The organism is Streptomyces marianii (assembly GCF_005795905.1).
Taxonomy (GTDB): Bacteria; Actinomycetota; Actinomycetes; order Streptomycetales; family Streptomycetaceae; genus Streptomyces; species Streptomyces marianii.
The window spans coordinates 282,734-337,419 of record NZ_VAWE01000002.1 but is presented as its reverse complement, the minus strand read 5'-3'; the positions used below and the strand labels follow the sequence as shown (position 1 = coordinate 337,419).

The following is a 54,686-nucleotide window of genomic DNA, read 5'->3' as shown; positions in this document are numbered from 1 at the left end:
GTCGCCTTCGCCATACCGGCATCGTGCGCCGTGCCGGCGATCGCCGCGCCGCGGACGGGCCGCCCGGGGCGGGCCAGGCGGTCACAGGGCCCGCGGACCACAGGGCCGGCAGGGGGACACCACCGGACCCGCGGCACGGCCGGGCGGCAGGACGGCGTCCGCTCACCCGGGCGAGGGCGGCGCGGGATCAGCCGCGGGGCCGGCGGTGCCGTCGGCTGGCCGCTGCGCGAGGGCCGGCGCGACGTACTGGGCCACCACCTCCCCAAGGACGGTGAAGACCTGGTCCGCGCGCTCGCTGCGCGCGCTGCCGAACGACTCGCGGGGAGCGGTCAGCAGGGCGTGCCAGTGCCGGCCGGTCATCCGCTTGTTGCCGGCCGCCCGCAGCGCGTACCGCACGCCGCGGTTGCCCTTCTCCCGCAGCACCGGCTGTTCCGGTGTCACCAGCCGGTACGCGGCCGTGGCGAGGGTGTGGCGCAGCGGCAGCGGGACCTGCTTCCAGAACGGGTCGCCGCTTCCCGGGAGCAGCAGTCCCTGGGCGGGGCCGTTTGCGGCGCGGACCGGGCCGGTGTCCTGGGCCGTGCCCGGCCGGCGCGGGCGGCGCTCCCCGGGCGGCGGCCCGGCCGGCGGCGCGTCCTGGTCGGGCGTCGGCGTACCGTCCTGGTCGGACCGGGGCTCCGGCGGGACGCCGGTGCAGCCGCCGGAGCGCTGGTGGGCGGCCAGCCCGGCCGGCGCTCCCGCGTACGCGCAGCCGGCGCACCGCACCCAGCCCGCCTGTTCGACCGCTTCCTGGACCACCGAGCGGTCCGGCCCGTAGCCGGCGCGCACCAGCCGCTGCGGCAGGCTCTCGCCCTGGACCGCGCGCAGGGCCGCGGCGGCGGTGATGTCGTGCCCCGCGACGAACCAGCGGCCGATCTCCGCCTCGCCGCCGCATCCGCAGAAGCAGTTCCCCGTCGGCACCAGCCGCGGTCTCCTCGATTCCGTCATGCCCGGGGACGCTACGGGCCGCGGCCGTCGCAGGTCGACGCTTTCACGATCTTGACCGCACCTGTCCGAAGGTGACCAGCCGGTGAGCGTGGATGACCGGCGTGCCCGTGTGGCGTGCTGAGCGGACGCGGCATGTGAGCGTGGTCTGTCAGCGCGCTGATGCAGCGCGCATGTGCTGCTTGACCAGTGTGTTCGCCGGTGCGTCGCGCTGCAGGTGCGGGCAGCGGCGGCCGGCGCTTCGGCCGTGTTCGGGGCCCGGCGGGCCGGACCGGTTTCGTGCCGTGGAGCCGGCGGCGCGGGAGGGGCGGCGCGGCGCGCACCTCCTCCCGCGCGGCCCGCCGGGGGCGGGGCGGTCAGCCGGCCGGGGTGTGGGCGGCGTCCACCTCGCCGGCGTTGATCAGCGCTTCGCGCAGCTGCGCGACGGTGTCCGGGCAGGGGTGGGCGGTCATGGCCTGCGCGGTCTGCAGCAGGGCGCGGGCGTACGGGAGAACGGCCTGGGTCCCCCACACGTCCGCGGGACGGTCGAGGAGTCGGGCGGTCAGCAGGAGTGCGTCCCGGTCGCCGGGGTGCGCGGCCGCGCGTTCGGCGGCGGTGGCGGGCGTGTGCGGCGGGGTGTGCTCGGCGCTGGCGCGGGCCAGGGGCAGCCACACCGCGTCGTCGAGGGGAAGGTGGGCGAAGTAGCCGGCGCCGGCGAGCGCGCCGGGCGGCAGGTGGGCGGTGAGCGCGGCCCGCCACACGGCGGTGAGCGCGGCGAGTTCCTCCCCGGTGGCCGGCCGCGGGACGGTACGGGTGAAGTGCAGGCGGCCGGCCGCGATGTCGCCCCACGCCGGATCGAGGCGCCAGGCCATGACCTGCAGCAGCCAGGAGACGGCGGCCGGGCCGCCGGGTCCGGCCGCGATCTCGGTGAGGGCGCCGGCCGGGTCGCCAAGGGCGTACGGGTCGGCGGTGAGGGCGTGCGCCAGGTGCTCGGCCGGGCCGCCGGCACCGTGGCGGAGGGACGCGAACAGGGCGGCGCGGTCCAGGGCGGTGAGCAGCGGCGGGTCGGCGGGGCCGGTGTGCAGCCAGGCGGCGGCCGGTGTGGGGCGGCCGTCCAGGGCGGTGAGCGCGGGGTGGCCGGCGGCGTGGCCGGGGGCGTGGCGGTGCAGGGCCGGCAGCCGGGGGCCGATGGCGGCGGACACCGCCGGCCGGGCCGGGCCGGCGGCGAGGACCCTGGCGAGGAGATCCAGGACGTCGGCGGGCATCGCGGCGCCGGCGCGGGCCCGGGCCGCGGCGTAGTCGAGCAGGCACTCCAGGGCGCGTACCGCGGGGTCCGGGCGCTGCGGCCCGCCGGCGGGCGGCACCTGCGCGGGCGGGGCCGCCGCTTCGGCGGGGCGGGTGAGGGCGTCGGCGAGGGTGTGCAGGTGGGCCAGGGCCTCGGGCAGCAGCACGTCGTCGAGGCCGGCGGCGCCGTCGGGCCGGTTCCATGCCTGGGCGAGCAGGCCGAACAGCGCCTCGTCGGCGAACAGGGCCGCGGTGTCGGTCTGTTCGCCGGCCGTCCCGGGGCCGGGAAGCGAGCGGCGCAGCTGGAGCGCGCCGGCGATGGCGTGGGAGAGGTTCCGGTCCGGCAGGGCGCCGGGCAGGTGCGCGGCGGCCCGGACCGCGGTGAGGTAGAAGCCGCGCAGGGCGGGCGTGCGGAGCGTGGCCAGGACGGCGGGCACGTCCGCGGTCCAGGCGTCCGGCGCGGCGGCGACGAGCCGGTTCAGCAGGCCCGCGTACACCTCGGCGCCCCGGTCCCCGGCGGCGTTCAGGGCGGCAGCGGCGGCCAGCGGACCGCGGGCGGCCGCGAGTTCCACCAGGTCCTCGCCGTCGACGCCCCGGGGCGCGGTGAACGGCTCCGGACGGGCGGCGGCGCGCGGGTCGGCCGGACCGTCGGGGCCATGCGGCGCAGCGCGGCCAGCAGCGGCTCGAAGCCGGCCAGCAGCCGCGCGGGCAGGACGGGCGACCAGTCCCACACACGCAGCCAGGACGCGAGCGGCTCGAGACGGCCGTCGGCCCGTCGGCGCCCGCAGGCAGGACCTCGTCGATGTCCCGGCTGGACGGAGGCGTGCCGAGAGCCGCGCGCGCCGCCTTCTCCAGCGCGGCGGCAGCATCCGGCGGGCAGGTACGCCACACCGCCTCGACGAGGCGCGCCGGCTCCGGATCAGGACGGCCGCCCAGCAGCCGCGGAACGAGCTCGTGGGCGCGAGCCTGCCACTGGGCCGCCTCCTGCGCGGGCGGCGCCGACGGGGCCGTGCACGAAGGCGAGGGAACCGCGTCCTCACGCCTGTCCTCATGCATGTCCTCTTGCAGGTCCTCATGCAGGTCCTCATGGGAGTCCTCATGCATGTCCTCATGTGAGTTCTCATGCGGGTCGGGGACGCGGACGGCAAGGTGCGCGGCCCAGATCAGGTCGTGCAGCCACGCGTCGGCGGCGGCGACCTTCTTCCACTGGGCGGTGCGCTCGGCCAGCATCTCGCCGGCGTCCGCGTCCGCCGCGGCGAGGTCGAGCACGGCGCGCGCCAGGCGGGGTCCGCCGAACGCGGCCGGCGCGGTGAGACGGACGCGGTGAAGGTCCTCGTGGAAGACGACGCGGCGGGCGGCCGGGTCGGTGAGCTCCACGTCCCGGGCCAGCCGGGCCGCGACGACGGCGCGGATCATGCGGACCTGCGGGTGCGCCCCGGCGCCGGGCCCGTCCGGGTGGGCGCTCGCCACGAGTTCCTGCAGCAGGCGCCCGACCAGGTGGTCCGGCATCCGGGCGGCCTCGGCGAGCGCCGCCCGCTCCCAGTCTTCGGGGTCGTCGAGCAGGACCCGGCCGACGCCGGTCCCAAGGAGGCCGGGGTACTGCGCGGCGGCGCGGGCTCGGGCGGCCGGACCGGCGCGGCGCACACGGGCGGCCGCGTGCTCGGCCTCGACCGTCATCTTCAGCAGGAGCTCGACCACGAGGACCCAGTCGCGGTCCCGGGCCGGGACGGGCACCGCACAGGCCCACTCGGCCGCCAGGCGCAGCGTCCACCCCTCCGGCGGGGACACCACCTCTCCCGCCGGGCGGGCGGCGGCCTGTCCGGCGAGCACCGTACGCACCAGGGCCGCAGGGAGCAGTCCGGGGCCGCGGCCGGCCAGGCGCAGCACCGCGTCCAGCGCGGGCCGGCCCGCGGCCGCGACCTCCTCGGCGTGCTCGGCCAGCCAGGCGCCGGCCGCGGGCGGGTCGGCAGCCGCGAGGTCCTCGAAGAACACGCCGGCCGGCCACACCCCGCCGGCCGGGGCGTCGGGCAGCAGCAGGTGCGGCGCGTGCTCCTGGAGGACCGGCAGCCAGGCGGCGGCGGGGCGGGAGCGGAAGAAAAACGCGGCGGCACGCGGGTCGGCCCACCGGGCCAGCTCCAACGCGTGCGCGGCATCCGGGCTCTCGAGGGCGGTGAGTTCCAAGACCCGGGCGGCGCGGCCGGGCAGCGGCACCAGCAGCTGACGGGCCGCGGCGAGAACCTCGGCGTACAGGCGGGCCGCTCGGCCCGCCTCGGCCACGGCACCGTGCAGGGTGCCCGACGTCGTGCCGTACACCGCGCCCCACACGTCCAGCGCCGTCTCCTGGGCGACGCCGAGCTTCACCCCCATCAGGCGCTCGGCGATCCCCACGGCCCGGCCCCGGTGGTAGCCGCCCGGCCGGGCCAGCTGCCCGCGCAGCACCTCGGCCGCCGCGCTCACCCGCTCCCACGCCTCCTCAACCCCCGCGACGCCGGAGGACGCGAACGCCGACGGGCCGGCCGGGGCACCGGAGGCGGCCGCCGGGGCGGCACCGGCGGCCGTCCGGCTCGCCTCCGGGACGGCGTCGTCCCGGCCGGCCGGAGCGCCGCTGACGGCAACCCGCGCGGCAGAGACGGCGTCCACGGCGTCGAGCAGGCCTGCGGCCGCGGACTTCAGGCCCACCGGAACGGCCGGAGCGCCCGGCAGGCTCAGCAGCGCGTCCGCCGCGCCGCGCAGACACGACTCCGCGACCTCTCCCGGCCGCTCCAGAACGGTGCCGGTCAGGATCCGGCGCGCATCACGCAGCAGCCCCAGCGCCCGCACACCCGGCTCACCCTGCGCGCACAGCGCCGCGGCCAAGACCTCATCGACATCCGGCAGTTTGGTCCCGCCCTCCGGCGGCTCGGGCAGTCCGGCCCCGCCCTCCGGCGGCTCGGGCAGTCCGGTCCCGCTTCCCGGCGGTGTCTCAGTGCTCACCGGTGCACCGTAGAACCCTGTGCGCGGTACTCACACCCGAACCAGACAACCCACACCCGGCGGGCGGGGCCCCCGCCGGGCGCGACGCCGGCAACGGCGGGGGCCGCGGCCCGGCGGCAGCAGGGCGCGGCGGCAGCAGGGCGCGGCGGCAGCAGGGCGCGGCGGCAGCAGGGCGCGGCGGCGCGGGCGGGGCGGCGACGCGACGGCAGGGCGGCCCGGCGGCACGGGGCGGCGGACCGGCGGCCGGGCGGCGGACCGGCGGCCGGGCGCGGCGCGACGGCGGCGGACCGGCGGCGGCGGACCGGCGGCGGCGGACCGGCGGCACGGCGGGCGGGCGGCGGCACGGGGCGGTCAGGCGGCGGCGGCACGGCGGGCGGCAGCGCGGCGGCGCGGCGCGCGACGGCGACGGGACGACGAGGCGGCGGCGGCCGGGCGGCGCGGGGCGCGGAGGCGGACCGGCGGCGGCGGACCGGCGGCGGCCGGGCGGCGGCACGGCGCGGCGGACCGGCGGCAGGGCGTGACAGCGGCGGCAGGGCGTGGGCGCGGCGGGGCGGGGGCGCGGCCGGGCGGCGGCGCGGGGCGGCAGCGGGACCGCGGCGACGGCAGCGGGGGCACGGCCGGGCGCGGCACGGCGGCGCGGCGGGGGCGCGGCCGGGCCGCGGCGGCGGACCGGCGGCCGGGCGGCAGCGCGGGGGCGCGGCGGCCGGGCGGCGGGACCGCGGCGCGACGGGGACGCGGCGCGGCGGCGGACCGGCGGCGGCACGGCGGCGCGGCAGCGGCAGCGGCCGCGAAGACCGCGTCGGACGCTTCTGGAGGGCACCGGACATCCCCAGCAGCCCGGTAACCGCCCGCGGACGACTGCCAGCAGCGGGAGCAGCCGGGCGGCGGGCCGAGGACCGCGCGCGGGAGCGGGGCGGGGACGCGGGCTCGTCGGTCATGCCCGGCCTGGCAGCCCGGGTCCACCCGGCCCCTGCTGGCCGCCGCCGGGCGGGCGGCCGCTGCGGTCCAGGGCGGTGCGCCGGCTGCCGTAGTGGTGCTGGGGGCTGCCGGTGAAGGGCTTGACCAGACCGCGGGGAGAAGGGCTGTTCACGCCGTCGTCCGGCTCGAACGCGGTGACGACAACGGCGACTCCGCAGGCGCTCCGCAGACGGCGATGATGCCGCTCGGCCTCTTCGGCGTCCGCCAGGGGCCCGGTCTTCGTCCACTCGGTCTCACGGGCAGGCCCTGCGGCCTGGTCGGTCCAGTACACGCACGGCACCACCAGTAGCCGGCGCACCGCGAGCAGTCCGCCGGCGAACTCCTTGACGGTCAGCCCCAGATACGACAACTCGCCTGCGTAGTGGGCCAGCGCGGCCGTGCCGTCGGCCTCGAACTTCCAGTGCAGGTAGGCCGCCTGCTGCTGCATGGCGCGCTCGGGGACGCGGAGCGCCGCCTCCATCGACCCCAGCCAGCTGTTGCAGCTACGGCACACTGCGCCGCGCACGTGCCCCGTGACCGCGTCGTGGTCGACGGCGGCCGTCGGGCGGCGACGGCACAGCTGGCACTGCGGGTGACGGTCTCGGTAGGCGGCCCGCTCGCTGTGGGACATCCGCGCGTACAGGAGCGGCGGAGTACGGCGGGCTTTCCACCGTGCTCGGGGCACCACCGGCACCGGGACGGCCCGGGCGCCGCGTGATGCCGGTGCCGGTAGCACTCCTGGGCTTCCGGTGCTGCGATGCCCGCCGCAACCGTCATCGGCAGGAGGCGCAGCGGCGGGATCCGGACCGGGCGCGGAGGCGGGCGTCGTCTCCTCGTCCGGCACCGCTGCCGGAGCGCCACGGGCCGGCCTCGCCCCTCGCGTCCATCCCCACAGCATGGCCAGGCGCGCCCGGAGCCCGTCCGCCGGGCGCGTCGGGGCGTTCACCGAGGTCAGTCGCAGCACATCGGGCACAGGTCGGGCACGCTGTCGACGGGATGCTTGCCGCACCCGACGCACAGCCATTCTTGGCAGTTGCGGCAGGTGTCGCTGTCCCCGCTCACCGGCATGCACCGGCCCGCGCACGAATCCTTGCGTATGCAGTCCGCAGGCACGCCGGGGAAGCAGGCGGGGCAGGGGAAAGCCGCGCGGTGCGCCGCCGGGGCGCTGCTCGGCGCGGTCACATCAGAAGAGATCGTCATGTGCTGCAGCCTCGGGCCGGCAACCTGTGGATACGGTCCGGCGACGGGCACGAGAGGCTGGCGGCGGGCGTTGAGGACACCCCCGGACAGCCGGGCTCAGCGGTGAACTGCTGTGGGGCCGGCGTTCACCGGACAGAGCCGGACGGCACCGAACGCCAGCGGACGTGACCCCGGCTGCTCGGCCTACTCAGGAAAGATCCATACCGGAGCCCGTCCTCGCGCGTCGCCCGGACGGGCCACCCGCGCGGCCCACTGCGCCGTACTCATCCTTGCGCGTTAGCGAAACGCGGCCCGCTGCCCGTCAGCGGGACGGCGATGACCTCCGCCCGGCTCCGAGGAGGCCGTGAAATCGCGACGGCGCGGTGCCGCTAGGCGGCGAGTGCGGCGGCTCCCCCAGACCGGGCAGACGGCCCGGCGGAGGTCACATTTCGGTGGGGAGCATCAGGGTCATGACGAGTTCGCCCGTATCGCCGGGCTCGGTGATGGCAAGGAGCCGGTCGGCGCCGGTGGACGCCTGAGTGGCGGGCAGGTCCTCAGCTGGCACGACGAAGCACACCTCGTTCGCAGGCGCCTGCGCGACAGCCCCCGCGACCGCGGACAGCACCGTGCTCAGCCGCTCGTCCTCGCCACCGTCAGTGCCGCCCACGAACTCCTCCCGGGCGCCCGCGGTAATGAGCAGGGGAACCTCGAAGCCGGCGTCGGAGGCCATCTTGGGCGGGATCTCAATGAGGTCGCCGCTCCGGATGAACTCCGCCCTCGTGTAGGCAGCGACCACCGGTCCGTACTCGTCGTCCATGTCCCGCGCCCTCTGGTCTCGGCTGCCGTTCGTCCTGCGTGTCAGCTTGCCGTCTTCGGGCCCGTGCTCGCTGTCCCTCGGACGGGTGACCGGCGCCCTGCGGAGCCGACCGAGGTAGCAGCCATCGCTCTGGTCGTCCGGGACGGACATCTGGTCGAGGGCGGCCGCTTCGAGCCCTTGATCTGATCCAGTCGCCTTCGGATGTGCCGATCACTTCCCGCGACCTGTCCCACGGGATGAGCGAAGCCGCCCTGCGGCGAGCCCCGGGCTGGCATGAGCGGCGTTCAGCGTCCCGCCCGCTGGCCTTCCCCGGCTGGCAGGACCAGCCGGTCGACCGGCGGACCGCACCTGGATGGAGCGGCGGCACCGGGGCCGCGCGGACCACGCCGGCCGGCACGAGCGGCGTCGAGCGGGCGGTGGGGCGATCACGTGCCGGCGTCCGGGCCTTCGCTCGTCAGCTGGCGGTGTGCGTCGTCGAGGACCTCGCGCAGCCGGGCGCGCTGTCGTGCTTCCTCGGCGAGGCGGGCGGCGAGGACCTCGCTGTCGATGTACGGGGCGACGGCGGCGGCGACAAGGCGCTGAAGCTCGGCCGGATCGAGCGCTTCGACTTCCCACTGCACCGGACGGTCCGCATCGAGCCGGTACCGGCGGGCGAACGCGGGCCAGCGGGGGTCGCCCGCCTTCCCCTCGGCCGGCGGCAGCTCGTGCTCGCGGACCTGGTCGTGGGTGAGCAGCACCCGCTCGACCGAGGCCCAACAGGCGGTACGCGCGACCCAGTCGCGCTCGATGTCGGCGCCGGAGGCGTCGAAGTCCCCGACATAAAGCAGGACGGCCGGGCGCGGGTCACGGGCGGTGCGCTCGCGTACGACCTGGACGTAGCTCTGACTGCCGAACCCCCGCACGACCAGGACAGGGATCCCGGTCCTCTCCAGCCAGCCGGTGAGCTGGGCGCGCAGGGTGTCCTTCTCGCAGGCCACGTACACGGCCGCGGCCTGCCCGGCGGTGTGGTCCAGGCAGAACCAGGCGGGCGCCTCGCGTATGAAGGCGCCGGCGTCCGGCCAGGCCGGCGGGGCGTGGACCTCGCGCAGCGGGTCGATCAGGTCGGGAAACCCCTCCTGCCGGCGGGCCTGCGCGAGACGCGCGGACAAGCGGCGGTACGCCGGCGCGGTGTGCGGGATCACGGCCTCCGCGACCAGCCGGTAGTAGACCTGGCGCAGGGTGCAGCCGCCGACCGCGTCGTAGCCGGTCACGATGACCGCGGCCCGGTCCACCACGTCCGCCCATCTGAGTCTGCTCACACCGGTACATGTACCCCTCTGCCCCCCGACCGCGACCGGACGGGACAACGGCGACAGCGGCGCGCCGGAAGGCGAGAGGCCGGAGGCGGACGAGACCGCGGCGCGGCGGACGGCGGCCGGGCGGTATGGGAGCGGCACACGGCGAGAGGCGGGGCAGGGGCCGGGACGGGACAGCAGGGCGACCGCAGGGCGCGGCGACGGCACGGCGAAGGCGCCACCGGACGACGGCGGACCAACCGCGGCAGCAGGGCCCGGCGGCAGGACGGCGGCCGACGCGCGGGCAGTACGGGAGCGGGAGCGGCGAGAGGCGGGGCAGGGGCCGGGACGCGGCTGGACGGTGCCCGGTGCGGACGACCAGGAAGAGGCACGCGGCGCAAGCCGGGGCGAGCCGGGGCGGCGGCAGCCCCAGAAGGACACTACCCGGGGAGCGGCGGCGGCCGACCCGGGCACGACAGCGCGGTCCGGGGCGGCGGACCGCACAGGACGACGGCCGACTTGGGCGCGGCGGCGACACGGGCCGGGCTGGCCGGGGGTTCCGGCGCCGGGACGGCACGAGCGGCCGGCGGCGGCCGAGCGGGACAGCGGGGTGGGCGGCCAACGGCACTGATCGGGGTCGGGACATCGAGCCCCAGGCCGCGCCGGGCGGGGCCGGGACAACGCCGGTAGACCGGCGATGGAGCGCGGCACGGCGCGAAGACCGCGGACCGGCGGGCGGCGCGGCGGCAGTCCGCGCGGCGGCGACCAAGTCCTCCCCGCCCAGCACGACGGCGGGCCGACACCGTCCGGGCGCCGAGGCACCACGTACCCGCGGCGGATGCCCGCGGGGCGTGCAGGCACAGCGACGACCAAGCGGCGCGGCGGACCACCAGAAGCATGAGCCGACGCGGGCGGCGGTCACGGACGGGCGGCGGTCACCTTCTTCTCCCCGACACGACGCCGGGTAGGAAGCCGTGGCCGGGCGGATCGCTGGGTGTCACGCCGCGCCGCAATCGAGCAGGCCGACGGGGGACACCGTACGACCCCAGAGGCACGGCGGCGAACTGGTGCGGGCCCCGCCGCCGACGTTCACCGGACAGCACCGGACGGCGCCCGGCTCCCCGGGGCGGCGCCGGAGATCAGGCCGCGGGCGGCGAAGTCGAGTTGCGCCAGGCGCGGTAGGCGAGGGTGGTGACGTGGACGTCGAGGCAGCGTTCACACACTCCGAGCGCGACGGTGTTGGCGGCGCAGGTCCCCCACTGGCACTCGTAAGCCTCGCGCGGGCCGCACAGGGCGCAGCGCCAGGCGGTCAGGCCGTGGTCGCACACCGCGCGGGGAGCCGCCAGGCGTGCCAGGTCCAGACGCGGAGTGGGGCGCTGCAGATCGGCCAGGGGCACGGCCGGGAAGCCGTCGCCGTCGTCGTTGATGAAGATGACGTCGAGTTCGGCGTACCGCTCGGGGGTGGTGTAGAACGGCAGGCCCTTGAGGTCTTCGAGGACGGCGGCGATCTGGGCGTCGGTGGGGTGGCTGTCGAATGATTCGTCCTCGGTGAGTACCTGGTCGTCGCGGAGGCGGACCAGGTCGTAGGACCGGCTGGTGATGCCGTTCCAGACCAGTTCCCGGACGAGGTACTGCTCGGCGTCCACCGTGAACGAGTCGTGGTCGATCTCGCGGATGACGACGGTTCCGGTCCTTGAAGTGTTTCCCATGTGGCTGCCAACTTCCCTGTGATGTCGGGGTGGTGAAGCTGTTACGGCTGCTGTGCGCTGTGCGTGCGGTCGATCTGCTCCACTCGGGCGTTCAGGCGGACGACAGTGCGGCGGACGTCGTCGACGGCGGCGTGCAGGACCTCCTCCAGCGCCTGCCTCATGCTGTGGGCGTCGCGCTCGTTCGCGACGGCTCAGGCCGTGCGACGCCTTCCAGCGTCACGGTGCCCATGAGAAGGACGTCGTGGCGGTCGCTCTCCAGCGGCTCGTAGTAGGACCGGACGTCCTCGGGGGTGGCGCGGCGCAGATGGAGCGCGACGGTGTAGCCCTCGTGGAGGAAGCGGGCGGTGCCGTTGAGGTCGAGGCGGAAGCCTGGGTCGGCGGGGGCGCCGAGTTGCAGCAGTTCCATTCGGGATCTCCCAGTGTGGCGGCGCCGGCTCCTGCCGGTCGGCGCGGGCCGGACGCGGCAGGAGCTCGGCGGTGAGTAGCCGGCAGGACCGCTGGTGGTCAGTAGTCCAGGAGCGGGCCGTAGTGGTGCTGGTGCAGGTCGATGGCCTCGTGAATGTCGGCTTCGGTGAAGCCGCACGCCTCGGGCGAGAGCGTGTCGCTGGAGAAGTCGATGGAGATGTCCAGCAGGACGCTGAGCAGGTCGTTGAGGTCGCGCGGGGGCAGGGTGATGGTGTGGCGGAGGCTGCCGGGGAAGAGCTGGGCGGCCACGAGACGGCCCAGCAGGCGCCAGGCCGGATCGGGCCGGCCGGCAAGCTCGGCGCACACGTGGTGGGCGATTGCGGTGGGCAGGGTGACGATCGGCGCGGCGAGCATGACGTTCGGCCGGCAGCGGTAACGGGCCACAGGGAGTGCTCCTGAGGGGGCGGCGGAACGGGCGGGTGGTGGGTGCTCCTGCGGGGACTCGAACCCCGTTTCCCGGCTTGAAAGACCGGTGTCTTACCCATGGACGACAGGAGCCGGGACCGCCGCGGGCGAGCGGCGGGTTGGGCGTTAGCTCTGCGGGACGGTCCGCAGCTCAGGGGGGTTGGCGCTGACGAACTGGAGGAACCAGTCGGGCACCTGCCCCAGCTCGGCGTGGTAGCTGGTCCAGATCTCCCGGATGGGAAGACGGCCCAGGCTCTCGTCGGGCAGGAGCTCGTGGCCGGTCACCTCGATGCTGTTCCAGCGGGGCGCGGCGGCGCCGTCCTGGAACCAGCGGATACGCAGCCGGACGGGCCGGACGCGGTGGCTGCTCTCTCCGTCCTCGATGGTGAAGTCCGGGCCGCAACCGCCCTGCCATACCTTCTCGTAGGTCCGCTGCGGCGGCTTGGCCGTCCCTGCGTCGTCGTAGGTGACCACCTCGTCGTACCGCTCCGCACGCAGCGAGGGCGTGAACGACGCGGGCGCTCCGGGGCTGTCAGCCGTCTGCTTCATGTCCTGCTTCCTCTCGGTCACTATGCACATGGTCGTCTCGGGCGGGGGCATGTCGTGGCGGTTGACCTGCGGCGGCGGGCGGGCGGTCAGGAGGCGGCGTAGCCCACGAACAGCCAGGTGCCGTCGTCCACCGGGATCGCCCCGGCCGGCCCCCGCTTGTCGCGGATCCGCTCGTCGTCAGTGTTCAGAAGGTGCACCGCGTACTCCTCGGCGGCGTCCGGAGACAGGGGGCGGTCCATGACCAGGACGAAGTCGTCCTTCTCGGCGATCGTCCCGGTGTAGCCGCGGTTCCCGAACTCCCGGCATGCTTCCGCTCTGGCGGCCGCGAACGCCTGTTCGGCGTCCCCGCCGGTACCGGAGGTGATGAAGTCGTAGGCGCCCATGTGGAACTCCTTTCGGGCTGTGCCGCCGGCTGCCGTGAAGGGGCAGTCCGCGGGTGGAATGGGCGACGGGAAACGAGACGGTGCACGGCCGTGGGTCCGGCCGCCGGGCGGACGGCCGGCCCGCCGGGGCGGAAAGCGAGTCGGCGCACGGCATGGGGGAATCCGTACGGGACTCGTCCCGCCCCGGCAAGGCCGGGAGTGGTGGCGATCGCGCCCCCGTTCCCCGGGGGCCATCACCTCTGGGCACCATGAGCGGCGCGCCAGCAGGGAACGGCGGCTGCCGCCCGCTCCGTTCCGAGGAGGGGGCGGCGCGGAACAGACGTCCGCTTGGCCTCGCTCCTGGCCCGGGAACGTCACAGGCCAGCGCCGGGCGCACCGCCGGAAAGGCGGAGGTTCTCCGGGCCTTTGAGCCTGTCGGAACGTTCCGGGCGTGGACGGCGAAGCGGGTCCGTCCGGTGCCGTTCTGGGCCGCACGGACCTGCCCGGGTGGGGCCGGGCAGGTCCGATACGACGCCGTGAGCTTGCGGGGCGTGATCCCGCTCTTCCCCCACCCGGGGGCGTGCTGCCAACACCAGAGCTCCAGAGGGGAGCTACCCCTCCTTCGACCCGCGCCGGTGATATCAGGCCGGACGGGTCCGCTTGCCGCGCCGGAGGGAGCCCTTTCCCAAGGCCGCACCGGCGCGTTGTACCCCCGGCGGGATTCGAACCCGCGGTCTCCCCCTTGAGAGGGGGGCGAGATGACCGACTACTCCACAGGGGCGTGGTTTCCCGCCGTCGGGCCGGGGACCGGATCAGGTAGGGCCCGCGAAGGGCTTGCTCATCACCTTCCCCGGCCGACGGCCGGGCCGTACGCGGCCCCTCCCCAGGGACCGTGTGCGGTGTGTCAACAGGCCCGGCTCGGCTGGGGGAGCCTCACCAGCCCCGCTGACACATCGTGAACGGACGGGACTTGAACCCGTATCCAACCCCGCAGGGTTGCTCTGCCAATTGAGCTACCGTTCCAGAGGAAGCGTCCTCCCTCCTTCAACCCGGTCCAGTGATCTGCTGGGCGGGTTCGTTCTGCTGTGCCGGTGCGCCCTCTCAACGGGGACGTCGCCTCTGGAGGGGCGCACATCAGCACTTCGCGGTCCGAGGGGACTTGAACCCCTGACCCTCCCCCGGCATGGGGGCCGCTCTACCCGAACTGAGCTACGGACCTGCCGTACAGCCCGAAGCGGCCGCTCCTGACTGTCGGCGTCGTACGGGGTCGATCGCCCCCGTTGACTCTTATATCTTAACTCATAGCGAGCGGATGAGTCAACTATTACGCGTCAATAAGTGGGCAGGGTGGCCCCGGGGGCGACCAGGGCCTCGTCGTCCAACACGGCAGCGGACCTTCGAGCGGCGAGTCGAACGCAGTGATCCGGGCGTGTACGCGGACCGTCGCACCGGGGCGGGAGTTGGGCGGGTGAGCAGGTGCACGGCCAGAAACAGGCGTCGTTCTCGCGCGTCTGCGCCGGACCAGGGGCAGCCGCACCATGGCGAGCGCGCCGGGCGGCAGGCCGCCACTGTGCTGTCGCTACCAGGACGCGGCGGGCGGGTCGGCGCAGGCTCAGGGCGCGGGGCAGCGCGGCGGCACGGCCGCGGCGGGGCCCGGACAGCGGCGCGGCCGAGCGAGCGAGGACGGCGACGGACGGCGCAGCGGCGGCTCGGGGGCCGGGGCCGGACGGCCGGCGGCGAGACGCGGGCAGGCAGTGAACGCCGAGCAGCGGCGGGCGGGCTCGGGGCGGGGCGGCCGCGCGGGAGCGGCGGCCGGCGGCCGGCGGCAACAGCGGGGCCGACGGCAGCGAGACGAGGCAGGCATGAGCGCCGATGAACGCTCGGGACGGGACAGCGCAGCGACCACAGGGAGCGGTGAACGGCACGGCCGGACGTCGGCCGCCGGAAGCGGGCACGAAGGCCGACGGGCGGCAAGAGGACGACCTGGGACTGAGGCGGGACCGGGACGTCCGAGCCGGGCGTTACGGTGAACCGGTGAGCAGCAGCCCCGACCGGTACGCCCCCTCCCCCGGACGCGAAGCCACCGAGCTGGCGTGGGAAGCGGCCGGCGCCCGTGTCCAGGACGCCAACCTCGCCCGGCTGCGCAAGGAAGACGAGGACGCCGACCGGCTCTTCCCGCCCGGGCCCGTCTTCACCGACGCCCTCGTCGACGACAACGTGATGCGCCTGCTCGGCACCGCCCTGGAGACCTACGGGACGGCCAAACACGCCGCGGGCCGCATGGACCTGTTCCAGCGGCTGTTCGACGGCACCGGCGACAACGCCATCCCGTACACCAGATAGCCGGGACCGGCGGGCACAGCTAGCGCCGGAGAACCTCCCGGCCGACAGGCCCGTGGCAGGCATCGGCGTTCAGCCGCCCAGCCAAGTTGACTCTTAAAGTTTGCTTCATGCATCCACGTAATGTATAATTTTAAGAGTCATGATGGAGAGGCAGACACCTGCTCGGCCTCGGTGTGCCAAGGCGTCATCCGGATGACCAGCGGGACGGTGCAGCACCAGTAGAGCCGCCCTGAAACTCGGCGTCGGCCGCCCCTGCACGACGCCCCGCACCACGCCATCCCGCCAATGGGACCCCGTCGCGCCACCCGACAAGGAGACAGCATGAGGTCCGCACCCGTACCGGGCAGTGGCCGCATCAAGAGGCGCAAGTACCGCCATGCTCGGACCGGGACGGTGGGCAGCAAGGTGCTTCCCCACCGGTACGGCGACGAGGGCGAGAAGGGCCCCAAGTACCGCCGCCAGACCCGACGTCGCGAGGAGCGCATCTGGCGCCGCGCGATGTCCGTCGCTTCCTGACCGCCTCCAGCACGGCGCCCGCTGCGCTCCAGCCGCTCGACCGGGCCGGGCCATGGCGGGCCCCGGCACCACCCTGCGCACAGAACCGGAGCGCCATTCCGATGGACACCACCCCGAAGCCCGACACCGCCGCCCTCTGGCAGGACCTCGCGGACGCCCTGAACGCCCTCGCCGCCGCCGGCCTCCACCCCAGCTTCCACGACCGCTACGGCTCCTGTAACAACTGGCAGCATCAGCCGTACGCCTCCAGTGATCACGGCAACAGCCCCTGGGTGGTCTTCGACCTGCGCGAACGCAAGTACACGGTCACGACTCGCGAACGCACCCTCGCCGGGGAGCACTCCCGGACGCGGCGGCGTATACGCCGCTAACCCCCGCCATGCCCCGGCCTGGCGGGCACCCTCACCGACTGCCTCATTGAGATGACCGTCACCGCCCCTCCCTGCGATCGCGAACCCGCCGACGCCTCCAGGAGTTGCCCCGTCGGCGCGACCAGGGTGGCGCGGCGGCGGGTGCCCGGCGTGGTGTGGGTAGCGTGAAGCCATGCCTCTCCCCTTGGAAACCGACTCGCGCCCTCCCTTCCAGCAGGCTGCCGAGGTGCTGCGCACGGCCATCTTCAGCGGCGAGCTGCCGCCCGGGGCCCGGATTCCCTCGGCCCGTATCCTGCAGCGCGACTTCGGGGTCTCAAGCTCGACGGTGCAAAACGCCCTGCGGGTACTGAAACGGGAAGGGCTGGTCTACTCCGTTCTCGGGCGGGGCAGCTACGTACGCGAACACCCCGGGGAATCCAAGGGCGAGGGGGCGACAGACGCGCGGGAGGTCCAGCACCGCGGCGGCGGGACGGCGGCGCCCGCTCGCGAACGTCTCCGTGGGCACGGCGTGATCGCTGACGATCCCCGGCCACCCTACGTGCAGGTCGCCGAGATACTCCGGTCCGAGATCCAGGCGGGCCGTCTTGTCCCGGGCGGCCGTTTTCCCTCGGCCCGGGAGCTCCAGGAACGTTTCCGTATCGCGAACTCCACCGCCCAGAACGCGACCCGGCGCCTGAAGGAAGAGGGACTCGTCTACACGGTCAAGGGAAGAGGCGCCTTCGTTCGGACCACCAAAGCCGCACGGCCGGACCGTGGGAACCGCCTCTCACCGTCGGCCCCTACCGGCACGCCGGCCCGCGACGACGCCGAGCTGGTCCTGGCACTCACCGCCGCGAAACAGCGCCTGACGCAGGCCTTCACCGAATACGAGCAGGCCCTGACTAGCTACCGGGCCCTCATACAGCAAGCACAAACCCGGCAACTCAACATTTCCGACCAAGCGACGACCACGGATACCGGGCTGCAGAACCGCGAAGACCCGCAGTGGACACCGACCAACACGACGACGCACCCCGACACCGTCCCCGCAGGCGGCTGACAGGGGACACCAACCAGGCGGCGACTACGGCGAGTTCCCCCGGCCCGGGAGGCGGTACTCGACGACGCTGCGGGTCCTGCGTCGAGACCACGACGCAACACGGAAACAGCGGACGCAGGCGGCGCCGGATTCTCCCGGACAACACCGAGCAACGGCGAACAGCTCGCCTACCAGCAGCGCCCAGTGGCGGGGCGCAGCGGCCTTCATCGGCCACGGTTGGACGTTTCTGGACGCTTCCGGACGACGCAGGACGGGTCCTCAACGAGGACGGCAGCGGCGACCAGAGCCCAGCGGGCGGCGCGGCGGCGTGAGCCCGGCCGCCGAAGCGGAGGCGGGCCGACGGCCCGGCGACCAGGGCGAGAGGCAGCGGCGGACAGGACGGCACGGGCGGCCCGAGGCAGGGCAGCGGCCGGAACGGTGGCGGCGGAGGGCGGGGCAACGGCCGCGGCCCGGGGACGCCAGCGCGGGGCCAGGGCCCTGCAGGCACGCGACAGGCCCGGAGACGCGGGACCGGATCAGGCGGAAGCCGACACGGAAAATCGGCGCCGGCGAACGCCGAGCGGGCGGGCCGTGATGACCGAAACCTACTCACCCTCGTCGATCATGCGGCGAAGGTTGAGTGCGGCGGCACGGTAACGCGCCATCTTCTCGGCGTGGCTCTCCTTGGGCATGGACATCAGTTCGCCGATCGAGTACCGCAGGCCCTGGGCGAGGATCTCGATCTCGCGCGGGGTGAGAGCCGACGCCGCGTCAGCCTCCTGCATGGCCATGGCCATGAGACCCGAGGCGCGGGTCTCAAGGTCGGCGTCGGCCGGAGTGCCGGTGGCACAGAGGCGGATCCGCAGGGCACGCAGCTCGGCGTGCGCGATGATCAGGTTGCGGTACTCGGTGATGTTGGTCATGCCGCTCCTCTTCCCGGCGGGTCGTATTCACTGATGTACTCATTGGAGTAAGTTTAGTCAACTTTATTGCACTCATTTCGGGGAGGTCCGCGCCCACCCGACGGGGCCGTCGGACGATGCGCATCGAACCTGCCAGGCAGCGGCGGTACGTATCCGCACCGCGGCCCCTGGCGGCGGACTGGCCTGAGCGGCGGCACTCCGCCCGGTCTTCCTTCGGCCTGACGGCGGTACGCAGGCCGAAGGCGACGGCACCCGCCCGCTTCGCGGCGCGAGCCGCGAAGCGGGCGCAGGCCCGGCGGGCGGTGCGACGACGACCCCACAGCAGCACAGAAGCGTGACGCCACGGTCGCGGGCGCCACATACGATGCGAGAGCCACGATGCGAAAGGATGTACGTGCCCAAGAAGAGGCGGGACCGTAAGCGCCGGGACAAGGACGAGAACTGCTGCGTGGGGTGTGTCGACGACTGCGCCTCGTACTGCGCCATCTGCGGCCCGGCCGCCGCGCTCACCGCACTGCTCACCTTCCTCCGCGCCCCCACCGTCGCCCCGGGTGACGACCCCGCGGCACCGCGCCCGCAGGGACGCGCTGCCGCCCTGATGTACGGGGCGGTGCGCCGCTACCGCGTCGCGGTCAGCCCCCGCCGCCCCGCCTGCTGCCCCTACACACCGAGTTGTTCCACCTACGCGGTCAAGGCGCTCCACCAGCACGGAGCGCTCCGCGGAGGGCTGTTGACGCTGGGCCGACTCACGCGTTGCCGCCCAGCAGCAGCGCTCCACCGGGGACTTCACGACCCCGTACCAGAACGGCATCACTAGGCGAGGCGGGTCATCGCCGCCATCACGTCGCTGAGCACTTCCCTCGAAGGCCGCGCCGTTCCCGAGCGGATCGACAGATGGTCACGCCGACCACTACGGGTAGGCCAGCAAGAGGGACGACAGCCGAGCCCGAGCGGCGGACTGCCGCGGGGCCGGAGCCGGTGTTCATGGACACAGAATCGGACGGCACCGGGGCGCGGTCCCGATCCCCTGCCCCACCTACAGAAGCCCCCGGCCCCACAGGCCGGCCGGTTCTGTGCGTCTACGCCTGTCCGTCGAGGGGCCGGGCGCGGTAGAGAGGCCGCTCGCGGTCGGGGTAGAGCGGCGTCTTGGCGGCGATGTCAGGAAAGTCGTCGGCGCGGCCGATCGCGCACGGCTCGCGGTAGTCGTCCTCGGCCCACCGGATCACTTCCCGACGAGTCCACTCCCGGCGCAGGAGGATGCGCTCCATGGGCAGCCATGCGATCCAGTCGCCCCGGCCGTATCGGCGCCGGCGCCAAAGGAACGCAAGGACCAGGGCGACGACGGCCTCGGCTGCAGCCAAAGGCACCAGGACCAGGCGGGTCGCTCCGGGAAATGCCCAGGCCAGGAGGAGGGCGACGGCGGCACCGGTCGCCCAGGCGGGCCAGTAGTAGAACGGGCGGGGCAGGAGCACGCGCCGGAAGAACATCAGCGACGAGACCAGCATCCCCGCGGCGAGCAACACGAACGCAGCGCGGTGGGTGGCGGCGGCAAGCATCACGCACATCCCGGCCCCGGCGAGAAAGCCGCCCGCTGTCCGCCGGTCCTGGTCTGGGTCGTGCGCCACCTGTCCTCCTCGTTTCGTCCGGAGTAAGCGTGCCACCTCCTGGTGACGTGCGAGAACACGGCCAGGAAGCTCTCGCCGCACCCTCGGTCAGACCGCCCACAGCGCGACGGCTCTACCGGATGACCAGGCCTCCGCCCCGCCTTGCATGACCCCGTGCGGCGCACGTCTGCCGCCCGTTTCCGGGAATCGCCGGGTGGCTGTCCGCTGACCCGGATAGGCTCGCCCACGAGGCCGTTGGGAGGCCTCCAGTGGTCTCCGCGCGCAAGGGGGATGCAGCCCGTTCCCGCGGGCTGGTCTCGCGCGCCCGGGCCCCTGGACGCGCCCGTCCACGGCCAAGGGAGGCCCTCGTGCTTCGTACCGCTCATCACCACATCGTCCCTACCTGGGGCAGAAGTGCCGACTTCGTTCTGGCCTACGCCGACGACGGCGCGCTGCGGATCTGGACCCGTGGCGCCGTCGAGCCGGTCGGCGAGAACTTCCCGCCACGTGACGGGGGCGCGCTGCTGATCGGCGGGACCATCACCGACCGCGACCTGCTCCTGGAGATCGTCGAGGACTTCCTCGACCAGGAGACCACCAGCTGCCTCCCCGTGAAGCCCGGGCGCGTCCGGGGCGTCCGACCGATGCCCAGCAGGGTCGACACCCACCCCAAGGGTGGCCGCAGGTTCTTCACCCACCACGCGATCTCGCCGCTGCACACCTACGGTCCGTGGCCCGGCGCAGCCCCGGAGATCGTCTTCACCAGGCCGTCCAGGCTGCCCGCGGCTGCCCGGCACGAGGGCTTCTTCGCCACCGGCTTGCCCGAGCTCCCCGCCGACATGGACCCGGCCGACGCTCTGCTGCAGCCGACGGCCGCGGTACTCACCCGGGAACAGGCGGAATGCCTCACCGCGTACCTGCGCAAGACCGCCCCCTAACCGCCCACTGGCCCGCGAACGAGCAGGCCGACGGGGGACACCACACGCCACTCGGCGCCCGAGCGGCGGACAGCCGGAGAGCCGGCGCGGAAGCGGGCCAGGAACCGAAGCAACCACGCAGACCGTGGCGTACAGCAGCGTCGCCCCCTGACGACGGTGAACACCCGCGGGCCCCGGCGGGCGTGTCGGCAGTCGCCGGCAACAGCCCTCAGGAACAATCCACACTGGAGCCCGTCCGCGCCCCTCGCACGTCGCTCGGACGGGCTGCCTCTTCCCCCACCGCAGAGCGGCGGCGCGGCCCCAGGACGCAGGACCGAGCACCGCGGCCCAGCGACACGGCCGGAACCCGCCGCGTGGTCGCCAGGCGTGGCGGGTGCGGAACGGCACCGTGCGGCACACTGACAAGGCCACGCGGACCAAGTTGTCGATCCCCAGCACCGGCAGGGCGAGCGCCGGACCGAACAGCGGCAGCCCGCGGCCGAGTACCGCAAGCACTCGGGCCGCGCACAGCCGGACGGCGCCGCCGGGCCAGCGCAGGCGGGCAGGGTGGGCCGGCATCTGAGCCCGCGGTCCGGAGCGACCGCACCCGCTGCTGCATGTCCGCGGAGGGTGTACCGGCCTGCTCCGGAAGTCTCTGACCGGCTCGTTCCCATGCCGTACACCCGCCCTATCGAAGCGGGGCGGAGCAGCTCGGCAGTCCGCTGGGCTCATAATGGTGCCGGGCCGAAGTCGTACGCGAGACCAGATTCCCGGCCGCGCGCCGGGAGGCACCAGCCATACTGTCCCAGCCCTACTCGTCGGCGTCGAGCAAGACCCGCACACGCTCCAGGGTCTCGACCTGGGACGAACTCAGGACGTCGTCGACGTCACCGTAGTTGTCGTAGAGCTCCATCGCGGTACGCGCGATGCTCAGCAGGTCCCACTCACTGAGCGACTCGCGCCACTCCTTCGACGGTGCGATCACAGGGTGCATCCTCTCAATGTGGGCGACTGTCATGGGCGGCGAGCGCGTCAGACAGGAACGCCGCGTAGGCGGCGGTCTGCTCGGCCGCGGTGGTGGCGGGCTTGTTGAGTCCGAAGATGGACGCGACGCCGGCTGTGGAGATCATGAGTAACTCCAGTACGCGTAGACGCACTGTGTGAAGTGCGATGCTCGGCCGCGGATGGCCAGGACTGGAGTCAGTTCGAATGCTTCTTCAGGCAGTGGGCCTGGGCCATTGCCTCCAGCTCGGCATACGTGAAGGGGGCGGAGTTTCCTCCGGCCCGCCACACCGACTCACCGGCGATGGATACGCACGCGTTATCCGAGCACTTGGCCATCCAGCTACCGTTCGGCATCTTCTCCAAGTAGGTGGCGCACCTCCACCACTTACCGTGATCGCATGACGGGTTCTCGACCTTGATGATTTCCTTGTTCTTCCTCATCCCACCCCTCCGAGCGTCAAGCCGACACCTCCAACTTGCTCACTAATGTACTCAGCGGGGTCATATTTGTAAAGTTTTCAGTACCTGAATGTGTCCGTACATGCGTGTCCACCTGCCGGGCCGGGCGCAGGCCGGCCGCTAGAGCGGCGGGCGCGAGGGCGCTGGAGGGATGGTGGCAGGGGGGCGCGGCGCCCCGAGGGCGAACGAGGACGGCGTGGAGCCAGCCGAGGACGATCAGCGGCACTCGTCACCGCCGGTAGCGGTTGCTCCGGGGGGTCTTGAGGCAGTATCCGATGCGTGCGAGAAGGGATCCGAGAAGGAAACTCACCGCTATCCAGATTCCGGCGACTACTAGAAGGGCCGACAGAGCACTCACCGCGAGCCCCCGTCGGCGGAACCGGACATAGGTGCACGGCGGCGACAGCGACCCGGCTGTGGGGCGAGGAACAGCGACGACATCATGTGCCGCAGCCTCACTCTGACGTCCTGTGGACAGAATCCCGCGCCCCAACGTCCCTCGAACGACGGCATAGGGCCGCGGGCAGGGGCCACCAAGGCGACACAGTTGGCTTGAAAGACCGGTGTCTTACCTATGGGCGACAGGAGCCGGGACCGCCGAAGCCGCCGCGCCCGGAGGGGGCGGGTGGTGCGTCAGCTCTCCAGGCCGGTTCGCGGCTTCGACGGTGGCCTGGCGGACTGGAGGAACCAGCCGGCTCTGGACGGAGGTACCAGCTCATCGGTGGCAGGGCACGTCGTCAGGTGCCTGCTTCCCCTTCATCGGCACCCTCGGTTTCAGTGCTGTCACCGGACCAGCAGCGGGCGCAGAACCAGGCCGAGTCGACCGGCTCCGACGACCTGTTGATCATGTCGGGGTGGGTCTTCTGCGTGGCCTCGAAGAGCCGCTCGGTGCTGTGCGAGCACGACTCGCACCGCAGGATTGCGATCGATCGATGAACCAGGCCGCGGCGGGTCATCTCGCGGCGCAGCGCGTGAGCGTACTCGTAGACGGCGCGGCTGGTGTCGCCCATGAGCTCGATGAGCTGGAGGCTGCGGGTGAGCGTTGCGTCGTCCATGCGCTCGCGGGCAGCGCGGGTCATACCGTGCTGCGCGAACCGGTCCGCGGTGGTGCGCAGGGCGGTGAACTCCCCTGGGTCCGGGGCGCGGTAGCCGTCCGGCGGCCACAGCCGTGTCCGGGGCGCGAATGTCGTCGCCTGCCGGGCCTCCGGCGCGAAGGGGTCCCTTTTCACTCGAGCCTCCTGGTCATAGTCCGTCGGGGTCTGGCGCAGCACGGCGTCTTCGTGGTCTGGATCAAGGGAGTCGGCTCCGGAAGGCGCGGCGGGGATGAGCGACAGCCAACGGGCAGCAGGGAAGCACCGCCCGCCGGGTCGGGAGCCAGGGCGCACCGCCGGGAAGGCGGAGGTTTTCCGGGCCGGGCCGGCGGACGGTGCTTGTGGGGTCCGGCCTGCCAGGGCCGGGAAGCGGGCGCCGGCGTACGGCGTGGGGAATCCGTACGCGACCCGTCCCGCCCCCGGGGGCCGGGGCACCGCTCCCCCTCAGGGGGGTGAAGGCGAGCGGTGAGCGCTCCTGCGGGGACTCGAACCCCGTTACCCGGACTGACAACCCGGTGCCCTACCCATGGACGACAAGAGCCTGCGTGATCGTGATGTGCGTGTGCGTACCCTCGGCGGGATTCGAACCCGCGGTCTCCCCGCTGAGAACGGGGCGAGATGAACCGGACTACTCCACGAGGGCGTGGAACCCCCGCTGCCGCACCGGGGACCGGATCGGGTAGGGCCCTTGATGGGCTTGCCCCTCACCTTCCCCGGCCGGCAGCCGGGACCACGCAGCGGCAACTCCCCAGAAACCGTCACGCGGCGTGCCTCGGAACCGGATCAGCTAGGGAAACCTCACCACCCCCAAGGACGCTTACAGATTACCCCACGACAATCTAGTGCGTCAACTTAAAAGTGTCACAACGCCAGGACTCGCCCTCCCCGACTCGACGGAAGGAAGCTCGCGCGAAGTCGAGAATGCCCTCGAACGCCAGCCGGCTGGATGCCGCCTTCGGGATCCCGACCCTGACGTTCGACAGAGGCCGTCCCGCAAGGGGATGCCTGGCGAGGGCTCGCGGCGATCGCTCAGCACCAGCCGCTCGGGTCCGCACCCAGCGCGAGGGCCGTAGTCGTGACGCCGTCCTGGTGTCCAACGAAGAGGACATCGGCGTGTTCGGACAGCAGGACGTCACAGGGGTCCCCCTCGGCACCGCCCCGCTTCACCACGACGGTCAAGGTCACGTACTCATCTTCCTGCTTCACTACGCCTCCTACCGGGTGGCACTTCAGGAACTTAATCTCTATTTTACCCACAAGGGGTGTTAAAGTAAAGAAAAAGCGTCACGAGTCTCTCGTGTTTCACGCCTCCTGCGCCGCCCTGCCGGGGCTGAGAACCGTGCACCCCGAGACGGCGTTGCCCGTAAGTGATCTAGTGGCGGCCTTGGCTACGTAACTAGGCTCCGATCCATGAGCGAATACGTGCAGGTATCGACTGCCACGCCTACCAAGGAGGAGGCCGTGGCCCTGGCTGGCTCCGCGGTCAAGGCTCGGCTCGCCGCGGGGGCCCAGGTCATCGGCCCCGTTACGTCGGTGTTCTGGCACCTCGGGGAGTACGGCACCGGCGAGGAGTACAAGGTCCTCCTGACAACCACCCGCGAGCAGTACCCGGCGCTGGAGATCCACCTCCTGGCCGAGCACCCCTGGGACAACCCCGAGTTGATTGCGACGCCGATTGTCGCCGGCTCCGCGCGGGCCCTGGAGTGGATTGAAGGCTCCGTGGGCCCGCAGACGGACTAGGAGCTGGCGCGCTCGAGGACCTCTCGTACGGCAGGGAGTTGCCTGTGGGGGCGCAGGCTCTCCAGGACGGGCGCGATGCGCTGCATGGGGCGGATGGACGCGACGCCGGTGGCGAGGTCCAGCGCTCGGTCCGTGGTCACAGCGGCCTCCTCCACCTCTCCTGCGGTGAGGTAGGCCTCCGCGAGCCACGAGAGGTAGAGCGCTTTGTCGCGGGCGTACTCGTCCGGGTACCGGCCGAGGGCGTCCGTGAGGGCGGGGACGGCGCGGAGCGGGCGGCGGAGCTCCGTCCAGCAGCGGCCCGTCATGATGCCCAGCTCCGTACGGTCCACCCAGACCGACCAGTCCGGCTGCGGCTCGCCGTCCTGGGCGCTCTCCAGGGCTTCCTGGGCGGAGTTGAGCGCGGCCTCCGTGCCGGCTGGCTGGCCGTCTACCGCGCAGGCCCACGCGAGCCGTTCGTAGAGCAGGGCCCGGACGCTGGCCGGCGTCCTGTCCGTGATGGTGGCGCAGGAGTCCTGGGCGAAGGCCACCGCTGTCCGACGGTCGTGGGCGAGGGTGCCGTATGCCAGGAAGGCCAGGCTGTTGCCGTACAGGTCGGAGTCCCCGGCCTCCTGGGCGTACGCGCGGCTCTCCTCGTAGAGGGAGGCCGCCTCCTTCTCCCGGCCGCCGTCGAAGGCGGCCCATCCGGCCTGCTGCGCCTGCTCGGCCAGAAGTGCGGTGAGGCGGCGGCGTGCGTCCTCGCCGGCGAAGGAGCCGCGGTGGAGGACGGCTTTCGTGCGCTGGACCTCCGCGAGGTACACGCGGTAGGTGTCGCCGCCGCCGAGGATGTCATCCAGGCGGCGGAGGCGGGCGGTGCGCTCCCGGAGGCGGTCTACGTAGGAGTTCGTGATGCGGGCCGGTGGCGCGGCGTGGTGGAGGGCAGGCAGCGCGGCGGCAAGGCCGGTCGCGGTGGCCGCCTGGAGAACGGTGCGGCGGTGCAAGTTGGGGCCAGTCGAGTCCTGTGGAGCGGCAGCTCTGTCCGTCTCCCATGGTCGGGGAGCGAGGCCGACCATGCGACCGGGCACCTGTAAGGCGTCCGCGATCTGAACGATCTTGCCGAAGCTGCTGATGCGGCCCTGACCGCGTGCCAGCGTGCCGACCCGTTCCGGCTTGATACCGCACTCGGTGGCGATCCGGGAGTAACTGATTCCGGCTCGCTCGCGTGCGAGTCGGAACACCGTGCCGAAGTCGTGGGTGAGCAGCGCGTGTCGCATGGCGGCGTCGCCCAAGAGGTCACGCGGGAGCGCTGCCGGAGACTGAAAGCTCATGGCGGTCTCTTCCTGCCCGGTAAGGCTGCATGCTGTGCTCTTCGGCGTGCCTACCCATCATGGGTATACCCGGCGGTGGGACGCGCGGCTTTCGCAGGGATTCCACTCTGAACGTCGAGGCCCGGGGCAGTGGTGTGCCGCTCTGGGGCGTGGACGACTGTGAGGAGTCGCCGTGCAAGGGTGTGGCCAACGGCCCGTTGAAGACGCGGAAGTTACTCGGAGAGCGGTTCTGCAGCCGGTAGCGGCCGGGCCCGGAGTGCTGGTGCACTCGCGAAGCGACCGGGAGCGGGCCGCCTCCATGTGGCTCGTCCTGGCGTCGAGCGACCGGGCGAAGGCCTGGACGGAGTGGGACACCTACCGTGTCGCCCTCCTGCGGTGCGGCTCCCTGTTCTCCGCCGTACGCATCCCGGGGTACCTGGTCTACACGGCGGCCGGCGCCGAGGAGCCGGAGGCGGTCCGCAGGTTCCTCGCCGAGATCCTGGACGGCGGCCCGATCTTCTACGACGTCGGGGGCCAGCAGTACTACGCCCTCACCCCGGCGAGCGCCGCGCGCTCCTGGCGGCTCACGGTCGCGGAGTGCCTGGACTCGGATGCTTTCCTGGGCGTGCCGGCCACGGACCTCACCGAGTTCGACCCCCGCTATCCGGCGTACTGGGTCGTCCCCATGGACGGGCCGGGCACCCTGTGCGCGCCGGACGACGTGGCCCTCCTGGTCCTCATGGGCCACCAGTCGGCCGTGAAGAAGGCGGAGGCCGACCGGTGACCGTTCTCTCGGCGCGCTACGCCCCGCCGGGGCCGGAGTTCATGGACCGCGTCTCCGTCGCGGCGTGGGTGGAGCCTGGGCTCCTCGGCCCGGAGTGCCACGTCCTGCTCACCCCAGCCCGGCCGCGGCTGGCCGAGAGCGTGGAGCGCTACCGGCCCGGGCTCCTCGGCATCGCCCGCGGCCTCGGTCTGGGACGGCCGGGTGAGCCGTACCGGCTCGGCCTCGGCCTCCTCCTGGTCCGCGGCATCGCGTCCCTCGACTACGGGCATTGGGACGCCACGCTGAATGTGCCCTACCCGCCGACCTGGTACGCGACCGCGCAGCGCCAGGGCCGGGTGAACGTGGCCGTGGGCCTGTCCCGGCGCGAGCTCGGCGGCGGCCTGGTCGCGGTCCACGAGTACCTGGCCGACATGGCGGAGGCCGGGGGACTGTGGACCGGCGTGACCGCCTGGCGCCGTACCATCCCGGCGGCCTGGCTGCTCCGCGCCGTATAGACGTCTCGACCGTGCCCGACGTTGGCGGGACACGGCCAGGACCAGGGGCTCCCCGCGCCCCAGGGAGCGGCGTGACGACCGACGCCGACCGGATCACGCCCCGGCCGCCAAGCCCCATCCACGACTGACGGCGGCCGGCCCCACCCCCTCGATCCGCCTTCGCCCGGGAAGACCTGGCGAGTTCCCCCGTGGCCCGTCGTGGCCCCGGGCGGAGGGCCCTTACCCCCTGGATTCGATCCGATGAGTCTCGACACCCTCCCCGTCTACCGCGGTCTCCGCGTCCCGCGGGTCGCACGGTGGTCGGCGGAACACGACATCACCCCGGCCGTCTACCTCCGGAACAGCAGGCTCGCCTACGCCGATCCGGTTCTGACCCGTGCGTGCACGCACCAGGGCGCGCTGTGGCGCGCCTGGACGATCGCGCCGGGGAAGGGCGAGCCTCGCTTCTCGCACCTCCACCCGGCCCGGCAACGGCGCATGATGACCCGTCGCATCTGCCAGGTCTGCGGGCTCTCCACCGTGGAGGAGGCGGCGACCGAGGGCGGACACCTCTTCCTGACCGGCGCCGGGGAGGAGACCGGGTTCCGCGGCCCGATCGAGGAGGGCGAGCGGACGCTCCACCCGCCCGTGCACCTGGCGTGCGGGTGGGAGTCCGTACGGCACTGCCGGCACCTCCTCGACGGGTACGAGGCGGCCCGGGTCGCCAGGCCCGTCCCCTGGGGGCTGTACGGCATCCTCCACGCCTGGAGCGGCGGAGCCGTCGTCCCCGTGGACGCCCGAGCGCAGATCGGCCACGGTGATCCGCGCCTCGCCCTTCTCCTGGCCGGCCAGGCCGTCACGGAACTCAACGACGTCCGCCCGATCGACCTCCGCGCGGAGGCGGCCCGGGCCGGGCTCGCCGGGGCGGAGGCCGGCCGGTGATGCACCCTGACGACCCGGACCGCCGGAAGGTGCGGGCGGCGCAGCACCGACAGGTGGCTGCGTACCTGGTCGCGCTGGTCAGCATCATGTGCGCCCTCGCCTACGGGATCTTGCGGTGAGACTCCCGGGCCAGCCGGACGCCGACTGGTGTGGTTCAGGGCTCGGCCCTGTCCACGGCGAGGACCACGCTGCCAGCCCCTTCTACGCGTACGAGAACTGCATCCGGCGCCTGGAGGCCCGGATGGCCGAGTACGGCGCCCGACAAAACACCTGGGACTTCCGCCCCGGCCGGGGACCTTCCCCGCGCGCCCGGTACCGGCTCACGCCGGGCGCACCCGAGGGCGGTGCCGCTCCTGCTGTGACGGGCAGGACGGCCCACCACCTGGCCCAGGACGGGCCGGGACTACCCACCCATGAGGGAGACCGCATTGAGCGCGCGCCCCATCCTGAACGGCGGCCAGGCCGCCTCCTGCTACTTCCGTACGACCGTGGATGCCCCCGACCGGAAGGCGTTGGTGCAGATCTGCGAGCCGTGCAACGCGAAGTGTGACCACTGCTTCGTGGTCGCCACGCTGCGCGGCAACTACATGCCGGTGAACGACGTCCGGGACAAGCTGGTCCCGCAGCTCGCCGCCGCCCGCGTCACGAAGGTGACCATCACCGGCGGGGAGCCGATGATGCACCCGGACCTCCTGGAGATCGTCGCCCTGTTCCGGGCCGCCGGGATGTCGGTGGGCGTGTGCACCAACGGCACGATGTGCTCCGACGAGACGGTGGCCGCCCTGGCGGAGCTGGACGTCCACATGAACGTCAGCCTGGATGGCTTCTCACCGGAGTCGCACGACACGTTCCGCAAGCTCGAAGGGTGCTTCGCCGAGACGGTGGACACCATCAAGCGGTTCGCCCGCGCCGGCATCCTCCAGGGCCTCCTGTGCACGCCGAACAACCTGGCCCAGGACCGGGAGTACCGGGAGCTGGTGGAGTTCGCCCGGGAGCACGGCGCCACGTACGTCCTCATGAACCCGCTTGGCTCGATGGGGCGGGGCGCGTCGAAGAGGGCGCAGGGCAAGCTCCGTACGCCGGACGACCGAATGCGGGACATCGCCGCCATGACGGCCGAGGTGGCCGGCGAGGACGTCGAGATGGTGAACATCCGCTTCCCGAACACGGAGGGGAAACCGCTCGCGGGCTGCGAGGCCGGGAACATCATCTACGTGTTCACGGACGGCGGCGTGGCGATCTGCCCGTACCTGGTTTTCGCGGCCCGGACGAACGTCTCCCAGCACCCTGACACGGACTTCCTCGTGGGCAACATGTGGGAGCACGACGACATCGCGGCCCGCCTGGACGCGTACGGCAAGTTCTCCGACCGGTGGGACCTCGGCGGGAACGAGACGTGCGGCTCCTGCTCTCTCTCGCCCTCGTGCGGGAAGGGCTGCCCGGCCGCCGTGGTGGCCGCTGGCGAACGGATCGGCGCGGTGGACACGGAACAGTGCCCGGTGGTCCCGCGCCAGACCCGCGTCCTTCCCCTGGTCGGTGTCTCGTGACCGGCGACCGCGGCCTCCTGGTCGCCGTCGAGGGCCCGGGCGGGGTCGGGAAGTCCACCGTCACGGCTCTCGTCGCCCGGCTCCTTCGCGCGGAGGGTGTGCCCGTGCTGCCGACCCGGGAGCCCACGGACACCGCCCTGGGCAACCTCGCGCGACACGGCACGGACGAGTACCAGGGCGAGGCCATGGCGTGCCTGATCGCCGCGGACCGCTTCAAGCACGGCGAGGAGATCCGGCCGGCGCTGGAGCGCGGGGAGGTCGTGGTCTGTGACCGGTACATCGCCAGTAGCCTCGCGCTCCAGTGCATGGACGGCGTGGACCGGGAGTTCGTGTGGCTCCTCAACGAGCGGGTCCTCCAGCCGGACCTGACCGTGATGGTGACCGGCCACCCGGACGTGATCGAGGCCCGGCTCACCGCGCGGGGCGCGCACTCCCGGTACGAACGCGCCCAGGGCTCCAGCCGCGTGGAGTGCGCCTACTTCGCGGAGGCCGCTAAGTTCCTTCGCAGCAAGGGACATCGCGTCCTGGACGTGAACGCCACCCAGACGCCGGCCGAAGAGGTCGCCCGCACGATCGTCGCCGCGATCACCCGACTCCGGAAGGACCCGCCGAACCATGACGCTGGACGTGCTCACGTTCAACCTCAACAACCCGTCCCTGTCCCGCGCGGAGCGACAGCTCCGGTACCTGGCGAGCCGGCCGGAGCCGGTACTCGTCCTCACGGAGACGGCGCGGAGCGCGGGGTGTGAGTTCCTGGCCGAGCGGTTCGAGAGGGCCGGCTACTCGGTGACCTTCCCGAGGCCGCCGCACGGCACCCGGGAGCGGGGCGTGATGATCGTCTCCCGCCTCGCCACGAGCCCGCTCCGGCTACCGGTGAACTACCTCCCGCACCGGGTGGCCGCCGTGACCGTGGAGACCACCACGGGGCCGCTGGAGGTCGTCGGGGTGTATGTGCCCTCCCGGGACCAGACGGAGGCGAAGGTCACCAGGAAGCGAACGTTCCTGGAGGGCCTGGCCGCCGCGCTCCCCACCGGGAAGGCCGGCCACCGCCTGGTCCTCGGGGACTTCAACATCCTGGAGCCCAACCACGTTCCGAAGTACCGCACGTTCCAGGCATGGGAGTACGGGTTCTACACCGGGCTCGCCGCGGCCGGGTACGCGGATGCCTTCCGCCTCCTGGCGCCGGACGCCCTGGAGTACTCCTGGGTGGGGCGTACCGGCGACGGCTACCGCTACGACCACGCCCACGCCTCCGGGCCCCTCACGCGCCACGTGACGGGCTGCCGGTACGTGCACGAGCCGCGGACCGACGAGGACCGGCTCACCGACCACTCCGCCCTCACGGTCGCCCTGGCGCTCACCGCCACGGCGCCCCTGGACGTGACCGACCCGGCCGCCGCGGAGCTCACGGCGCCGGCACTCTTCTGACCCTGCTGCAGGACCGCCCGAGGAGGACGGCATGAAGGTTGACACCTGGGACTATGTGGCGCGGCTGCGGAAGTGGCTCGACACGGACGCGGCCCCGACGTCGGTGGAGGACGCCAGGCTCCTGCGCGTGCTCAAGATTTCGGAGGAGCTGGGCGAGGTTGCGGAGGCTCTGCACGGGGCGCTCGGCGCCAACCCCAGGAAGGGGGCGTCACACAGCTGGGGCGACGTGGCGAAGGAGCTCGCGGACGTCATCGTGACGGCCGCGGTCGCCCTGGACACCGTGAGCGGGAACGGCGCGGCCGTCGTGGAACACCAGCTCCAAGGCCGCGTGGAGGAGGAAATCACGGCGGCCGGAGACATCCGGCTCCTCCAGGTCCTCGCGATCAGTGGCGACATGGGCACGATCGCCACCGCCGTGTATGGGGCGCTGGGCACTGGCCCGCGCGGTGAGGCGGCCGAGGTGACGCACACGTGGGAGGACGTGGCGGCACGCCTCGCCGAACTCATCCTCACGGCCGCCGCCGCGCTGGACGACCTCACCGGCGATGCCTGGGACACGGTGGATGAGCGGCTGCGGTTCCTCGTGGACAGGGTCGCCGCTTAGTACAGACGTGCCGCGGCCCCGACGCCAGGGAGGACTGGCGCCGGGGCCGCGGCGTACGCGCCTGCAAGCGGGGGCCTTCCGGTATTCCTCTGGACGAGGTCCGCAAGGTCGTCGACGGTGTCGGCTAACTCCCGACCGTGCTGCGTGTAGGACATCGGCTAACCAGGCAATGCCTGGCGACAGGACAGCCGACCTCGCGGCCCGGGAGACTTCCCCCACCCTCGATGACTCTTTTTTCTTGCCTCACGACAGGTGTCTGTGTAGATTAGAAGGGTCGTTGAGGGTGGGGGCGGACCCGGAGATCGGGGTTCGGATCCCTGCAGGAGCACCCACAACCCACCTACCACCGTGGCGCGGTCCACCGGCGCCCAGAGGCGATGGTCCTGGTCCCCCAGGGCGCGATCGCCGACCCCAGGGGGTGTAGCTCAGAGGTAGAGCGACGGTCTCCAAAGCCGGCAGCGCAGGTTCGATCCCTGCCGCCCCCGCCCCACGTCCCGACCCGGCGGCCCGCTGGACGTCGTCGTCGGCCGACCCGGTCGAAGGCGTTCGCCAGCCGTCTCATCCAGCAGGCTGGCCCTGCTGCTCAGTAAGGGAGTTCGCCCATCAGCACGTCGTACCCACTCTCCGGAGTGAAGAGGGTCCTGCACCCTGACGGCACCGTCGACCGCGTGGAGTTCCACGACAGGCCGCAGACCGCGGATGAGGTCCGCGCTTTCGCCAAGTACCGCGATCTGTCCCCGCTGGAGCTGATGCGACGGCTGCGCACCGCGGAATGGAACGCGGAGGTCGCGCAGACCGAACGCGACCAGTGGAAGGCGACCGCACGGCGGACTCAGACGGATCTGGCCCAGGCGGAGCGGCGGCTGGCCGCGATCACGCCGGGAGGCTGGGAAATACCCAAGGCCGTCCAGGAGCTGCTCGCGCACGCTGAAAGCCACGGATGGCGCTCGGCGCGGGCATGGACGCCGCGAGGAGCGGACGAGATGCTCCTGAAGATCGTCATCGGCCGGGACACGCACCTGTGCGATCCGCCCGCGCGTGGGACCCAGTGGCGATTCGAGCTGACCTGGAGCTGTGTCCCGGGCTCGGCCCGACGGGCCGGGGCGGGGCTTGCCCGCACGCCCGACCGTCCGCAGTGGCATGACGCCCCTTCGGTGCGCAGGATCCGCGCGCTGATCAGTGAGCATCCCTACGTGGAGGGCGCAGCGTGATCGTCTTCGCCGCTCTCGCCCTGTTCGCCCTTGGCTACGCCGCGGGTCGGCTCCGGCCGTGGGGGCACTTCGGAGGGTGGGTGGAGGACCTGCTTCTGCCGCGCGACCACGGGCGCTGGCTCGGCAGCCGCGTGCGCGAGTGGGCCCTCTTCGCAGCCCTGGCGGTCACACGGCCCCGGGTCGCGCTCAAGGTCTGGCGGAAGCGCAAGTCCCCGTAGCCGTCGAGCATCGCCCCCGCCGTCCTGCCGTCCTCCGGCGGGAACGCTGCGCCCCGAGAGGGCGATCACCTCCCCCTTCAGCGATCCGGCGCCGCCACAAACCGAAGCCTTCCGTACAGAGGAGTTCCTTGCCTGTCCACCATCTCCCCGAGCGCGTGAAGCTGCCGCTGCCCGGCATCGGCTCCGCCGATGCGCGCGTGACCGTCCTGGAGCGCGGCCGCGTCCGCTACGTCGTCCGTGCTCCGCACGTGCACGGAACCTTCGTGGTGGTGCCGGACCACATCGCCAATGGTCCGGTTCTGCCGACCACCGTCGCGGTGCAGTTCGGTGACGGTCTTGAGCCGCTCGGCAGCTTCTATCGTGAGCACCGGCCAGACGAGCCGGTGGTTCACGGTGTCCGTGTCCATGGCTGGACTGGGCACCTGCATCCGGATGACCTGCCGACCGGATGGTTCCTGGGCCGCTACGCCGTCGGGCTGAGCAACGGCATTCACCGGGAGCTCACCCGTGGCACGCGGCGCCGCGTCGAGGCCGTGATCCTGGCCATCGTCACGCACTGGCGTAGCCTGCCCTGCCGGCGCGACCTGATGGTGACGGCGGCGCGTGAGAAGGCGGAGGAGTACGCCGAGCACGAGGGCAACCTCGCCGCCGCGGCGGAGGCCCAGGCCGTCGAGCTCGAACAGGAACGCCAGGCTGTTCGCCACCGGCTCTGCGTGCTGGCCGGCATTCTGCGGCGTCGGCCACGTCCCGTGCAGGCGCCGCAGGCTGAGCCGGTGGAGCTGCCGATCGAAGATCCCCGCCGGGGGCCGCTCGGGCAGATCACGGTCCGCGAGGTCGCCGTGAACGCCGGAGTCGCGGGCAGCGTCGTCTACGAGGTCACCGGAGCCCGGGTGACCGGGCGGTTCACCGTCGGCCCGAACCGGTACCGGCCGGAGCCGATCCCGCAGGGCATCTGGGTCGCCTACGGGCACGCCAGCGACCGGTACTACGAGGACGAGCGGGCGCATGCCCCCGTGGTCAACGGGGTGCGCCTGTCCGGCCAGTGGGACCACAACACGAGCGGCGACATCACCCCCACCGCCCCGGACACGATCGGCGCCCGGGCCCCGTCACGGGGATCGGCACCGTACGCCACCGAGCGCCGCACGGCAGCCGTCGTCCGCACACTGGCCCTGCACTACCTGCGCCGCCCGGATCTGGCGGCTCTGCGCCTGGCCGCCGCCCAGGCAAACGTCCCACATCTGCGCGCAGACGCACGACGTCAGCTGAGCGAGGTCAAGAAGCAGCTCGCCATCGAGGAGCGCAACGCACGCCGCCATCGGGCCCGCGAGCGCGAACTGCGCGCCCTGGTCCCCGGAAGCCCGTACGAGGACCTGCCCGCCGCAGCCGCCTGACCGCCGTACCTGCACCCCGCCCATGGAGTAGGGACCATGCACAGCGACGTCATGGACCGGGAGATGAAGGAGGCACACGTCTGCTCGTCACGCTCCAGGTCCCTCGCCCTGGCCAAGTCCGCTTCAGGCGGTCTTGTCAGGCTGAGCGATGCCCGCGGCGGCGCGGACCTCCCTCAGCAGGACGCCGGCCTGCTGTTCGTCGACGGGGTCGAGGTAGAGAAGCCGCATCAGGGTCATCTCTGCGCAGTTCCATCGCCTCTCCCAGTGCGCCACCCGCGCCAGCCCGTGCAGCCTGCGCAACAGCGGCCGGTTGGACTGCTCCCGCCACAGGAGCACCCCGCCGTCGTACATCGGGAAGGCGAGCGGCACCTCGGCGACGACGGCCGGCGCATTCGTCGTTCTCGCTGGCGAAAGCATGCTCGAGGGCGACCTGAGCGAGCGCACCGGTGCGAGCTGCTGGGCAAACTGCAGCAAGCCCTGGAGAACACGGAGAGCGAGGCGCACATCCGTTTCCTGCGGCCACCGCGGCATCAGCCTGAACTGACGCCCTGGTGCAGCGAATCGCCTCGGCACCGCGGCCGCCGACCGCCCCGGCTCGCTACGCGGCTAGGGCCCCGCGATCACGTCTCCGTCGGCCGGCCGTCGCGTGATCGCGACGGCCGTGCGCTCTACCAGGCGGCGACGCGGGCGATGTGCGCGAGCAGCACGGCGGTGATGGCGGGGGAGGTCGGCACCTCGGCGTTGACGGTCATGGTCGAGGCGTCGAAGTCGCGGCTGGCCGTGTGCGTGATCGTGGCGGTGCCGCCGTCGCGGGACAGCGAGAAGGACGGCACCCCGGGCAGTCGCTCGGGCAGGTCGGGCGCCGCGGCGGGCCCGCTGATGGGCGTTGCAGTGTCAAGGTCGGCCAGGTCGGCGGCGAGGTGGTGCAGGTGCCAGTCCTCGTGCGCGCACGCGCCGTGGCACTTCAGCCCCGCAAGGCGTCGGGCCCCGGGCGCGTACAGCACGTGCCGGGTATGGTCCCGGTAGTTCTTCGTGTGGACGGCCGTCTGCTCGGCGCCCGGGTTGAGCCGGACGATCCAGAAGGCATCGCCGTCCTGGTCGTGGAACTGCCAGGTCATGCGGATCTCGGCGGCGACGGCGAGGTCCGGCCAGTCGACGGCGACGCCGGTGTCCTGGCCCTGCCAGGTGTGCAGGTGCACGCTGCTGCGACCGGCAGCCGGGTCGGCGATCCACATCCCAGGGGTCCGCGGCCAGTCCCTCACACGGCCGAGCAGCAGCACAGACTGGTCGGGCCAGTTCGGCAACGGCGGGTGCTCGCGGGCGTTCTGGTAGACCGGGCAGGTTCCGCACTGCACCCGCGGCGTGTCCGGCGAGGCCTCCACGGCGGGCCGTGAAGCGAGCTTCGCGCCCATGCACCGCTCGTAGCCGCCCCAGCGCTGACGGCCGGTGCGGGCCTCGAAGAGGGAGGCGAACCGGATCGGCCGGAGTCCGCAGTGGGCGGGGGTGTCGAAGTGGGCGTTGAGCGAGAGCCTGTTCCACCCCTGGCCGTCCGGCCCGCGCGGGCTGTACTCGTGGGGGTTGTCGAGGTAGATGGGCACAATGCCTCCATTCAGGGAACGCTTGGGCATGCGGGAGTCAGGCGGCAGAGCGAGGACTGTTTGATCAGATGCCACCACCGAAGACCGCGCGAGCGGGCCTCTCGCCAGCAGGGGAACGGCCGGGCCACGGCACGAGGGTGGGCCTCAGGTCGTCGAGTCGGGCGTACCAGTCATCCTCGTCGGCGAAGACGGTGTCGCATCCGGCGATGCAGATCATCTGGCCGTGGTTGCAGAACACGCGGTCACGTGCCGCGTGCTACGTATCCGGCTCGGTGTTCATCTCCGACATCTCCAGATCGACGTCCAGCCGCCGAGCAAGAACCCTAAAGTATCTCTACGGGCAATACGCGTCAAGTTAACAGTGTCACCACTCTCCATCGGGCGACCCTTATGGTTGACTCATTAGTCGCCTATTGGGTACATTAGCGGATACAGAGTGAGCGGGACCCCCACCCGGAAGATGACGAGGAGAGCGTGATGGAGCAGTTGCCATTCCGGGTCACCATCCACCGGGTCTACGAGGACGAGGTCGTGGAGAATCTGACCTGCCCGCCGGGTCAGGTGCTGTGGCAGGCCCTCGACTTCGTCCAGCGGGTGATCGCGCGGGGGCACTGGGTCCTCATCGTCCCGGATCAGGGATGTGGCCTCATCGCTGAGGTTTCCGCCCCCATCGCCCCGGACCTGCTGTCCGAGATCGTGTCCAAGGCAATCTCCGCGGGCCAGAGCACGCTCGTCCTGCCCCAGACCGTCGACCGGTCGGGCGTCCTGCCGGTCCTTCGGACCCTTTCTGCCGCTCCGTCCTGATCAGGACACGTCGCCTGCGCGGTCGAACAACGGCGCAGCCAGAGCCCTGATCAGCCGCCCGGCACCGCTGCCAAAGGCCGGGCGCCCCCATCCCGACGCCGCACGTACCGCCCACGGATGCGTGCCGCCTCCGACCGAAAGGCCCCGTTAATGATCACGAACGTCGAGAGCCTCGCCTCCGCCCGCGTCGTCGGGGAGATCCTCGTTGCGGCCATCCACAACATCGCCGAGCAGAGCATCGACGGGCATGACCTCACTGCGGTCAGGAACCGGCTCGACGGCAACTATTCCGCCATCGTCCGCTCGGCCAGGACGTACGCCGAGTCCGTCAAGGCCGGCAAGACCGACGAGGAAGCCAAGCGGGACGCCGCCATCGCGGTCGTCAGCAACTACCGCCTGCAGCACAACCTCTAACCCTCACGGGCAGTCCCGGCCCTACCTCACGAATTGCACCCACCAGAAGGAGACTGCGTGACCAACCTGACCACTCTGCCGCTGACCGGTCTCGAAGTGCCGCACACCCGCTACCGGATCACCAGCCTCCAGCAGGTGACCATGAGCTGTGGCGTCGCGTTCAGCGCGAACGTGCGCCAGGGCCGCGCTCTCGTGGGAGTGATCGAGAATGACGGCTGCGGCGGCGGCACTTGGTTCGCCCCGGCAGACCGCACCGGACGCCAGGGAATGGCCGAATTCACGCGCGCCTGCCGCTGGAAGGGCGAACCGATCGGCGAAGAGGAGGTGTACGACCACCTCATCGACGAGTACGACCTGGCACGTACGGCCAAGCGGAACGCGCGCAAGCGGTCGAGCCTGCTGCGCGGGCTCGACGCCGACGGGTACACCGAGCACATCATCGAGGCCAAGGTCCCCGCTGTCTGGCTTGCCAGGGGCGACTACCCGTACATGGGTCAGCTGGCCCGGGAACTCTCCGGGCACCAGCCCGCTCCCGAGGTCTGGCAGGTGTGGGACGGTGAGCAGTGGCAGGAGCTCGTGCTCCCTGACACCACGAGCAGCGCCTCCCTGGCGAGGCGCTCGGCATGACGGCCGTCTGGTACCGGGCGAACGACGACCGGCGCGTCATCGTCCACCTGGAAGACCCGTCCTACGCCATCGACAGCGCGCGCTTTGCCCGGTGCGGAACCCTGCTCGCCGAGATTGCACCCCCACTCGGCGACGGCGACACCCGGCGCCTGTGCCGTACGTGCGGCCTGAGCGACGACGAGCTGGGCACGACGCGCTCCTGCTTCCATCGCATCCAGCCGATCGCGGTCGGGTAGCCCGCTGCCGCCGGTGCGGCACCCCGGTCGGGCCCTGCCCACCCGACCCGGTGGACCTCGTCTGCTCGTGCGAGGATCTCGCCCAGCTGGTGGCCACCCGCACCCCCGCTGGGCCCCGCCCACGCCGCGCAGCGGCTGTCCGTCCGGCGGTTTTCGACCACTTGGTTCGACTGAAGTGGATCACGCCGGCCGACGCTGTCGAGGTACGGTTCGGCACCCCGCGGGCCGGGACCGTCCGCGTGCCGCTGTTCCGCGCCGGCGATGTCGACGGCTTGCCTGTGGCCCCTGCGGCCCATCCCGAAGGTGAATGGGCCACCCTCCGCGCCGTCGGCAAGGGGCAACATTCGCCTCTCGCCGCACTTCCGGCAGTTGCTGCGTGGCCTCAACTGCGACAGGAGCAGGCTGCGGGCTCAGGAGATCCAGGCGCGGAGGGCGCGGGCGACCCCGCGGAGGTCCTCCTCCCCGGCACGGACTGCTCCCGCCAGGCTCCACAGGGCGTCCGGTTTAGCCGTGACCGTGTGCCCGGACATCTGGAGGTAGGCATCGGCGGCCGCGTACCCGACGACGAGGTTGTAGTCCTCGAAGGGGCGCATGACCAGAGCGTGATGAAGGAAGGTGGCCGCTCGGGACGCAGCGTCCTCGTAGTACGGCTGCCCGGCGATCTGTTCATACCGGTGCGCGCTGCCGGTCCAGTGCAGCGCTCCCCAGTCAGCGATGGCGATGTTCCGGGGGGCGACCTCCTCCTGGATGGCGAGCAGCCAGCCAGGGTCGACGTAGACGATCGGGCTCACCGCATACCCTCGGGCGCGTCCTTCACGGCCTCCAGAGCGGTGGGCAAAGCGGTACGCGCGGCATCGAGGAAGCGCGCCCGGTCTGCCTCTGTGACCAGAAGATGCTTGGCCAGGGAGCGAGTGGACATGCCCAGTTTCTGGGCGTGCGCGTTCACCCGGGCCAGCTCCTCGGCACTGAGATCCACGGAGATTTTCGGCATGGATCCACTGTACCCGTGAATGCCTCCATCGATGGAGGCATTCACGGAGGCACACGAAGGAGGCGAACCCTGCCACCTCTTTTTGCTTGCCTCTACATGCCCATGTAGGTACATTAGTGCCCACGATCCATGTGTCTCCCCGCCCTCTTATTGCTCCTCCCGGGGCTGCACACCAGGCACCGCGACCGCAGAAGCGTCACGACAGTCCCCAGGAGTCCCCTTGAGCCGCCAGACCACCAGCCCGCTCGAGCATCGCAACCTGCGCAGCTCCGATCGTTCCCCTCGCGAGATCGCCGGCGGCTTCCGCCACACCTTCGGACTCGACCTCGCGCCCGCCTATCAGCGCGGGGACGTCTGGGCGGAGGACCAGCGTGTCGCGCTCATCCGGTCATGGATCACGGGAACCCCGACGGGTGTGGTCATCTTCAACGACCGCACCACACCGGAATGGAAGGTAGCCAACGGCTACGACCCCGCGGACCGCGGTGAGCCGATGTACGCCTGCATCGACGGCAAGCAGCGTGTGACGACGGCGTACCTGTGGTACGACGGTGAACTCGCCGTCCCGGCTTCGTGGTTCCCGGCGGCCGACGTGGTGAAGACTGAGGAGACCGCGGACGGCCCATACGTTCGCTACTCGGGGCTGAGCAGGCCGGCCCAGTTGAAGTTCTCCAACAGGGCGCACCTCTCCATCGCGATGGCCAAGGTGCCCACGGTCACGGACGAGGCGAACATCTACCTGCTGGTCAACGGAGGAGGCACTCCGCAGACCCCGGCCGACATGGATAACGCGGCCCGGGTCATGTCCGATGCGCTGGAGGAGCGGTGACTGTGCTCCGGCGTCCTCAGCGGCGCCTCACTGCCGCCGAGCGTGAAGTCGTTGCCCGCGCGCAGACCTTGTATCTGCACCGCATGCTGCACCTCGGTCTCGTCGACCCGGTGCCCAACCCTTCGCCGATGAGTGAAGCCGAGGGCGCCTGGGTCCGTACGGAGGTGTGGCCCTCCTTCCTCCACCGGATCGACGACGGGTACGCCTGGGGATTCTGGCGGTGGTCCTTCTGCGAGCGGGGCACCTGCTGGAACTGCCTCGGCGGACGCTGCGACAACTGCCTGCATCGGCGGAAGGGCCGCCCCGATGCCTGTGACAACGCCGAGACGGTGCACAACCATCGCGGGCAGTCTGTCGCCACCCTCGTAGTTCGCCCCGGAGGTGAGCCGTGTGTGTGGTGGTGCCGCTGCCCGTGCCCGAAGGACGGTGAGGCTGCTGCGGGCGCGGATCTGGCTGTTGAGGCGGGCCGCCAGGCTCGCTCCGTCTCCCACGCCCCTGGGGACGAGCAACGCGGCCAGGAGGCGCTTCCCGGTTTGGAGCTGGTCGGACGGCCTACTTCTCGGCCTGCTCCGCGGCAGTAGCCGTGGCACGTTCGCCGTCCTGCACCTGCTGCAGCCTCTTGATCGTGGCCGCCAGGACGTCTTGGACCCCCGTGGTGTCGCCTCCCGTCCCGTCGATCTTCACGCGGACGTTGACGTTGCCCGAGCGTGCGAAGGCGTAGATCGAGTCCTTGCTCAGGCCCGGATTGACGACGAGGACCGACTCCTCCCCCACCTTCTTCTTCAGCGCCTCCTCCTTGTCCGACTCCTTGCCCCGCCACGCCGCGTAGGCGGATGTGGAGTTCTCCGGCGAGTCGTACAGGCAGATGCCGATGTCCATCATGTTGTTGGTGGAGCCGTTGTAGGTGAACCACGCGGAGCCTCCGCGGACCCACCCCTTGGAGGCGGTCGTACTGTCTGAGGATGTGCAGTACGTGCCGTCCGAGGTGATCCTCTTGCCCTTGTACGGCTCCCACCCCGAGAGCACTTCTCCGGCGCCCGGAAGGGCCTGCGCTATCTCGCTCTGCCCGAGTTGCTTCGTGATGGGCTTGTCCGCTTCCTCGCGCGAGCCGTCGGACGAGCAGGAGGTGAGGGCGGCGATACCGAGAAGGACGACGAGAGCTGCAGTTCCTTTGCGTGACATGAGCACACACTAGATCGCCTGGCGCGCGGGCAGGCGGGCGTCCTGGCGACTGTGATCGGTATCGCCTCCGGTGAGCCGACCTCGTCTCCTGGCTGCGTCGGGCGCTCGCAAACCAGAGTCAGGCCCTCCCAGCGCAGATTCTGTCCACAGGAGCTCCGTTCGAGCATGCGTGGACGGCCCCGATCCGTGTTGACGTGCTTCGCACCGTCGACCGGCGTCTCGGGGCACACGACGCGATCGGAGGACCCACGTGGGCAGGTACAAGCTGAAGAAGCAGCGGCGCAGTCGGTTCCAGGCCGACGGCCGGCCAGTCGATGAGGCGTGTTTGGCGTCCCATGTTGCCGCGGTGGCCGACACGGTGGATGACCACGGTCGGGTGACGTTCTGGGATGACCCCGCGCTGCAGCTAGGCCAGGTCGCCAGCGGGATCGACCCCGAGTCCGGAGCAGTGACGGTTGACCCGGGCGAGTCCGGGCAGCTGCCAGCGGCTCTGTTCGAGCCGGCACGCGCCTTGATGATAAAGGCGCCTGGTGAGCCGCCACGAGAGCAGCAGGCGGAGGCTGCGATCCAACTGGGGATGGAGCGGTTCGGTCTCGGGTTCGCCGTGCTGCGTCCGGCGGACGGGTGGGCGTTGCACAGGCTGGCCGACGAGAGGCTGGAGCTGCGGAGTCCTGACGGAGGGGTGTTCTCGCGGATCGCGGTCCCTTTCAACCCCGCTTGGATCTCGTCCGCGCTGTCGACCGGGTTCGTGCTCTGCCTCTACGGGATCCAGCTCGGAGTACGCACCCCGCCGGGGATGCCGGCGGGCCAGTACACGGATGGCGCAAGACTGGAGGAGTTCCGCCGGGGTCGGGGCCTTGGGTTCACCGCTGCCGGGCTGGTGAGCTTCGTGAACAACCGCGGGTAGCGGGCGCGGTGCGCCGCTTGCTGTCGTGACGGCCGGCAGAGGTCACGGTGCAGTGGGTGTCACGAGTTCACCTGCCCACTGGGCGAGGGCTTCGAAGTCCTCGATGGTGAGTCCGACGCTGGGGTCGACGTCGTAGAGCAGAGCGGGTCCGGGGTGGTGACGCCGTACGTAGTCGCGGTCCGCGTCGTGAAGCTGGTCGTCGACCCAGGCGAACGGGCGCCCGCCGGCGAAGCGTACGACGTCGGCCGTCTTGAAATAGGTGCCGTCCAGGGAGAAGGCGTTGGGCTCGGTCCAGTTGACGACGGGCAGCGGTGGCAGCCCGATGCGTGGACCGATGTACCGGTTCGCGTCCTCTTCCCACGTGGTCGCCCAGACGTGCTCGAAGGGAAGGTCGAGAAGTTCGGCGCCGTGCTCGGGGTGCAGCCGGACCAGAAGGTCGGGGACGTCGTCTTCCAGGAGGTGCGGGTACTGGGCGAGCCAGGACTGTGGCCTCAGGTAGTGGGACTGGTAGCCGTCAGGACCGGGCAGGGCGGCTTCGAACACGTTGAGGGGGCCGTCAACGTCGAGGAAAAGGAACGGCTTGAGCAAGAACCCTCCAAGGCCTGTGGTGCGGCCGGCGCGTCTGGTGAGGCGGGCCGGCCGCATCTCTTGTGCGGGGGTGGAGTCGGACGCGGTGCGGGGCGTTGGTCTGTCTGCGGCTCAGATCGTCCCGGCCAGGTCGCCGTCGCTGCTCAGCAGCAGTCGGCCCTGTTCGGGGATGGAGATCTGACGGAGGTTGACGACCAACGCGCCGTCGCTGCTCCGGCGGAGGACGGGTACGGCTTCGCTGCCGTCGATGTCGATGGACAGGGCGCCGTCTGCGGTGAAGTAGGCGGCGATCCGGAGCCCGCCGAGGGCCAGAACAGGTACTGACTCACCGGGGGCATGCGGGTCTGGCCGCAGGTAGAAGGCGGCCTGATGGAGTTCGTGAATAAGTCCGGTCTTCAGAGGATTCTCCTTGCGGTTCGGGAGTTCGAGGGGGTGGATCGGCGGGGTCGGTAGCTAGCTCAGCTGTCCCGGACGGGGTGGCGCGACCGCGCCCATTCGTGGGCCAGGCGCCGGATGCCGGTCAGGGTGCGATCCAGCGCACCCGGCGACATGCCTCCGGGGCCAGCGTTCTCCAGAAGCAGTTCCCGAACGGCGCGGTCGAAGCGGTGGTCGGCCTGAGCGAGGGATCCGCGCCGCTGCGCGCCGGTCACAGGCTGGAGGGAAGAGACACTGGGGCGGCGTCCGAGCGCCTCCTTCCACACCGTGTCGGCGACGCTGAGCCCGTGTTGGGCGACGAGGCGATGCCAGACGTTGGGGAAGGGCGCCATGGCCCCCTGTGCGTCGTCGTCCATGAGCCTGAGCACCGTCTCGGCCGTGGCGGGCAGCAACGGCAGGTGGGGTGCGTCAGGAGTGAACGGGGCGATTTCTATGGTCGCCGCGGCCTGTTCCGGATCAGTGGTCGGGCGGGTCAGCGAGGTGTGGATGGTTGCGGCATCCTCCGGTCTGCGGATGGGGCCGATGCGGACGCTGTGGCCGTCCGCCCTCGTAACGATCACGGCAAGCGGTACGTCGGGCGACGCATCCTTCCCTGCTGGACGGCGCGGGGCAGGCGATGCCTTCCTGGTCATCCGGCGGCTGCCGAGAAGCGGATGGCCGCCTTCTTCGATCCGCGGCGGTCGCGCTGGCGCTTCGGGCCGCTCGCGTGAGCCCCGCTGGCTCCGGAGCGGCGCAGGTTCTGCACGGCGACGGCGCGTGTGCGGTTGCTGGTGTAGCTCAGACGGGGCTTCATCTGCGGTTCCTTCCTGGGTCGACTTCCGGACTTCATGCTCTAATTTACTATGAGCGGCATCATAAGTAAAGTGCAAAGCGTCAACCCGCCACCATTTGACTCTTTTAGCTTGCCCTATATAGCCTGTCCTTGTACTTGTGATGCAGGGTGCGCCCTGCCCCCGATGCCGGGCCGGCATTCCAAGGAGGACTTCTTGACCGACCTCGACGCGCTCGACCTCGCCGCTCTCAACTCGGCGACGAAGTACCCGCCCATCCCCACGTACCACGAGATCGACCGCGGCATCCTGCTCGACAAGGTGCAGGCCTTCAGCGGCGACGTCGTCCTCACCGAGAAGGTCGACGGCACGAACGCGCGGATCGTCGTTTTCCCCGACGGGGACTACGCGATCGGCAGCCGGGAGGACCTTCTCCACGCCAAGGGCGACCGCATCGTGAATCCGGTCCACGGAATCGTTCCGGCACTGTGCTCGCTGGCTGACCGGCTCGCGGCCCCCGCAGCGGGACTGCGTGTCTACTTCTTCGAGGTCTACGGCGACAAGATCACCAAGGCCAGCGAGCAGTACACCGGCAGCCGTCAGGTGGGCTTCCGCCTCTTCGACGTCGCCGCGGTGGACTCCTCCGTTCTGGAGCTGCCGGCGCACGCGATCAGTTCGTGGCGCGAACACGGCGGCCAGCAGTTCCTCAACGAGAACGAACTCGCCCTCATGGCCGCGGACAACGGCGTCGAGCTGACGCCGCGTGTGGGCACCGTCGCGGCGGATCAGCTTCCCACCGGCCTGGCCGCAATGCAGGAGTTCCTCGCCACCCGCCTGCCGGGCACGCGCGTCGCCCTGGACGACGGCGCGGGCGGGCGCCCGGAGGGCATCGTTCTGCGCTCCACCGACCGCTCAGTGATCGCCAAGGCGCGCGCCGAGGACTACGCCCGCACCATGCGGCGCCTCGCCGGCCGCTGACCACCGCCCGTCCTGGCCGCTGTCAATGGCGCAGCGGCCGGGACGGGCCGGAGGCCGTCTCCACGGTGTGCCCCCGGGGGCCTGCTGCCAAGCACCGCCCGGCTCCGGCATCACGCCTCGCGGCGGTGCCCATTTCAGTTTCCCCGCTTTCAAGGAGATTCCCGTGTCCGGCAGTTCCCAGATGCAGGTCATCGTGTACGCCGTCGATGACTCCGAGATCACGACGGTGCTCAACGTGTTCCGCGCCCGGCACGTGACGACCGACTACGGCCTCGGCTCCTCACCCGAGAGCCTGGAGCTCGGATGCGTGTACGGCACCGCCGAGGTGCCGGCCGGCTCCGCCCGTGAGCTGGCTTCGGAACTCACCGCAGGGGCGCCGTCAGCGGCGTTCGTCCTGTGGCAGGACCCTTCATACCCGGCCAACGGAGCCTACGTGGCCCGGGTTCCGGACGTGGGGGGCCTTGAAGCCGAGTGCGATGTGCACGGGACGCCGCTGATCTCTCTGCGGAAGGTTATCCCCTTCTTCAGCACCTCCCTCCGCGTAGCCGCGACCCGGACGGAGGACAACACGGCCGGCGAGGTACGGCATGCCGCCGAAGTGCTTGATGCGCTGGCCTTGCTCTCCGGGCGTCTGCCTGGTGCTCCGGAGGCGGAGTGACGGGGCCTGTGGCGGTTCTGCCCGCTCCGCCGGTGCGGTGGCGGCCCGGGCAGCTGGGCCTGCCCTGCTGCGCCATTGGGGAGTGCCGGCCGCAGCGGCGCCTGACGCTGCCCCCGCGGCCGTCCTTTCCCGGGCGTAGGCCGCGTGTGCTGGATCTGTACTGCTGCGGCGGCGGCGCTGGGATGGGTTACTACCGGGCCGGCTTCGACGTGGTGGGCGTCGACGTCCGTCCGCGGCCCAGCTACCCCTTCGAGTTCCACCAGGCCGATGCCCTGGACTTCGCCCACGCTCATGTTCAGGAGTTCGACCTGGTCCACGCGTCGCCGCCTTGTCAGCACTCGTGCACGCTGACCAAGGGCACGAATCGGGGACGCGAGTACGTCGACCTCATCCCGGCCACGCGCGCGCTGTTCGCCTGGTACGGCGTGCCGTCCGTCATCGAGAACGTCCAGGGCTCCGAGCTGCGGCGGGACCTGGTCCTGTGCGGTGAGATGTTCGGGCTCGGCGTTCTGCGTCACCGGTACTTCGAGATCGACTACTGGAAGGGCAATACGCGTCCCCACCAGCCCCACCGCGGCTACGTCCGCGGCCTGCGGCACGGCGTGTGGCGCGACGGCCCGTACATCGCGGCGTACGGCAGGGGCGGCGGCAAGGGCACCGTCCGCGAGATGCAGCAGGCCATGGACATTCACTGGACGGACGTTCACGAGGAGCTCACCGAGGCGATCCCGCCCGCGTATACCGAGTACATCGGCAAGGAGTTCCTGACCACCGGGGAGTGGGGGGCCGCCGCTCGCGGAATCCCGGACACTGCTCCCATCCCGGAGATCATGCGGCCGTACCTCAAGCTCAACGCCGCAGGCCGCCTCGTTCTGACCGGCCCCCGCGCTCAGCGAACCGCGACGGCGCAGGCGCACCGCGTACCCCCGTTCGCCATTCGCCCCCTGAGGGAGACCAGTTGACGACGTCCCCGCCCTCGGCGAGTGCTCCGGCCCGATACCTGGATGAGGCTGTTCCTGAGGAGATTCAGCGCCGGTGGTGGAGCTGGACGGCCGCGGAGTGGCGCCGCGGCCGCCACATGGCCGCCAACAACCTGTTCCCCCCAGACCCAGCGCTACTCGGTCCGTGCGCCGGCGGAGATGTGTCCGCATCACCGTGATGCCTGGCTGGGCTACCGGAACATGAGCTTCGACCCGGTAGCCGGGAACCGGTGACCGGGGCATCCCGGCTCTCCCTTCACCCCCGTCGGCAGGGATCTGGCCAGGGTCTTTGAGGAACGCCGGTGCGAGTGGGACGAGAAGGCGTCCGCGCAGATGCGCCTCATCGAAGACATCTGCCTGTCCGGGCGTTCCCCGCAGTGTGAGCGGCCGGCCTCCTGCGGTCGGCCTGGCGGCGGCGTGGCGGCATGAGGTCGCCGGCGAATGGCGGAACAGCAGGCAGGCCGGAGGGGACGGCTGCGCGGGCCCGGCCATGGCGGGGTTCGGTCAGGATGCGCCGAGGGTGATCAGTCCGAAGTCGAGGGCCCGGTCCGCCTCACGCAGCGCCTCCTCGGCCGCGCGACGTACCTCTGCCGGGACGTCGCCGAGTTCGTCGACGAGGCATGCGTAGATCGGGGCGTCGGTGGTGCCGGCCTCGACGGTCTGTGGTGCGGTCACGGTGGTGCCTCTCCCCCGGTTGCAGGAACAGGTGCCGAGTGTACGGGCGGTGGCCACCGGGACTCTCGGGCGAGCACACCCCGATTGACTCTATTACATTGCCTCACGCTCCATTTGTAGGTAAACTTTGTATCGACGGGGTGGGGATGTCGCCCCTCCCCGGTCGCACCCAGGCGGCGTCTGCGCCACCTCGATGTCGCTAATACCTTTACCCATGAAAGGGATCAGTTGCCTTCCAGTGACCATGTCCCCGGCTTCGGCTGGGAGCTGCACGACGACCGCGGCGGCAGCGACAAGTTCTACCGCCTCATCGTCCTCGCCGGACCGGAGCCGCTCGCGCTCGGCCTTCACGGAAGCCGTGGCGGGGCCGGCCAGATCGGTCTGCTGACTTCGCACATCACCGCCGAGGACGCGCTGATCGCGGTGGTCAAGAAGTCCCGCGAGAAGGAGAAGAAGGGCTACGAGGCGAGTCGCGATTTCACGGCCTTCGAGGTCCCCGCTTCGCTCACGGACCCCGACCACGCCAGGGACAACGCCCGCGACATCGCGCGCCACTTCGGCAAGACCGCCCGCCAGAAGGGCACCGAGTTCCCCAACGCGTCCCCCATCCCGGGCTCGAACTTCTAGCCACCACAGCCGTCCGCCCCACGGCTCTCACCTCAGGAGTCCCTTGTCCACTCCGTTCACGAACCAGATGTACCAGCGCGGCCAGACTGAGCTGGAGAACCTCCAGCGTCAGCGCGCCACGCGACGCAAGCCCGCTCCACCGGCTGCCGTCCTGTCTTCTGCGCTTCCGCAGGTCGGCCCCCAGATCCGCCCGAACGGGCAGCTGTACCAGCCCCGGATGCTCGGCGGGGTGGAAGACCTCGCATTCCTGCGCGACGCTCGCAGCCACCGTGAGCACGTCCTGCTCGTCGGGCCGCCCGGCACCGGCAAGACCGCCCTGAGCGAGGCCGCCTTCGTCCCGGACGCCGTCCCGGGCCGACACTGCGGCCTGGAGACGATCGTCGGCACCGCCAGCACCGAGGTCGCGGACTTCGTCGGCACCTTCGTGCAGAACCCGACCACGGATTCGTTCGAGTGGATCCCCGGACCGCTCATCCGCAGCATCGAGAACGACGTCCCGCTCCTGGTCGACGAGATCGCCCTGATCGACCCCCGTGAACTGACCGTGCTGTACGCGCTCATGGACGGTCGTGGCGAGTTGCACGTCACCCAGAACCCGTCGCTGCCCCCGCTCAAGGTCGGCCCCAACTGGTTCGTCATCGGCGCCTGCAACCCCGACGTGCCCGGCGCGCACCTGAGCGACGCCCTCCTGAGCCGGTTCCACCACCACGTCGAGGTCACCACCGACTGGGACCTGGCCGCCGACTTCGGTGTGCCGGTGGATCTCATCACCGTGGCCAAGAACCTGGAGAGCCGCAAGCAGGATGACACGTACGCGGGCTGGATCCCGCAGCTGCGCGACGCCATGGCGTTCGCCGAGACGAGTCGGCGGTTCGGGCAGGACTTCGCCGTGGCAGGCCTGCTGCGCAAGTGCCCTGCCCAGGACCGCAGCGAGTTCGCTGCGGCCATGAAGGAGAAGTTCGACGAGGCCACTCCGCTGTCCCTGGGCGCCCGGGTTCCTGCGGGGCGCCGGTGATCGACGCACCGGCGGCTTCGACCGCTCCGCACGAGGAGGTCGACGCGGACCTCCTCGACGCCCGCAATGCCCTCGCCCGGCGGCTCGGATCCATCATCAACACCCTCGCCGACCGCGACGACGTCCTGCTCACCATGGTGTGGGACACCAAGCCCACGGCGGACGCAGCGTGGTTCGACCCGCGGCTGATCAAGGTCACCATCAACGGGTCCGTCGCTCTGAAGGACGGCATCCACCCGGACCAGGTCGACCCGCTCAGCATCTCGGGCAGGCTGCGGCACCCCGTGATCGTGGGCATGTCGGCGCATGAGGCTGCTCACGCGCGCAGCACCCGCTGGGGTCTCTGGGACGCGGCAGCAGGCCGGGCGGTGATCCGGGCGGCGGTTCTGCTCGAGGAACCCCGGATCGAAGCCCGGCACCTCCAGGAACGTCCGGGCGACCGGGTCTTCCTGCGCGCCTGCGCGAGCAACATCGTGCTGCCCTCCCAGCGCACCGCCTCGGCCCTGTCCGACCGGTGGCGGGCGGCTGCTGGTGCCGCCCTCATCCTGGGCCGGGTCGACGCTGGTGTGCTCACCCCGGCCGAGGCCCGGCCGGTACACGCGGCCGTCAAGAGCGTCCTCGGCGCCGCTGATCTCGCCGCGCTGCGCGCCCTGTGGCGGAAGGCCCTGAAGCTCGACGACGGCGACCAGGCCGGCCTGCTGGATGTCGCCCGCCGGTGGGTCGAACTCGTCGGCGCGGAGGAAGATGAGGACCTTCCCGGCGTCGGCTGCGCGGCGGGCGAGCCCAGTCCCGAGCTCCCGGCGGCTGACGCGGCCAGCGACACCATCGGCGCGGCTGTGGTTGCCGTGGCCGGTGCCGTCTCGGTCCAGGCCCAGATCGCCACGGGAGCGTTGCCCGACCCTGAGCAGGAGCGCCGGGCCGAGGAGGAAGCAGCTCGCCGTCAGCGGGAGCGCCGGGCCGAGGAGGAAGTTCGTCGGGCAGCGCAGCAGGCTGCTCGCAGGGTGTTCACGTCTGCCCCTGCGCCGTCCTCGCTCCGCGCACGTCCGCAGAACCCTGTCAGCGGCCGCCGGGAGCCGACTTCGCAGGAGCGGGCGACCGCCCGTCGGCTGGGGACCGCGCTTGCGGAGGCGCAGTTCCGCGATCCCGCTCGTGTCCGTGTCCCCTCCGCGCTGCCGCCGGGCCGCCTGTCCGGTCGCGACGCCATGCTCGGAGCGGCCCAGCGCACCCTGGGAATGCCGGTGACCGTGCGGCCCTTCCGCTCCACGAAGCGCGTCCACGCGCAGGAGCCGCCGGTCTCCGTCGGCGTGGCTGTCGACGTCTCGGGGTCGATGAGCGCCTACACGCCGATCGTCGCTTCGACGGCCTGGATGTTCGCGCATGGCACCCGCGAGGTCGCCGGGAGGGCCGCGACCGTGGCCTTCGGTACGGCCGTGACCCCGATCGTCGCCCCTGGACGACCGCCGTCCAAGGTCACCGAGTTTCACGCGAACGACGCCAACCACCGCTTCACCGAGGCCGCCAACGCCCTGGACGGCGCGCTGGGACTCTCCCGCCAGGACGGCGCGCGCGTCCTCGTCATCGTGTCCGACGGTCACTGGGAGCCGGCCGAGCGCATCGGCGGCGAGCGGCTCGTGCGGCGTCTGGCCGGAGCAGGCGTCCACGTTCTCTGGTTCTGCCTCGATCCGGGCTCCAACGTCCTTCCTGGTGCCCGCCGGGTGGACATCTCCCAGGTCTCCGAGATCCCCGATGCCTTGAGCGCCGCGCTGGTCTCCGCGCTGCGCCATGCCTGAACTCAATCCCGCGGCGGGCGGCACCTTCACCGGGTCGCCCGCCCCACCGGGCGCTGAACGGCGCCACCCTCACGTCAAGGGAGTCTGTGTTGCCCATCCCCCACCTGCGCGAGGCCCGTAAGGGTGCCAGTGCCCCGTCCGAGCCGGGTGCGAACGCCGACGCCGCGGCCGGGGCCGCCTTCCAGTACAGCGCCCCGGCCGCCGACCCCGACTCTACGAGCGCCGGTAAGCAGGCGGACGCCCCCCACGGCCGACAGGAAGCCGCCGGTCCCGAGCACGGCGATGCGCTCACCCCCACGGAGAAGGCGGCAGCCGAGTGCCCGGCGTGCCAGCACAAGGAAGTACGCGCGGGACGCTGCGGCGGCTGCGGCGCCGCTGTCGGTGCCGAAGCGGCCGCTGCCGCGCTGGCGGGCCTGCCCCGCAACGCGGGCGTTCTGTTGCGTGAGGCGGAACAGCAGGGCTGGGACGTGCGCGCCGAGCGGCGCTGGACCGGCCGTCTGTGGGTGCGCGCCCTGGTGGTCTCCGGGCTCGTGATGGTGCGCGCCGGGGTGGAGGAGACCGCGCACGTGTGCGCGTGGAACGAGGCGACGGGCAAGTTCGTGGCGTCCGCCTCGACCGGCGGGTTCAAGGCCGTACGCGAGGCCATCAGGGCCGTACGCGTCGTCTCGCGTGAGCAGGAGGCCACGGGGCGCACGGTATGGGGCCGGGACGCGGCTGAGTGGGTCCGGCAGATGGACGGGGCCGCGGCCAAGGTGAGCACCGCCCTGTGTGACGCGCGGGACGCGTTCAACGCCCTCGACGGTTCCACGCCCGCGGGCGCGCGGGCCGTGGAGCTGGCGTCTGCCGCCTACGCGGAAGCCAGGACGGCAGAGCGGTCGGCCACCGACGCGGTGAAGGCGGCACGGGCGTGGCTGGCTGAGACGAACGGCGAGGACGCGCGGGGGTGCGCGTCGTGGCGGCGTGCGGTCGTGCTGGCCGGGCAGCACGTCAAGGAGGCTGGAGAGGCGATCACGGACGCCGCGGCGCGCGCGAAGCGGGAGGCGCTCGCCGCTCCGATCATCGAGGAGGCGCAGGAGCGGCTGCTCGCCCGGGAGGCCCAGTGGCGCAAGCGGTTGGCCGCGGAGGGCCGTGAGCCGTCGGCGCGCGGGTACGCCGGGCTGATCATGATGTTCGAGGACTCCTCGCGCCGCTGGTGTGAGTGGTTCGACGGCAACACCGACCACGACGGCGTGTTCCACGCGGGGCAGGGTGACCCGTCACGGTCGTTCGTGGCGCAGTACGACGCCTGGGGGAAGTCGAGGCACTCGGACCGGTCGGTCCACTTCCCCTCGCGGTATACCTCCGCCTCGCTGATCGCCGGTGACCGCGTCGACGCCGCCGCGCTGGCGTTCACGCTGGCGGTGGCCGACCGAATCGAGGGGCGCAGCGCCGAGGCCCTGCGGAAGGCGGCCGCCGCGGTCCGCAAGAACCCCCAGGGATTCGGTACCAGCAACGACCGTAAGCACCTGGCCGACTGGGCCAAGTACCCGCACATCAGCTACGGGGAGCCGAGCCGGCTCGCCGAGCACGCTCCCGCCGAGTGGGCGGCGCTCGAAACCGCCCAGGCCGCGTACAACGGCGTGCGGGACTTCCACAACGCCCTGTACTGGGATGCGTACTACGCCGGTGAGCGGGCGAACGCGCGGGCGGAGGCCGACCGTGCTGGGCTGGCCGGCCGCGACGCCGCCCGGGCGGAGCGCGCGGAGTCCGGCCGTACGGCGTCTGCGTGGGCGGCGGCCGTGGAACGGCTGGCGACGGCCCGTGGCCGTGTGCATGCGGCTGTGGTGCTCGCCGCCGGTGATGTGGAGCGGGCGCAGGCGTGCCGGGGCCGGGTCCGGGAGGGGGACGCGCTCGCTGAGGAGGTGTGGTCGGCTGTCCGCTCCTGTGAAGAGGCGTACGACGATGTGAACCGCGCGAAGCGAGACGCCGCCCATTTCACGGAGTCGGCAGAGACCTACCGCAAGGCGGGTGTCTTGTCGGACTTCGTGGCCGAGTGCGCGCGCATGGAGGACGCCGCCGCCCGTGCCGAGTCCGGCCGTGAAGAGACGCTGAACCGGTATGGGTGTGCGTTCGACAATGCCGCGACGGCGGAGGAGGTCCGGCACGCCATGCTGCCCGCAGAGGCCGCAGAGGAGGGCTCGGCGGCCGTGCCGCCGGAGCGTGAGCCGGCCGAGGAGCAGCGGGAGCATGCGGCCGTATCCCGCAGCAGCAACGCCGGACGGCCGGAGGGGGCGGCTGATGATGACGTCGCCGGCGCCGAGCTCTCAGCCGCGCTGGAAGAAGGCGAGTCGCTCGCGGCCGTGTCGTTCGTCGACGGGCGAGAGCCGTCGACCGGTTGGGTGCTGACGACGGCGGCCGGGCATGCCTTCCGGATCCGGCCCGTCACCTACTGCCGTCCGGAAGAGGGGCAGTGGGAAGCCGGGCACGACGCTGACGGCTCGTACTGGTGGTCCACCAACATCGAGGACCGTTCCCTGGCCAAGGTGCTCGCCCGGATCCGCGAGGACTCCGACACCCGTGCCCGGTTTGCCGCCCTGTGGGCGAAGTACGGGCACTACACGGCGCAGGCCCCAGCGTTCGGGTGCAGGTCGGAGCGGGTGGAGCTTGAGCCCGGTGTCTTTCTGATCCGTCGCTTCGGCGCCGTGGGCCTGATCGCCGCGTGCCGGTGGGGGTTCGAGTACCTGACCGCCGACGACGGCCGTGAGGGCTGCACGGGTGACGACTGGGCGCGCAAGGGCCCCGATCATCGGCAGTACGTCGCCGAGTGGAAGGTGTGGAGTCGCGCACTGAGCAGCGTGGCGAACGCCCGCCTCCGCGTGCTCTCCGTGTGCGCGGACGATGACGCGGAGGCCGGCGCCGACGCGTACTGCGTGATGTCGGCGCCCTACGTCGGCAAGTGCAGCGCGAAGCGCTCCGGCGTCCGCTTCTGGGTTGCCGTGGTTACCGACCAGGGGGGCGAGCTTGGCCGGTTTGTCGCGTGTGCCCGCTGCCTTTCCGGCAGGATCCTGGACGACGCCCAGGGCGGCCGGTTCTCCGGGCGGGATGTGATCGGCCTCGCCCGTGACTTGGCCAAGGGCGATCCCCGCACGTGCACCCTGCACTGGCGGCAGTGGGAGGACCGGGCGGCGGAGCTGTGCGGGCAGATCCTCACCGAGGCTCTGGAGAACGGTGAGGAGGCGCCGTGGCCGTCCACGGCGCTGGCAGATGCGCTCATGGCCCAGGGCGCGGCCGACGGGGACGACCGTGCGCAGCGGGAAGCCCGCGCGGCTGTGCGCGAGCGGGGCGGCGGCAAGAAGGCGCAGGACGAGGCCGCCGCGCTGGCCGCGGCCGCGCGGGCCGACCGAACCGCCCTGGTCGCCTCGGCTCGGGCGAGCCGGGCTGCGTTCTTCGCCCGTGTCGATGCCGCGTCCGCCGCCACGGAGGCGAAGCGTTCCGTCGGGAAGCAGGCCGTCCGCGCGTCGGTGCCCGTCACGGCGGAGGCGTCGGCCGCTGACACCGCCGATGATCCGGACCCCGGCGGCGACCCTGAGCAGGGATCCGCCGATACAGCTGTCGCTGCCCGCGGCGGGCGCGCCGGCTCAGAGGTGGACAGCGGCGGCATGGACAGGTGGCTCGACGAGAGCAGCGCCCGGACCTGGCTGCCTCGAATGGGCTGGTGCACCGGAGTGGCCGACGTCCTGGCCGCCGCGTACGCGGGAGACCTGCACGCGGACACGTCCGGGATCGTCCGTCGCCGTG

At 72.0% G+C, this 54,686-nt stretch carries 62 protein-coding genes and 7 tRNA genes (2 of these 69 running past the window's edge); 33 read left to right on the top strand and 36 right to left on the bottom strand.

The genetic code is table 11. The annotated features are described in order from the left end of the window. The 3 genes from FEF34_RS39595 to FEF34_RS39585 form a co-directional block, all read right to left on the bottom strand. Positions 1-14 carry the beginning of a hypothetical protein gene (locus FEF34_RS39595; RefSeq protein ID WP_138058279.1) on the bottom strand. 196 nt of this gene lie to the left of the window's left edge, so 14 of the gene's 210 nt are visible here — the first part of the coding sequence; it begins with the start codon at positions 12-14; its stop codon lies beyond the left edge, outside the window. Positions 15-162: 148 nt separating this feature from the next. Next, positions 163-984, bottom strand: a complete 822-nt coding sequence (locus FEF34_RS39590) for a hypothetical protein (protein ID WP_138058002.1) — start codon at positions 982-984, stop codon at positions 163-165. 353 nt (positions 985-1,337) lie between these two features. After that, entirely contained in the window at positions 1,338-2,975 is a 1,638-nt protein-coding gene (locus tag FEF34_RS39585) for a hypothetical protein (protein ID WP_138058278.1), read from the bottom strand. Between the two features lie 391 nt (positions 2,976-3,366). Between FEF34_RS39585 and FEF34_RS41805 the strand changes: the two genes are divergently transcribed. Beyond that, positions 3,367-6,270 (top strand): hypothetical protein, encoded by a 2,904-nt coding sequence (locus FEF34_RS41805; protein WP_171053392.1) that lies wholly within the window; start codon positions 3,367-3,369, stop codon positions 6,268-6,270. Here FEF34_RS41805 and FEF34_RS39575 read toward each other — a convergent pair. The 13 genes from FEF34_RS39575 to FEF34_RS39515 all read right to left on the bottom strand — a co-directional run bounded on the left by FEF34_RS39575 (position 6,152) and on the right by FEF34_RS39515 (position 14,155). Further along, positions 6,152-6,805, bottom strand: coding sequence for an endonuclease domain-containing protein (locus FEF34_RS39575; protein WP_138058277.1), 654 nt, complete (start codon positions 6,803-6,805; stop codon positions 6,152-6,154). The two genes, FEF34_RS41805 and FEF34_RS39575, sit on opposite strands and share 119 nt — an antisense overlap. A gap of 320 nt (positions 6,806-7,125) precedes the next feature. Further along, on the bottom strand, positions 7,126-7,374 hold the full coding sequence (locus tag FEF34_RS39570; RefSeq protein WP_138058276.1) for a hypothetical protein: 249 nt from the start codon (positions 7,372-7,374) through the stop codon (positions 7,126-7,128). A gap of 421 nt (positions 7,375-7,795) precedes the next feature. Continuing rightward, a complete protein-coding gene (locus FEF34_RS41800; protein WP_171053391.1) occupies positions 7,796-8,320 on the bottom strand; it encodes a DUF6573 family protein in 525 nt (174 codons plus the stop codon). A 275-nt stretch (positions 8,321-8,595) separates the two neighbouring features. After that, positions 8,596-9,468 carry a hypothetical protein gene (locus FEF34_RS39560; protein ID WP_138058275.1) on the bottom strand — a complete coding sequence of 291 codons (873 nt, stop codon included), beginning with the start codon at positions 9,466-9,468 and terminating at the stop codon, positions 8,596-8,598. A 1,115-nt stretch (positions 9,469-10,583) separates the two neighbouring features. Continuing rightward, on the bottom strand, positions 10,584-11,153 hold the full coding sequence (locus FEF34_RS39555; RefSeq protein WP_138058274.1) for a hypothetical protein: 570 nt from the start codon (positions 11,151-11,153) through the stop codon (positions 10,584-10,586). Between the two features lie 157 nt (positions 11,154-11,310). Continuing rightward, positions 11,311-11,559, bottom strand: coding sequence for a hypothetical protein (locus FEF34_RS39550; RefSeq protein ID WP_138058273.1), 249 nt, complete (start codon positions 11,557-11,559; stop codon positions 11,311-11,313). Positions 11,560-11,657: 98 nt separating this feature from the next. Then, positions 11,658-12,002, bottom strand: a complete 345-nt coding sequence (locus FEF34_RS39545; protein ID WP_138058272.1) for a hypothetical protein — start codon at positions 12,000-12,002, stop codon at positions 11,658-11,660. A gap of 43 nt (positions 12,003-12,045) precedes the next feature. Then, positions 12,046-12,116 (bottom strand) — tRNA-Glu (locus tag FEF34_RS39540). Positions 12,117-12,149: 33 nt separating this feature from the next. After that, positions 12,150-12,593 (bottom strand): hypothetical protein, encoded by a 444-nt coding sequence (locus tag FEF34_RS39535; protein WP_138058271.1) that lies wholly within the window; start codon positions 12,591-12,593, stop codon positions 12,150-12,152. A 65-nt stretch (positions 12,594-12,658) separates the two neighbouring features. Continuing rightward, a complete protein-coding gene (locus tag FEF34_RS39530; protein ID WP_138058270.1) occupies positions 12,659-12,955 on the bottom strand; it encodes a hypothetical protein in 297 nt (98 codons plus the stop codon). Between the two features lie 686 nt (positions 12,956-13,641). Continuing rightward, positions 13,642-13,715: transfer RNA gene (locus FEF34_RS39525), tRNA-Glu, on the bottom strand. Positions 13,716-13,888: 173 nt separating this feature from the next. After that, positions 13,889-13,957, bottom strand: a tRNA-OTHER gene (locus tag FEF34_RS39520). Positions 13,958-14,077: 120 nt separating this feature from the next. Further along, positions 14,078-14,155 (bottom strand) — tRNA-Ala (locus tag FEF34_RS39515). Between the two features lie 813 nt (positions 14,156-14,968). Between FEF34_RS39515 and FEF34_RS39510 the strand changes: the two genes are divergently transcribed. The 4 genes from FEF34_RS39510 (at position 14,969) to FEF34_RS43530 (ending at position 17,203) form a co-directional block, all read left to right on the top strand. Continuing rightward, complete coding sequence (locus tag FEF34_RS39510; RefSeq protein WP_138058269.1) at positions 14,969-15,277, top strand: hypothetical protein; 309 nt, start codon at positions 14,969-14,971, stop codon at positions 15,275-15,277. Positions 15,278-15,598: 321 nt separating this feature from the next. After that, positions 15,599-15,793: a hypothetical protein gene (locus FEF34_RS39505; RefSeq protein ID WP_138058268.1), complete on the top strand. Its 195-nt coding sequence runs from the start codon at positions 15,599-15,601 to the stop codon at positions 15,791-15,793. Positions 15,794-15,894: 101 nt separating this feature from the next. Further along, positions 15,895-16,164 (top strand): hypothetical protein, encoded by a 270-nt coding sequence (locus FEF34_RS39500; RefSeq protein WP_138058267.1) that lies wholly within the window; start codon positions 15,895-15,897, stop codon positions 16,162-16,164. 184 nt (positions 16,165-16,348) lie between these two features. Beyond that, positions 16,349-17,203: a GntR family transcriptional regulator gene (locus FEF34_RS43530; RefSeq protein ID WP_171053390.1), complete on the top strand. Its 855-nt coding sequence runs from the start codon at positions 16,349-16,351 to the stop codon at positions 17,201-17,203. A gap of 584 nt (positions 17,204-17,787) precedes the next feature. Here the strand turns inward: FEF34_RS43530 and FEF34_RS39490 are convergent. Continuing rightward, positions 17,788-18,105 (bottom strand): hypothetical protein, encoded by a 318-nt coding sequence (locus FEF34_RS39490; RefSeq protein WP_138058265.1) that lies wholly within the window; start codon positions 18,103-18,105, stop codon positions 17,788-17,790. Between the two features lie 394 nt (positions 18,106-18,499). Between FEF34_RS39490 and yidD the strand changes: the two genes are divergently transcribed. Beyond that, positions 18,500-18,922, top strand: a complete 423-nt coding sequence (yidD, locus tag FEF34_RS42215) for a membrane protein insertion efficiency factor YidD (RefSeq protein WP_199800778.1) — start codon at positions 18,500-18,502, stop codon at positions 18,920-18,922. A gap of 262 nt (positions 18,923-19,184) precedes the next feature. On the opposite strand, the gene FEF34_RS39480 is transcribed toward yidD, so the two are convergent. Next, positions 19,185-19,730, bottom strand: coding sequence for a hypothetical protein (locus tag FEF34_RS39480; RefSeq protein WP_138058263.1), 546 nt, complete (start codon positions 19,728-19,730; stop codon positions 19,185-19,187). Between the two features lie 347 nt (positions 19,731-20,077). Here FEF34_RS39480 and FEF34_RS39475 point away from each other — a divergent pair, with 347 nt between their 5' ends. Then, complete coding sequence (locus FEF34_RS39475) at positions 20,078-20,647, top strand: hypothetical protein (protein WP_138058262.1); 570 nt, start codon at positions 20,078-20,080, stop codon at positions 20,645-20,647. 790 nt (positions 20,648-21,437) lie between these two features. On the opposite strand, the gene FEF34_RS39470 is transcribed toward FEF34_RS39475, so the two are convergent. The 7 genes from FEF34_RS39470 to FEF34_RS41790 form a co-directional block, all read right to left on the bottom strand. After that, positions 21,438-21,620, bottom strand: coding sequence for a hypothetical protein (locus tag FEF34_RS39470; RefSeq protein WP_138058261.1), 183 nt, complete (start codon positions 21,618-21,620; stop codon positions 21,438-21,440). 4 nt (positions 21,621-21,624) lie between these two features. After that, entirely contained in the window at positions 21,625-21,756 is a 132-nt protein-coding gene (locus FEF34_RS43840) for a hypothetical protein (RefSeq protein ID WP_267905307.1), read from the bottom strand. A 70-nt stretch (positions 21,757-21,826) separates the two neighbouring features. After that, positions 21,827-22,072, bottom strand: a complete 246-nt coding sequence (locus FEF34_RS39465) for a hypothetical protein (RefSeq protein WP_138058260.1) — start codon at positions 22,070-22,072, stop codon at positions 21,827-21,829. 755 nt (positions 22,073-22,827) lie between these two features. Then, the gene (locus FEF34_RS39460) at positions 22,828-23,319 is read right to left on the bottom strand and encodes a hypothetical protein (RefSeq protein WP_138058259.1); all 492 of its coding nucleotides are present in this window, start codon (positions 23,317-23,319) and stop codon (positions 22,828-22,830) included. A gap of 332 nt (positions 23,320-23,651) precedes the next feature. Beyond that, a tRNA-Asp gene (locus FEF34_RS39455) sits at positions 23,652-23,722 on the bottom strand. Positions 23,723-23,748: 26 nt separating this feature from the next. Next, positions 23,749-23,824 (bottom strand) — tRNA-Glu (locus FEF34_RS39450). A 386-nt stretch (positions 23,825-24,210) separates the two neighbouring features. Continuing rightward, complete coding sequence (locus FEF34_RS41790; protein ID WP_171053389.1) at positions 24,211-24,387, bottom strand: hypothetical protein; 177 nt, start codon at positions 24,385-24,387, stop codon at positions 24,211-24,213. A 204-nt stretch (positions 24,388-24,591) separates the two neighbouring features. Between FEF34_RS41790 and cutA the strand changes: the two genes are divergently transcribed. Next, positions 24,592-24,921, top strand: a complete 330-nt coding sequence (gene cutA / locus FEF34_RS39445; RefSeq protein ID WP_171053388.1) for a divalent-cation tolerance protein CutA — start codon at positions 24,592-24,594, stop codon at positions 24,919-24,921. Here cutA and FEF34_RS39440 read toward each other — a convergent pair. After that, positions 24,918-26,225, bottom strand: coding sequence for a helix-turn-helix domain-containing protein (locus FEF34_RS39440; RefSeq protein ID WP_138058258.1), 1,308 nt, complete (start codon positions 26,223-26,225; stop codon positions 24,918-24,920). The two genes, cutA and FEF34_RS39440, sit on opposite strands and share 4 nt — an antisense overlap. Positions 26,226-26,487: 262 nt before the next feature. Here FEF34_RS39440 and FEF34_RS39435 point away from each other — a divergent pair, with 262 nt between their 5' ends. The 11 genes from FEF34_RS39435 (at position 26,488) to FEF34_RS39385 (ending at position 34,805) form a co-directional block, all read left to right on the top strand. Beyond that, positions 26,488-26,988, top strand: coding sequence for a hypothetical protein (locus FEF34_RS39435; protein ID WP_234043341.1), 501 nt, complete (start codon positions 26,488-26,490; stop codon positions 26,986-26,988). After that, positions 26,985-27,482: a hypothetical protein gene (locus tag FEF34_RS39430; RefSeq protein ID WP_138058257.1), complete on the top strand. Its 498-nt coding sequence runs from the start codon at positions 26,985-26,987 to the stop codon at positions 27,480-27,482. Before FEF34_RS39435 ends, FEF34_RS39430 begins: the two co-directional genes overlap by 4 nt. Positions 27,483-27,722: 240 nt before the next feature. Beyond that, positions 27,723-28,403, top strand: a complete 681-nt coding sequence (locus FEF34_RS39425; protein ID WP_138058256.1) for a hypothetical protein — start codon at positions 27,723-27,725, stop codon at positions 28,401-28,403. Positions 28,404-28,831: 428 nt separating this feature from the next. Then, positions 28,832-29,950 carry a radical SAM protein gene (locus tag FEF34_RS39420; protein WP_138058255.1) on the top strand — a complete coding sequence of 373 codons (1,119 nt, stop codon included), beginning with the start codon at positions 28,832-28,834 and terminating at the stop codon, positions 29,948-29,950. Beyond that, complete coding sequence (gene tmk / locus FEF34_RS39415; RefSeq protein ID WP_234043340.1) at positions 29,947-30,699, top strand: dTMP kinase; 753 nt, start codon at positions 29,947-29,949, stop codon at positions 30,697-30,699. The genes FEF34_RS39420 and tmk overlap by 4 nt, the downstream gene beginning before the upstream one ends. Then, entirely contained in the window at positions 30,608-31,378 is a 771-nt protein-coding gene (locus FEF34_RS39410) for an endonuclease/exonuclease/phosphatase family protein (protein ID WP_234043346.1), read from the top strand. Before tmk ends, FEF34_RS39410 begins: the two co-directional genes overlap by 92 nt. Before the next feature lie 31 nt (positions 31,379-31,409). Beyond that, entirely contained in the window at positions 31,410-31,982 is a 573-nt protein-coding gene (locus tag FEF34_RS44050) for a MazG-like family protein (RefSeq protein ID WP_325063681.1), read from the top strand. A 414-nt stretch (positions 31,983-32,396) separates the two neighbouring features. Continuing rightward, positions 32,397-32,467, top strand: a tRNA-Trp gene (locus FEF34_RS39400). Positions 32,468-32,611: 144 nt separating this feature from the next. Further along, positions 32,612-33,193: a hypothetical protein gene (locus FEF34_RS39395; RefSeq protein WP_138058253.1), complete on the top strand. Its 582-nt coding sequence runs from the start codon at positions 32,612-32,614 to the stop codon at positions 33,191-33,193. Further along, entirely contained in the window at positions 33,190-33,411 is a 222-nt protein-coding gene (locus FEF34_RS39390; RefSeq protein ID WP_138058252.1) for a hypothetical protein, read from the top strand. The genes FEF34_RS39395 and FEF34_RS39390 overlap by 4 nt, the downstream gene beginning before the upstream one ends. Before the next feature lie 128 nt (positions 33,412-33,539). Next, complete coding sequence (locus FEF34_RS39385; RefSeq protein ID WP_138058251.1) at positions 33,540-34,805, top strand: hypothetical protein; 1,266 nt, start codon at positions 33,540-33,542, stop codon at positions 34,803-34,805. Positions 34,806-34,928: 123 nt separating this feature from the next. Here the strand turns inward: FEF34_RS39385 and FEF34_RS39380 are convergent, their stop codons facing one another. From FEF34_RS39380 to FEF34_RS39370, 3 genes are all read right to left on the bottom strand, one after another. After that, the gene (locus FEF34_RS39380) at positions 34,929-35,222 is read right to left on the bottom strand and encodes a hypothetical protein (protein WP_138058250.1); all 294 of its coding nucleotides are present in this window, start codon (positions 35,220-35,222) and stop codon (positions 34,929-34,931) included. Between the two features lie 251 nt (positions 35,223-35,473). Beyond that, positions 35,474-36,403, bottom strand: a complete 930-nt coding sequence (locus tag FEF34_RS39375) for a hypothetical protein (protein WP_138058249.1) — start codon at positions 36,401-36,403, stop codon at positions 35,474-35,476. 64 nt (positions 36,404-36,467) lie between these two features. Continuing rightward, positions 36,468-36,641 (bottom strand): hypothetical protein, encoded by a 174-nt coding sequence (locus FEF34_RS39370; RefSeq protein WP_234043339.1) that lies wholly within the window; start codon positions 36,639-36,641, stop codon positions 36,468-36,470. A gap of 239 nt (positions 36,642-36,880) precedes the next feature. Here FEF34_RS39370 and FEF34_RS39365 point away from each other — a divergent pair, with 239 nt between their 5' ends. The 4 genes from FEF34_RS39365 (at position 36,881) to FEF34_RS39350 (ending at position 38,484) form a co-directional block, all read left to right on the top strand. Continuing rightward, positions 36,881-37,207 carry a hypothetical protein gene (locus FEF34_RS39365; protein ID WP_138058248.1) on the top strand — a complete coding sequence of 109 codons (327 nt, stop codon included), beginning with the start codon at positions 36,881-36,883 and terminating at the stop codon, positions 37,205-37,207. A gap of 150 nt (positions 37,208-37,357) precedes the next feature. Beyond that, positions 37,358-37,621: a hypothetical protein gene (locus FEF34_RS39360; RefSeq protein WP_138058247.1), complete on the top strand. Its 264-nt coding sequence runs from the start codon at positions 37,358-37,360 to the stop codon at positions 37,619-37,621. A gap of 57 nt (positions 37,622-37,678) precedes the next feature. Further along, positions 37,679-38,248, top strand: a complete 570-nt coding sequence (locus tag FEF34_RS39355; protein ID WP_138058246.1) for a hypothetical protein — start codon at positions 37,679-37,681, stop codon at positions 38,246-38,248. After that, positions 38,245-38,484, top strand: coding sequence for a hypothetical protein (locus FEF34_RS39350; RefSeq protein ID WP_138058245.1), 240 nt, complete (start codon positions 38,245-38,247; stop codon positions 38,482-38,484). The genes FEF34_RS39355 and FEF34_RS39350 overlap by 4 nt, the downstream gene beginning before the upstream one ends. Positions 38,485-38,894: 410 nt before the next feature. Here FEF34_RS39350 and FEF34_RS39340 read toward each other — a convergent pair whose 3' ends face one another. Both FEF34_RS39340 and FEF34_RS39335 read right to left on the bottom strand, forming a co-directional pair. Then, complete coding sequence (locus tag FEF34_RS39340) at positions 38,895-39,275, bottom strand: hypothetical protein (RefSeq protein ID WP_138058244.1); 381 nt, start codon at positions 39,273-39,275, stop codon at positions 38,895-38,897. Further along, positions 39,272-39,475 (bottom strand): hypothetical protein, encoded by a 204-nt coding sequence (locus tag FEF34_RS39335; RefSeq protein WP_138058243.1) that lies wholly within the window; start codon positions 39,473-39,475, stop codon positions 39,272-39,274. Before FEF34_RS39335 ends, FEF34_RS39340 begins: the two co-directional genes overlap by 4 nt. Positions 39,476-39,695: 220 nt before the next feature. Between FEF34_RS39335 and FEF34_RS39330 the strand changes: the two genes are divergently transcribed. Together FEF34_RS39330 and FEF34_RS39325 are read left to right on the top strand one after the other, a co-directional pair. Then, positions 39,696-40,304: a DUF262 domain-containing protein gene (locus FEF34_RS39330; RefSeq protein ID WP_171053387.1), complete on the top strand. Its 609-nt coding sequence runs from the start codon at positions 39,696-39,698 to the stop codon at positions 40,302-40,304. Next, positions 40,301-40,885: a DUF6248 family natural product biosynthesis protein gene (locus FEF34_RS39325; protein WP_138058241.1), complete on the top strand. Its 585-nt coding sequence runs from the start codon at positions 40,301-40,303 to the stop codon at positions 40,883-40,885. The genes FEF34_RS39330 and FEF34_RS39325 overlap by 4 nt, the downstream gene beginning before the upstream one ends. Here the strand turns inward: FEF34_RS39325 and FEF34_RS39320 are convergent. Next, the gene (locus FEF34_RS39320) at positions 40,857-41,486 is read right to left on the bottom strand and encodes a hypothetical protein (protein ID WP_138058240.1); all 630 of its coding nucleotides are present in this window, start codon (positions 41,484-41,486) and stop codon (positions 40,857-40,859) included. The genes FEF34_RS39325 and FEF34_RS39320 overlap by 29 nt on opposite strands. 250 nt (positions 41,487-41,736) lie before the next feature. Between FEF34_RS39320 and FEF34_RS39315 the strand changes: the two genes are divergently transcribed. Beyond that, positions 41,737-42,393, top strand: coding sequence for a hypothetical protein (locus tag FEF34_RS39315; RefSeq protein WP_138058239.1), 657 nt, complete (start codon positions 41,737-41,739; stop codon positions 42,391-42,393). Positions 42,394-42,435: 42 nt separating this feature from the next. Here the strand turns inward: FEF34_RS39315 and FEF34_RS39310 are convergent, their stop codons facing one another. The 3 genes from FEF34_RS39310 to FEF34_RS41785 form a co-directional block, all read right to left on the bottom strand. Next, positions 42,436-42,981, bottom strand: coding sequence for an HAD domain-containing protein (locus FEF34_RS39310; protein WP_171053386.1), 546 nt, complete (start codon positions 42,979-42,981; stop codon positions 42,436-42,438). Between the two features lie 458 nt (positions 42,982-43,439). Continuing rightward, positions 43,440-43,976, bottom strand: a complete 537-nt coding sequence (locus FEF34_RS39305; protein WP_138058237.1) for a hypothetical protein — start codon at positions 43,974-43,976, stop codon at positions 43,440-43,442. A 68-nt stretch (positions 43,977-44,044) separates the two neighbouring features. Further along, complete coding sequence (locus FEF34_RS41785) at positions 44,045-44,209, bottom strand: hypothetical protein (RefSeq protein ID WP_171053385.1); 165 nt, start codon at positions 44,207-44,209, stop codon at positions 44,045-44,047. Positions 44,210-44,402: 193 nt separating this feature from the next. On the opposite strand from FEF34_RS41785, the gene FEF34_RS39300 reads away from it, so the two are divergent. The 3 genes from FEF34_RS39300 (at position 44,403) to FEF34_RS39290 (ending at position 46,784) form a co-directional block, all read left to right on the top strand. Continuing rightward, complete coding sequence (locus FEF34_RS39300; RefSeq protein ID WP_199800777.1) at positions 44,403-45,164, top strand: RNA ligase family protein; 762 nt, start codon at positions 44,403-44,405, stop codon at positions 45,162-45,164. 163 nt (positions 45,165-45,327) lie between these two features. Further along, the gene (locus tag FEF34_RS39295) at positions 45,328-45,822 is read left to right on the top strand and encodes a hypothetical protein (RefSeq protein ID WP_138058235.1); all 495 of its coding nucleotides are present in this window, start codon (positions 45,328-45,330) and stop codon (positions 45,820-45,822) included. Positions 45,823-45,968: 146 nt separating this feature from the next. Then, positions 45,969-46,784, top strand: a complete 816-nt coding sequence (locus FEF34_RS39290; RefSeq protein ID WP_325063680.1) for a DNA cytosine methyltransferase — start codon at positions 45,969-45,971, stop codon at positions 46,782-46,784. 522 nt (positions 46,785-47,306) lie between these two features. Here the strand turns inward: FEF34_RS39290 and FEF34_RS41780 are convergent. Then, positions 47,307-47,477: a hypothetical protein gene (locus FEF34_RS41780; protein ID WP_171053384.1), complete on the bottom strand. Its 171-nt coding sequence runs from the start codon at positions 47,475-47,477 to the stop codon at positions 47,307-47,309. Positions 47,478-47,705: 228 nt separating this feature from the next. Here FEF34_RS41780 and FEF34_RS39285 point away from each other — a divergent pair, with 228 nt between their 5' ends. The 4 genes from FEF34_RS39285 to FEF34_RS41775 all read left to right on the top strand — a co-directional run. Beyond that, positions 47,706-48,104 (top strand): hypothetical protein, encoded by a 399-nt coding sequence (locus tag FEF34_RS39285; RefSeq protein ID WP_138058234.1) that lies wholly within the window; start codon positions 47,706-47,708, stop codon positions 48,102-48,104. A 43-nt stretch (positions 48,105-48,147) separates the two neighbouring features. After that, entirely contained in the window at positions 48,148-49,119 is a 972-nt protein-coding gene (locus FEF34_RS39280) for an AAA family ATPase (RefSeq protein ID WP_138058233.1), read from the top strand. Then, positions 49,116-50,909 carry a VWA domain-containing protein gene (locus tag FEF34_RS39275; protein ID WP_138058232.1) on the top strand — a complete coding sequence of 598 codons (1,794 nt, stop codon included), beginning with the start codon at positions 49,116-49,118 and terminating at the stop codon, positions 50,907-50,909. The genes FEF34_RS39280 and FEF34_RS39275 overlap by 4 nt, the downstream gene beginning before the upstream one ends. A gap of 89 nt (positions 50,910-50,998) precedes the next feature. After that, on the top strand, positions 50,999-54,686 hold the 5' portion of the coding sequence (locus tag FEF34_RS41775; RefSeq protein ID WP_171053383.1) for a hypothetical protein. It continues 854 nt past the right edge of the window; 3,688 of the gene's 4,542 nt are visible here — the first part of the coding sequence; it begins with the start codon at positions 50,999-51,001; its stop codon lies beyond the right edge, outside the window.

What these genes read in the sequence shown, in the direction of transcription:
- FEF34_RS39500 (WP_138058267.1), top strand. Translation starts at nt 15,895, where the DNA reads ATGGACACCACCCCGAAGCCCGACACCGCCGCCCTCTGGCAGGACCTC.
- FEF34_RS39470 (WP_138058261.1), bottom strand. Translation starts at nt 21,620, where the DNA reads ATGCACCCTGTGATCGCACCGTCGAAGGAGTGGCGCGAGTCGCTCAGT.
- FEF34_RS39590 (WP_138058002.1), bottom strand. Translation starts at nt 984, where the DNA reads ATGACGGAATCGAGGAGACCGCGGCTGGTGCCGACGGGGAACTGCTTC.
- FEF34_RS41805 (WP_171053392.1), top strand. Translation starts at nt 3,367, where the DNA reads ATGCGGGTCGGGGACGCGGACGGCAAGGTGCGCGGCCCAGATCAGGTC.
- FEF34_RS39350 (WP_138058245.1), top strand. Translation starts at nt 38,245, where the DNA reads ATGACGGCCGTCTGGTACCGGGCGAACGACGACCGGCGCGTCATCGTC.
- FEF34_RS39365 (WP_138058248.1), top strand. Translation starts at nt 36,881, where the DNA reads ATGGAGCAGTTGCCATTCCGGGTCACCATCCACCGGGTCTACGAGGAC.
- FEF34_RS39465 (WP_138058260.1), bottom strand. Translation starts at nt 22,072, where the DNA reads ATGAGGAAGAACAAGGAAATCATCAAGGTCGAGAACCCGTCATGCGAT.
- FEF34_RS41785 (WP_171053385.1), bottom strand. Translation starts at nt 44,209, where the DNA reads ATGAAGCCCCGTCTGAGCTACACCAGCAACCGCACACGCGCCGTCGCC.
- FEF34_RS39530 (WP_138058270.1), bottom strand. Translation starts at nt 12,955, where the DNA reads ATGGGCGCCTACGACTTCATCACCTCCGGTACCGGCGGGGACGCCGAA.
- FEF34_RS39490 (WP_138058265.1), bottom strand. Translation starts at nt 18,105, where the DNA reads ATGACCAACATCACCGAGTACCGCAACCTGATCATCGCGCACGCCGAG.
- FEF34_RS41800 (WP_171053391.1), bottom strand. Translation starts at nt 8,320, where the DNA reads ATGTCCGTCCCGGACGACCAGAGCGATGGCTGCTACCTCGGTCGGCTC.
- FEF34_RS44050 (WP_325063681.1), top strand. Translation starts at nt 31,410, where the DNA reads ATGAAGGTTGACACCTGGGACTATGTGGCGCGGCTGCGGAAGTGGCTC.
- FEF34_RS39555 (WP_138058274.1), bottom strand. Translation starts at nt 11,153, where the DNA reads ATGGGAAACACTTCAAGGACCGGAACCGTCGTCATCCGCGAGATCGAC.
- FEF34_RS39360 (WP_138058247.1), top strand. Translation starts at nt 37,358, where the DNA reads ATGATCACGAACGTCGAGAGCCTCGCCTCCGCCCGCGTCGTCGGGGAG.
- FEF34_RS39575 (WP_138058277.1), bottom strand. Translation starts at nt 6,805, where the DNA reads ATGTCCCACAGCGAGCGGGCCGCCTACCGAGACCGTCACCCGCAGTGC.
- FEF34_RS39380 (WP_138058250.1), bottom strand. Translation starts at nt 35,222, where the DNA reads ATGCTTTCGCCAGCGAGAACGACGAATGCGCCGGCCGTCGTCGCCGAG.
- FEF34_RS39335 (WP_138058243.1), bottom strand. Translation starts at nt 39,475, where the DNA reads ATGCCGAAAATCTCCGTGGATCTCAGTGCCGAGGAGCTGGCCCGGGTG.
- FEF34_RS39440 (WP_138058258.1), bottom strand. Translation starts at nt 26,225, where the DNA reads ATGAGCTTTCAGTCTCCGGCAGCGCTCCCGCGTGACCTCTTGGGCGAC.
- FEF34_RS39570 (WP_138058276.1), bottom strand. Translation starts at nt 7,374, where the DNA reads ATGACGATCTCTTCTGATGTGACCGCGCCGAGCAGCGCCCCGGCGGCG.
- FEF34_RS43840 (WP_267905307.1), bottom strand. Translation starts at nt 21,756, where the DNA reads ATGATCTCCACAGCCGGCGTCGCGTCCATCTTCGGACTCAACAAGCCC.
- FEF34_RS39425 (WP_138058256.1), top strand. Translation starts at nt 27,723, where the DNA reads ATGAGTCTCGACACCCTCCCCGTCTACCGCGGTCTCCGCGTCCCGCGG.
- FEF34_RS39505 (WP_138058268.1), top strand. Translation starts at nt 15,599, where the DNA reads ATGAGGTCCGCACCCGTACCGGGCAGTGGCCGCATCAAGAGGCGCAAG.
- FEF34_RS39320 (WP_138058240.1), bottom strand. Translation starts at nt 41,486, where the DNA reads ATGTCACGCAAAGGAACTGCAGCTCTCGTCGTCCTTCTCGGTATCGCC.
- FEF34_RS39550 (WP_138058273.1), bottom strand. Translation starts at nt 11,559, where the DNA reads ATGGAACTGCTGCAACTCGGCGCCCCCGCCGACCCAGGCTTCCGCCTC.
- cutA (WP_171053388.1), top strand. Translation starts at nt 24,592, where the DNA reads ATGAGCGAATACGTGCAGGTATCGACTGCCACGCCTACCAAGGAGGAG.